41 protein-coding genes (1 of these 41 only partly in view) are annotated in these 57671 nt (G+C 72.2%); 19 read left to right on the plus strand and 22 right to left on the minus strand.

All coding sequences use genetic code 11. From position 1 onward, the window contains the following. Positions 1-36: 36 nt before the first annotated feature. From ABH937_RS24840 to ABH937_RS24860, 5 genes are all read left to right on the plus strand, one after another. Entirely contained in the window at positions 37-2286 is a 2250-nt protein-coding gene (locus ABH937_RS24840; RefSeq protein WP_370219515.1) for a TOMM precursor leader peptide-binding protein, read from the plus strand. A gap of 137 nt (positions 2287-2423) precedes the next feature. Beyond that, the gene (locus ABH937_RS24845; protein ID WP_370219516.1) at positions 2424-5144 is read left to right on the plus strand and encodes a BREX system ATP-binding domain-containing protein; all 2721 of its coding nucleotides are present in this window, start codon (positions 2424-2426) and stop codon (positions 5142-5144) included. A 175-nt stretch (positions 5145-5319) separates the two neighbouring features. Beyond that, positions 5320-6372, plus strand: a complete 1053-nt coding sequence (locus tag ABH937_RS24850) for a helix-turn-helix domain-containing protein (protein ID WP_370146700.1) — start codon at positions 5320-5322, stop codon at positions 6370-6372. A 132-nt stretch (positions 6373-6504) separates the two neighbouring features. Continuing rightward, the gene (locus ABH937_RS24855) at positions 6505-7530 is read left to right on the plus strand and encodes an alpha/beta hydrolase (protein WP_370219517.1); all 1026 of its coding nucleotides are present in this window, start codon (positions 6505-6507) and stop codon (positions 7528-7530) included. Positions 7531-7722: 192 nt separating this feature from the next. Beyond that, positions 7723-8712 carry a helix-turn-helix domain-containing protein gene (locus tag ABH937_RS24860; RefSeq protein ID WP_370219518.1) on the plus strand — a complete coding sequence of 330 codons (990 nt, stop codon included), beginning with the start codon at positions 7723-7725 and terminating at the stop codon, positions 8710-8712. Between the two features lie 45 nt (positions 8713-8757). On the opposite strand, the gene ABH937_RS24865 is transcribed toward ABH937_RS24860, so the two are convergent. The 5 genes from ABH937_RS24865 to ABH937_RS24885 form a co-directional block, all read right to left on the minus strand. Continuing rightward, complete coding sequence (locus ABH937_RS24865) at positions 8758-11229, minus strand: RICIN domain-containing protein (protein WP_370219519.1); 2472 nt, start codon at positions 11227-11229, stop codon at positions 8758-8760. 83 nt (positions 11230-11312) lie between these two features. Next, positions 11313-13463 (minus strand): hypothetical protein, encoded by a 2151-nt coding sequence (locus tag ABH937_RS24870; protein WP_370219520.1) that lies wholly within the window; start codon positions 13461-13463, stop codon positions 11313-11315. 11 nt (positions 13464-13474) lie between these two features. Next, positions 13475-14323, minus strand: a complete 849-nt coding sequence (locus ABH937_RS24875) for a carbohydrate ABC transporter permease (RefSeq protein WP_370219521.1) — start codon at positions 14321-14323, stop codon at positions 13475-13477. Next, positions 14320-15267, minus strand: a complete 948-nt coding sequence (locus ABH937_RS24880; protein WP_280689482.1) for a sugar ABC transporter permease — start codon at positions 15265-15267, stop codon at positions 14320-14322. The genes ABH937_RS24875 and ABH937_RS24880 overlap by 4 nt, the downstream gene beginning before the upstream one ends. An 80-nt stretch (positions 15268-15347) precedes the next feature. Further along, positions 15348-16667, minus strand: coding sequence for an extracellular solute-binding protein (locus ABH937_RS24885; protein WP_370219522.1), 1320 nt, complete (start codon positions 16665-16667; stop codon positions 15348-15350). Between the two features lie 171 nt (positions 16668-16838). Here ABH937_RS24885 and ABH937_RS24890 point away from each other — a divergent pair, with 171 nt between their 5' ends. Together ABH937_RS24890 and ABH937_RS24895 are read left to right on the plus strand one after the other, a co-directional pair. After that, the gene (locus tag ABH937_RS24890) at positions 16839-18113 is read left to right on the plus strand and encodes an ROK family transcriptional regulator (RefSeq protein WP_280689480.1); all 1275 of its coding nucleotides are present in this window, start codon (positions 16839-16841) and stop codon (positions 18111-18113) included. Positions 18114-18250: 137 nt separating this feature from the next. Continuing rightward, the gene (locus tag ABH937_RS24895; protein ID WP_370219523.1) at positions 18251-21100 is read left to right on the plus strand and encodes a glycoside hydrolase N-terminal domain-containing protein; all 2850 of its coding nucleotides are present in this window, start codon (positions 18251-18253) and stop codon (positions 21098-21100) included. A 28-nt stretch (positions 21101-21128) separates the two neighbouring features. Here ABH937_RS24895 and ABH937_RS24900 read toward each other — a convergent pair whose 3' ends face one another. Beyond that, positions 21129-22949 carry an Ig-like domain-containing protein gene (locus ABH937_RS24900; protein WP_370219524.1) on the minus strand — a complete coding sequence of 607 codons (1821 nt, stop codon included), beginning with the start codon at positions 22947-22949 and terminating at the stop codon, positions 21129-21131. Positions 22950-23048: 99 nt separating this feature from the next. Beyond that, positions 23049-24140 (minus strand): hypothetical protein, encoded by a 1092-nt coding sequence (locus ABH937_RS24905; RefSeq protein WP_370219525.1) that lies wholly within the window; start codon positions 24138-24140, stop codon positions 23049-23051. Positions 24141-24682: 542 nt separating this feature from the next. Here ABH937_RS24905 and xylB point away from each other — a divergent pair. Next, positions 24683-26128, plus strand: coding sequence for a xylulokinase (gene xylB / locus ABH937_RS24910; protein ID WP_370219526.1), 1446 nt, complete (start codon positions 24683-24685; stop codon positions 26126-26128). A 49-nt stretch (positions 26129-26177) separates the two neighbouring features. Next, the gene (locus ABH937_RS24915) at positions 26178-27113 is read left to right on the plus strand and encodes a LysR family transcriptional regulator (protein ID WP_370219527.1); all 936 of its coding nucleotides are present in this window, start codon (positions 26178-26180) and stop codon (positions 27111-27113) included. 6 nt (positions 27114-27119) lie between these two features. Here the strand turns inward: ABH937_RS24915 and ABH937_RS24920 are convergent, their stop codons facing one another. Together ABH937_RS24920 and ABH937_RS24925 are read right to left on the minus strand one after the other, a co-directional pair. Then, positions 27120-27740, minus strand: coding sequence for a hypothetical protein (locus ABH937_RS24920; RefSeq protein ID WP_370219528.1), 621 nt, complete (start codon positions 27738-27740; stop codon positions 27120-27122). 71 nt (positions 27741-27811) lie between these two features. Next, positions 27812-28603 (minus strand): polysaccharide deacetylase family protein, encoded by a 792-nt coding sequence (locus ABH937_RS24925; protein WP_370219529.1) that lies wholly within the window; start codon positions 28601-28603, stop codon positions 27812-27814. Positions 28604-28680: 77 nt separating this feature from the next. Between ABH937_RS24925 and ABH937_RS24930 the strand changes: the two genes are divergently transcribed. Next, on the plus strand, positions 28681-30225 hold the full coding sequence (locus ABH937_RS24930) for a hypothetical protein (RefSeq protein WP_370219530.1): 1545 nt from the start codon (positions 28681-28683) through the stop codon (positions 30223-30225). 188 nt (positions 30226-30413) lie between these two features. Beyond that, positions 30414-30794 carry a hypothetical protein gene (locus ABH937_RS24935; protein ID WP_370219531.1) on the plus strand — a complete coding sequence of 127 codons (381 nt, stop codon included), beginning with the start codon at positions 30414-30416 and terminating at the stop codon, positions 30792-30794. Positions 30795-30883: 89 nt separating this feature from the next. Here the strand turns inward: ABH937_RS24935 and ABH937_RS24940 are convergent, their stop codons facing one another. The 3 genes from ABH937_RS24940 to ABH937_RS24950 form a co-directional block, all read right to left on the minus strand. Then, complete coding sequence (locus ABH937_RS24940) at positions 30884-31234, minus strand: hypothetical protein (protein ID WP_280689471.1); 351 nt, start codon at positions 31232-31234, stop codon at positions 30884-30886. 99 nt (positions 31235-31333) lie between these two features. Then, positions 31334-31618, minus strand: coding sequence for a hypothetical protein (locus ABH937_RS24945; RefSeq protein WP_280689470.1), 285 nt, complete (start codon positions 31616-31618; stop codon positions 31334-31336). Between the two features lie 11 nt (positions 31619-31629). Continuing rightward, a complete protein-coding gene (locus ABH937_RS24950) occupies positions 31630-32247 on the minus strand; it encodes a hypothetical protein (RefSeq protein WP_280689469.1) in 618 nt (205 codons plus the stop codon). Positions 32248-32510: 263 nt separating this feature from the next. Here ABH937_RS24950 and ABH937_RS24955 point away from each other — a divergent pair, with 263 nt between their 5' ends. The 6 genes from ABH937_RS24955 to ABH937_RS24980 all read left to right on the plus strand — a co-directional run bounded on the left by ABH937_RS24955 (position 32511) and on the right by ABH937_RS24980 (position 40605). Continuing rightward, entirely contained in the window at positions 32511-35033 is a 2523-nt protein-coding gene (locus ABH937_RS24955; protein ID WP_370219532.1) for a helix-turn-helix domain-containing protein, read from the plus strand. Positions 35034-35303: 270 nt separating this feature from the next. Then, positions 35304-36443 carry a serine hydrolase domain-containing protein gene (locus tag ABH937_RS24960; protein ID WP_370219533.1) on the plus strand — a complete coding sequence of 380 codons (1140 nt, stop codon included), beginning with the start codon at positions 35304-35306 and terminating at the stop codon, positions 36441-36443. 31 nt (positions 36444-36474) lie between these two features. Continuing rightward, positions 36475-37557 (plus strand): alpha/beta hydrolase, encoded by a 1083-nt coding sequence (locus tag ABH937_RS24965; RefSeq protein WP_370219534.1) that lies wholly within the window; start codon positions 36475-36477, stop codon positions 37555-37557. 154 nt (positions 37558-37711) lie between these two features. Beyond that, positions 37712-39622: a hypothetical protein gene (locus ABH937_RS24970; RefSeq protein ID WP_370219535.1), complete on the plus strand. Its 1911-nt coding sequence runs from the start codon at positions 37712-37714 to the stop codon at positions 39620-39622. After that, complete coding sequence (locus ABH937_RS24975) at positions 39622-39981, plus strand: hypothetical protein (RefSeq protein WP_280689464.1); 360 nt, start codon at positions 39622-39624, stop codon at positions 39979-39981. Before ABH937_RS24970 ends, ABH937_RS24975 begins: the two co-directional genes overlap by 1 nt. A 117-nt stretch (positions 39982-40098) precedes the next feature. Then, entirely contained in the window at positions 40099-40605 is a 507-nt protein-coding gene (locus ABH937_RS24980; RefSeq protein ID WP_370219536.1) for an SRPBCC family protein, read from the plus strand. Positions 40606-40620: 15 nt separating this feature from the next. On the opposite strand, the gene ABH937_RS24985 is transcribed toward ABH937_RS24980, so the two are convergent. Continuing rightward, on the minus strand, positions 40621-41610 hold the full coding sequence (locus tag ABH937_RS24985; protein ID WP_280689462.1) for a YafY family protein: 990 nt from the start codon (positions 41608-41610) through the stop codon (positions 40621-40623). A 109-nt stretch (positions 41611-41719) separates the two neighbouring features. Here ABH937_RS24985 and ABH937_RS24990 point away from each other — a divergent pair, with 109 nt between their 5' ends. Beyond that, positions 41720-42145: a VOC family protein gene (locus ABH937_RS24990; protein WP_280689461.1), complete on the plus strand. Its 426-nt coding sequence runs from the start codon at positions 41720-41722 to the stop codon at positions 42143-42145. A gap of 155 nt (positions 42146-42300) precedes the next feature. Then, the gene (locus tag ABH937_RS24995; protein WP_280689550.1) at positions 42301-43401 is read left to right on the plus strand and encodes a winged helix DNA-binding domain-containing protein; all 1101 of its coding nucleotides are present in this window, start codon (positions 42301-42303) and stop codon (positions 43399-43401) included. Positions 43402-43432: 31 nt separating this feature from the next. On the opposite strand, the gene ABH937_RS25000 is transcribed toward ABH937_RS24995, so the two are convergent. From ABH937_RS25000 to ABH937_RS25040, 9 genes are all read right to left on the minus strand, one after another. After that, positions 43433-44566, minus strand: coding sequence for a hypothetical protein (locus ABH937_RS25000; RefSeq protein WP_370219537.1), 1134 nt, complete (start codon positions 44564-44566; stop codon positions 43433-43435). Between the two features lie 87 nt (positions 44567-44653). Beyond that, complete coding sequence (locus ABH937_RS25005) at positions 44654-45766, minus strand: hypothetical protein (protein ID WP_370219538.1); 1113 nt, start codon at positions 45764-45766, stop codon at positions 44654-44656. Between the two features lie 71 nt (positions 45767-45837). After that, complete coding sequence (locus ABH937_RS25010) at positions 45838-49281, minus strand: hypothetical protein (RefSeq protein WP_370219539.1); 3444 nt, start codon at positions 49279-49281, stop codon at positions 45838-45840. A 52-nt stretch (positions 49282-49333) separates the two neighbouring features. Further along, positions 49334-51568, minus strand: coding sequence for a hypothetical protein (locus ABH937_RS25015; RefSeq protein WP_370219540.1), 2235 nt, complete (start codon positions 51566-51568; stop codon positions 49334-49336). 106 nt (positions 51569-51674) lie between these two features. Next, entirely contained in the window at positions 51675-54158 is a 2484-nt protein-coding gene (locus ABH937_RS25020; RefSeq protein WP_370219541.1) for a DUF6603 domain-containing protein, read from the minus strand. 424 nt (positions 54159-54582) lie between these two features. Continuing rightward, a complete protein-coding gene (locus tag ABH937_RS25025) occupies positions 54583-55764 on the minus strand; it encodes an RNA polymerase sigma factor (protein ID WP_280689454.1) in 1182 nt (393 codons plus the stop codon). A gap of 10 nt (positions 55765-55774) precedes the next feature. Further along, a complete protein-coding gene (locus ABH937_RS25030) occupies positions 55775-56143 on the minus strand; it encodes a YciI family protein (RefSeq protein WP_280689453.1) in 369 nt (122 codons plus the stop codon). A gap of 212 nt (positions 56144-56355) precedes the next feature. Next, complete coding sequence (locus tag ABH937_RS25035; protein ID WP_370219542.1) at positions 56356-56580, minus strand: hypothetical protein; 225 nt, start codon at positions 56578-56580, stop codon at positions 56356-56358. 98 nt (positions 56581-56678) lie between these two features. Continuing rightward, on the minus strand, positions 56679-57671 hold the 3' portion of the coding sequence (locus tag ABH937_RS25040) for an SUKH-4 family immunity protein (RefSeq protein ID WP_370219543.1). Its footprint extends 210 nt past the window's final position; the window shows 993 of its 1203 coding nt (coding positions 211-1203); the start codon falls outside the window, past its right edge; its stop codon occupies positions 56679-56681.

Consider the following 57671-nt stretch of genomic DNA (forward strand, 5'->3'; position numbering starts at 1 on the left):
TTCGGATTGTTCGGCCACTGGGAGAAGGTGACTGGGATGAAATACCTCAGGTTCAAGAGGCATATCGGTGTTCACCCGGTGCCGGGTGACGGCGTCTTCCTCCTGCTCGCGGGCCGCACCGTCGTGCTGCACGGTGCCATGATCCAGTTGCTGGCTCCGCTGCTCGACGGCCGCTGGACCCGGGACGAGATCGTCGAGCAGGCGTCCGCCTCCTTCGCGGCCGACAGCGTACGCCACCAGCTCGAGAGACTGGTCGGCGCCGGCTTCCTGGTGGAATCCGAGCCTGGCGAGGATCGGCAGGCCGCAGGCTACTGGGAACTCGCGGGCACGCAGGCCGCACACGCGGAGCACCGGCTGGCCCGCGGTGCTGTCAGCGTCACGGCCGTGGGCGGCGCGGACGCCTCCCCCCTGATCGAGGCCGTGCGAGCGGCCGGACTCAAGGTCACTCGGCAGGACGCCGAGCTGGAGATCGCGGTCGCCGATCACCTCCTCCATCCTGACCTGCTGGCCGCTGACGACCAGGCTCTGGTGTCGCGGCGGCCTTGGTGCGTGGTGAAGTTGACGGGCGGTACCGCCTTCCTGAGCCCCGTGCTGGAACCGGGCCGGACGGCCTGCTGGCACTGTGCCGCGTTCAGTCTCGCGGGGCGCCACCTGGAGGCCGCGTTCATCGAGAGCACCACGGGCGGCGGTCACGTTGCAGCCGAGGTCCCGGTGGGAGGGGAGCTGGTGACCCAGCTCACCGCACGGCTTGTCGCCCTGCGCGCAGCCCAGTGGATCGCCGGTGTGCGGGACCCGGATCGGCGGGTGCTGACCTTCGACACGCTGTCCCTGAGCTCGCGGCGCCACCGGCTGGTCCGCCGGCCGCAGTGCCCGGCGTGCGGCGACCCGGGGCTGCTACGAGCCCGGGCGCTGCGCCCGCTGACCTTGACGCACCAGCCCGCGCACGGCGCCTCCGGCGACGGCCGCCGTTTCCTGTCCCCCGAGGCAATGCTCACGGCGTACGGGGATCTCGTCAACCCGGTGACCGGCATCGTCACCGATCTGACACCGCAGCAGACGGGCACCGACCTGCTGCACGTCTGCACGGCCGGCCACAACTTCGCGCTGTACGGGCCGGGAGCCCGCAGACACGGCAGACCGCTGCGCGGCCAGAGCGCGGGCAAGGGCGCAACCGCGGTCCAGGCGAAGGCAGGCGCGCTGGGCGAGGCCATCGAACGGTTCTCCGCGGTCTGGCAGGGCGACGAACACCGCGTCCGCGCGTCCTACCGGGCCCTCGCGGGGGAAGCGGTCCACCCTGACGCCCTCCAGCTCTACAGCGAACGGCAGTACGCGGACCGGGCGGACTGGAACGCCCGTCGCATCGCCTTCCACCAGGTGCCCGAGCCGTTCGACGAACGTGCCACGCACGACTGGACACCGGTCTGGTCGCTGACCAGGCAGCGGCACGTTCACGTGCCCACCGCCACGCTCTACCATCGCTACCCGCAGGTGCCGGGACGGGCGTTCACCAACGCGGACTCCAACGGCAGCGCTGCCGGCGGCACCCTGGCGGAAGCCGTCCTGCACGGGCTCCTCGAACTGATCGAACGTGACGCTGTCGCGCTGTGGTGGTACAACCGCGTCCGGCGTCCCGCCGTCGCCCTGGACACGCGCGACACCCCCGCGCTCGCGCACCTCGCCGGCTGGCAGGAGAGCCACGCCGCACTCGGCCGCGAGTCATGGGTGCTGGACCTCACCTCCGACCTCGGGATCCCGGTCGCGGCGGCCGTCTCCCGGCAGACCGACTCGCCCGCCGAGGGCATCCTGCTGGGCTTCGGAGCGGACCTGGAGCTGGGTGGTGCCGTCGCCAAGGCCATGAGCGAGGCCGATCAGCTCCTACCGGTCGCGGCGCGCGCGGTATCCCGCGCCGGGTCACCGACGCCGCAGGGCGACTTCGCCCAGCACTGGTGGCGCACCGCCACGGTGGCGGACCACCCCTATCTGCGGCCCCTGCCGGACGATCCCGCCACGACTGCTGCGAGCCCGCCCAGCCGGGAGCACACCGACCCGCTCGCCGAGGTCGAGACGCTGCGTCACGCGCTGGAGGAACGCGACCTGGAAGTCCTGGTGGCCGACCAGACCCGTCCGGACATCGGCCTGCCGGTCGTCAAGGTCATGGTGCCGGGACTGCGGCACTTCTGGCCGCGCTATGCCCCCGGGCGCCTGTACGACGTCCCCGTGCGACTGGGCTGGCTCGCGGCCCCCACCGCCGAGCAGGACCTCAACCCGATCGGCATGTTCCTCTGAACCGCACCGAGCGGAGCGCACCTTGCCCACCGGCCGGTCCGTCGGCATCGGCAGTCGGCGTGGCGGCAACGGGCTGTGCGGGGCGATAACCTTCAGGGTTCCCGCTGACGGGAGGTTGACTTACCCGGGAGACGAGGATGCGGTGTGACACGCACGGCCCGGCTCTGGTCGGACGGCAGCAGGAGACGGACCTGCTGGCGGCCGCTCTGGAGCGGGCCGTAGGCGGCGGGGGCGGCTCGGCCGTCCTGATGCGCGGCGAGGCCGGTATCGGCAAGAGCGCGCTGCTGGAGTGGGCCGGGCACCGGGCGCGCGAGCTCGGCTTCGCCGTGCTGCGGGTGGTCGGCGCCGAAGCGGAGACCGAGTTCGCCTTCGGCGCGCTGCACCAGGCCACTTGGCCGCTGCTACAGCGTTCCCGCGCCCTGACGCACCATCAGCGGGACGCACTGGAGAGCGCTTTCGGCGGCCGCACGGACACGCCGCCCAGCGGCTTCGCCGTCGGGGCGGCCGCGCTCGCGCTGCTCGACGAGGCGGCGCGCAGCAGCCCGCTGCTGCTCGTGCTCGACGACCTGCACTGGATCGACTCGTCGAGCGCGACCGTGTTCGCCTTCCTCCGGCGGCGCTGTGCGGAGCTGCCGCTGGTGATCGTCGGCGCCAGCCGCCCGGACGGTGCGGCGGCGGAGGCGTGGCCGGCGGAGCCCGTCGCGGTAGGCGCGCTGTCCCGCCCGGAGGCGGCCGCACTGCTGCTGCGGCGCTACCCGAAGCTGGCCGCCACGACGGCCGACCGGCTCCTGGAGGAGGCGGCCGGCAATCCGCTGGCGCTCGTGGAGTTGCCACGGCAGTTGCCCGGCGAGCAGCAGCGGGGCGTCGTCCCGCTGCCCGACCCGCTGCCCCTGGGGCGGCGGTTGGAGCGCGTCTTCACCGAGCGGCTGGCGTCGCTGACTCCTGCGGCCACCCGGGTGCTCCTGCTCGCGGCGCTCGCCACGGGCACGGCCGGTGGCAGCGGGGCGTGGCTGCACGAGACGGCGGGCGGTGACGCGGAGGAGGCCCTGGAGCGGATCGAGGCCGGCGGCCTCGCCCGGCTCGACCGGGCAGGGCGGCTGGTCTTCCGGCACCCGCTGGTCCGGACGGCCGTGATCGCGACGGCATCGGAGTCCGCGCGGCGCGAGGCCCACCGCGTCCTCGCCGGGTTCCTCGCACCGGAGGACCCCCGGCGCCTGGTCCACGAGGCATCGGCGGCCCTGCTCCCGGACGACGCCCTCGCCCGCCGGCTGCAGGAGGCCGGCAGCCGGCTCGCCCGGCGCGGTGGCGACGCGGAAGCGGCGCTCCTGCTCGACCGGGCCGCCGCCCTCAGCGCTGACCCCGCCAAGCGGGCCCGCAGGCTCACCTGGGCGGCCGTGATGGCGGCCCGCGGCGGTCAACTGCGCCACACCGTCGCCCTGGTGGAGGAGTTGAAGCGCGCTCCGGTGCCGCCGGACATCGCCCCGCTGTTCGCGTACGCGGTGGTGTACGTCGACCAGAGCCACCGGATCGACTTCGAGTCCTCCGCCGCTCTGCTGCCCGCCGCCCTCGACGCCCTGACGGCACCCGGCGCGGAGTCCTTCGGCGGACTGGCCGAGCAGGTCTACTTCAAACTGCTGCTCGCCGCCACCTACACCGACGACCCCAGAGCCTGGCAGGCGCTGGGCCGGCACCGGGAGAACGCCTCCGAACCGGGCACGCTCTGCCACCGGGCCTGGACCGAGCCGGCCCGGGGCCTGGCCGAGGAACTACGCGCGGTGGTCGACCGGATGAACGAGGAGCAGGAGGCGGGGGCGGCCTGGCTCCTGCTCTGGACCGCCTCGGCGGTCGACAGCGCCGACGGCGACCTGTGGCGACGCTTCACCGGGCTGCACGGCTACGCCACCCAGGGCTCGGTGGCGAAGGCCAAGTGCTACCAGGACTTCCTGCGTGGGCGCTGGGAGCTGGCACCCGTCTGCCTGCGCGAGGCCGAGTCGGCGGAGGAACTCGGCTACCACTGCAACGCGCTGATGTTCCGTCACTACTACGCCCACTTCCTGGCCGGCCGGGGCGACGAGGCGGGTTTCCAGGAGATCGAACAGCTCATCAGGCCGGCCGCCGCGCGCGCCGGCCTGCGGTTCGTGCTGGACCGGCTGACCCATCTGCGGGGCCTGGCGGCCCTGGCCCACGGACGCCACGAGCAGGCGTACGCGCACTTCGCCGAGATCGCTCCACCCGGACGACTCCCGTGCGGCCGGCCGTGGTTCCACACCCTGGTCTTCGACCTGGTGGACGCCGCCGTGCACACGGGTCGACACCGCACGGCACGTGCGCACGTCGCCGCCGCGCGGGCCGAGCGGTCTGCGGAGATCTCCGGCCACCACGCCTTCCTGCTGGCCGCAGCCGCCGCCTTGGCCGCGGGCGACGCCGAGGCCGACACCGCCTACCGCGCGGCGTACGCCGTGCCGGGAGCCGAGCAGTGGGTCTTCGAACTCGCCCGCCTGCGCCTCGCCCACGGCTGCTGGCTCCGCCGCCGCCAGCGCCCCGAGGCCCGGGACGTCCTGCGTGCGGCACACCACGCCTTCGACAGGCTCCAGGCCGATCCCTGGGCGCGGCGCTGCGAGGAGGAACTCCGGGCCGCCGGCGACCTGGTGGCGCCGGCGCCGGGCACCCCGGCCGCGGAGCTGACCGGCCAGGAGCTGCGGATCGCCCGGCTCGCCGCGACCGGTCTGAGCAACAAGGAGATCGGCCAGGCGCTGTGCCTGTCGTCCCGCACCGTCGCGGCGCACCTCTACAAGACCTTTCCCAAGCTCGGCATCACCTCGCGGGCCGCGCTCGCCCACGCCCTCGACAGCTCCTGAGACTTGGAGGTTTCCGCCAGTTCTGTGCCGTCCGTGCACTGCGCCTGTTCCGACGGCGCACGACCTGCCCCGTTCCGCGGACAGGCAGTCAAATGACCTAGAGCGCCTGCCGACTCGCGGGCCAGGCTGACTGCGCAGGACGTAGGCCGAAAGGGGCAGTCAGGTGAACTTGCTGGTGACGACCGCTTCCGTCCCGGATGAGAGGAAGGCGCTGTTCTTGGGAGAGGCGATGTCGCGGACGCTGGTGCCAGTGGAGGTGGTGCCATTGGCCGGCCGGCCGTTCGAGGGCCGCCTGGCGTCGCACCGGCTGGGATACGTGCGGGTGTCCACGATGGAGGCCGACGCGACGCGGGTGTCCCGCACGGCCGGCCTGATCGCGCGGTCCCCGCAGGCGGAGGCGCAGGTGGGGGTGGCCTTGCAGGTGTCCGGTCGCGCCGTGCTGGAGCAGGACGGGCGGCGCGCGGAGGTGGCGGCGGGCGACCTGGTGCTGTACGACACCGCACGGCCGTACTCCTTCGACTACCCGGAGCGCTTCCGCTCCCACGTGCTCCAGGTGCCGCGCAGGCTGCTGGGGGTGCCGGAGTCCGACATCCGGCATGCGGTGGGGACGGCGGTCACCCCCGCCGAGGGGTTCGGGTCCGTCCTGCTGCCGTTCCTCGGCACGCTCGCCGCCTCCGCGCACTCCTACCCCGCCTCCGTCGGCGACCGGCTGGCCGGCCGGGTCGCCGATCTGCTCATCACGCTCGTCGCTCAGCTCACCGGGCCGCCGGCCGCCGACCCGCGCGCCTCGAACGGCCACCTGGTCCAGCGGGTGCGGGAGCACATCGAACGCCACCTGGGCGATCCGGAGCTGTCACCGGAGGCCATCGCCCGCGAGCACCACATCTCGGTGCGCTACCTGCACCGGCTCTTCGAAGGGGAGGACGTCACGGTGGGCCGGCTCATCCAGCAGTGCCGACTGGAGGCCTGCGCCCGGGAGTTGGCCCGGCGCGGCCGTAGCGTGCCGACGGTGTCGGCGGTCGCCCAACGGTGGGGGTTCGTCAACCCGGCGCACTTCAGCCGGGCCTTCCGCGCCGCCTACGGGGTCTCCCCACGCGAGTGGCGCGCACTGCGGACCGCCGAAGGCGGTGCCGGCACGCCGGGCCGAGCGCTGCCTGCCGGGCCTGCAACCGTGCGCGGTGGAGCAAGTGACGGTGCATCATCAGCGCCACCGCCGACCGATCCGTGACTAGCATGCGAAGTGCTCGGCAGGCGCAGCCCGTAGCCTTCCCATGACGGGTCGGTCCACCCGATACACCACGGAGGACGAGCGCCCCCGTGCCTTCCGGCCCCATCGGCCGCTATGCCAGGAGAACAGAGAGTGTCCGACACCGCCCCTTCGCACGCGCGGCGCCCGGTGCTGGAGGGCGCGCTCCAGGCCTTCGTGGATGCGCGCGCCCGCCGGCCTGCCACCGAAGGCGACGAGGGCGGGTTTCCCGGGGAGTTCCTGGACCTCTCGCTGCACTCGGCGCAGGACGGGTCCGCACAGGACAGCTCCGCGCAGGACGGGCCGGACGGCCCGCAGGACACCACCGCCGAATGGTACGAGCTCCCCGGCGGACCGACCGGGCCGGTGCGGGTCCAGGTGGTCAGACCGGTCGACGCCGCCGAGCCGACCCCGGTGGTGCTGTTCCTGCACGGGATCGGCTGGGCACTGGGCGACGCCGCCGCCTACGGGCACCTGCTGCGCGAGTTCGCCGTGGGGGCCGACGCCGCGGTGGTGTTCGTCGACTACGCGCGGGCACCGGTGACGCGCTACCCGGTCGCCGTCGAGCAGTGCTACGCCGTCGCCCAGTGGATCCAGGCGCACGGCGGCGAGATCGGGCTCGACGGGCGACGGATCGCCGCCGTGGGCGACTCGGCGGGAGCCAACCTCGTCGCGGCGCTGACCGTGCTGGCCCAGCAGCGCGGCGGCGTCCGGCTGGTGCACCAGGTGCTGCTGTGCCCGGTGACCGACGCCGACTTCGACACCCCGTCCTACCGCGAGTTCGCCGACGGGTACGTCCTGCACCGCGACGACATGCGCCGGTTCTGGGATGCCTACCTGCCCGACGTGACCCGCCGGCGGGAGGCCACCGCCGCGCCCCTGCACGCCACCCTGGAACAACTCGCCGGACTGCCGCCGGCGTTGGTGGTGACCGCCGAGGCCGACGTGCTGCGGGACGAGGGCGAGGCCTACGCGGCCAGGCTCCGCGCGGCCGGGGTCCCGGTGGTGGCCACGCGCTACCAGGGCGTGGTGCACGGCTTCCTGCTGCTCGACAGCGCCTGCCGTACCGGCACCGCCCGCGCCGCCTTCATCCAGGCCGTGGACACCGTCCACGTCGCCCTGCACCGCTACCCCGGCTGAGGTCCGGGTCCACCGCAGGAACAACAGGAGGTTTCGCCCGCGGGCGAAACCTCCTGTTGTTCTTCCTGGTCGGGGTCGCGCCGGTCCGGTGGGATGGGAAGTCGCACGGGCGCGGAACCCGTGCCCGCGCCCCGCCCCCACGTCACGGGCGCCCTGGTCCGGAAACCCCAGCAGCCTTCGTAGGAGCCCCCGTTGTCCGTCCTGCTCGACACCGCCTCGACACCGGTCTCCGAACGCGCCGAGTACTGGCACGAAGCGATCTCGCACACGTTCATTCCCCTGGACGTGTCCCTGCTCGAAAGCACGCCCTGCGCCGCGAGCATCACCAGTCACCACCTGGGCTCCGTGCAGATCTCCCTGGTCCAGGCCGGTCCGCAGCGGGTCGTTCGCAGCAGCAGCCTGATCGCCCGGGGCGGCGGGGACCGCGTGACGCTGGCCCTCCAGCACCGCGGTACGGCCAGGCTCGCCCAGGACGGTCGCCAAGTGCTGCTGCGACCGGGGACTTTCGCCGTCTCCGACGCCGGCCGCCCATTCGCCAAGGAGCTACCGGAACCCTTCGCCTTCACGGCCTTCCACTGGCCGCGAACGGCTGTCGGCGTGTCCGACGAGGAACTGCGGCAGCTCACCGCGACAGCCTTCGAGACCAACGGCGGCACCGCCGCGCTGGTGGCCGCCTATCTGGGGCGCCTGGCCCGAGCGGCGGGCTCGCTGGACCCGCACGTCGCGGGCCGGCTCGCCACCACGGCGCTGGACCTGCTGGCCGTCCTCGCCCACGAACGCGGTGGGCGGCCGATCCCGCAGGCGCCCGAGACGGCCCTCGCCACGCTGGCGCGGATCAAGGACTACATCCTGCGCCGCCTGGGCGACCCCGACCTGGCACCGGAGCAGATCGCGGCCGCCCACTACCTGTCCGTGCGTTACCTCCACAAGCTCTTCCAGCACGAGGACGCCACGGTGGCGCGCTGGATCCAGCGCCAGCGCCTGGACATGTGCCGGCGCGAGCTGGCCCGCCCGGCGGCGGGGACGGCGACCGTGGCGGCCGTCGCGGGCCGCTGGGGGTTCGTGAGTGCCAGCCATTTCAGCCGCGCCTTCCGGACCGCCTACGGCATCACGCCGCGCGAGTGGCTGGCGAGCGCCCGGGCGGACAGCACCTCAGGTGGTCCCGCACCCCGCCGGGAGTGACTCCCGGCAGGGTGCGTCGCCTGCTCAACTCAACCGCTTCTCAGATCAGTTGATGGTCCAGTGCTGGAGCGCCGAGCCGCTGTCGGCCTGCTGGGTGACCAGCGAACCGTCCGAGGTGGCGGCGGTGGTCAGCAGCAGACCGCTGCTCCGGGAGACGACGGTGTAGCCGCCGCTCACGGCGGTCACCGTCCAGCGCTGGTTGCTGCCGCCGGTGCAGGTCCACTGGATCACCTGGGCGCCCGCGGCGGTGGAGCCGCCGCTGACGTCCATGCAGAGGTTCGACTGGCCGTTGCTGATCTGGTAGGAGCCGTCGGCCTGCTGGGTGAAGACCCAGTTCTGGTTGCTGCCGCCGTTGGCGGCCCAGGTGATGAGCTGGGTGCCGGCGGTGACGGAGTGGTTGGGGTCGTCCAGCGCCTCGCCCGAGATGGTCAGCGTGTGCGTGCCGGTCAGGGCGGCGGTGACCGACCAGGTGAAGGTGACCGAGGAGGAGGCGGTGCCCGAGGAGGCGGTGACCGTGACCTGCGTCGTCCCGGCCGTGGTGGGTGTGCCGGAGACCAGGCCGGCGGGGCTGATCGACAGGCCCGCCGGGAGCTTGCTCGCGCTGAAGGTGAGCGCCTTGCCGGCGGAGTCGGTGCCGGTCAGCTGGAGCGAGAGCGCGGTGCCGGCCTTGCTGGACTGGTTGCCCGGGTCGGCCACCGTGACGGTCTCGGCCGCCGAGCCGAGCGGGGTGAACGTCAGGGTCTGCTCGGCGGCCGTGCGGGCGCCGCCGACCGCGCTGCCCGTGGTGTCGGTCCAGCTGCGGGTGGGAGCGGTCTCGGCGAGGCGGCTGCCGTCCGAGGAGAGTCCGAGCACCAGGCCGCTGTACCGGTTGACCAGGCGGAAGCCGCCGGCCGTCGAGCTGCTGGGCACCAGGAACCACTGCTGGCCCACCGACGGGCCACCCGAACCAGCCGCCGCCACCGTCGGCTTGGCGCCCCAGGCGCGCCCTGCGGTGTGGGCGGAGTCGACGCCGAGCAGCTTGTGGGTACCGGAGTTGACGACCCGGTAGGAGCCGTCGCCGTTCGCGACGAAGTTCCAGCCCTCCAGCGCCGATCCGGTGGGCGCGGCCAGCGAGGTGGCACCGGAACCGCCGGTGGCCTGGGCGAGGACCCGGCCGCTCGCATTGGCGATCCGGTAGGTCTTACCGGTGTCCACCGGCGTGGCCGGGGACGGGGAGTCGATGGTGACGTCGGTGTACTCGCCGTTGGCGCCGTTGGCGCAGGACCAGGCGCAGTAGGAGCGGAAGGTCTTGCCGACGACGGTGTTGCCGGTCTTGTTGGCGCCGTCCAGGAACCAGCGGTACCAGGAGGCGGTGTGGTAGCCGCCGGTGTCGCCGAGCAGCGTCCACTTCTGGCTGGTGAGGTCGGCGGTGGCGTAGAACTGCTGCGGTGCCGATCCGCTCTGGTCGACCCCCTGCGGCTCGCCGATGTACAGGCCCAGGTAGGCGTCGTAGGTGACGTCCATGACGAACAGCGGTGAGGTGGCGGGCATCTGGCCGGCCGCGATCTGCTGTTCGGCGGTCCCGGTGTTGGCCGGGTCGTACTCGTTGGCGGGCGGGGTGTAGCCGGTGGAGTTGGTCGCGTCGACGGGCACCAGGTTGCTCTCCTTCCCACCCTGACCGGGCTGGGACCAGGAGCCGTCGTACCACTTCTGCCAGGAGTCGGGCGCCATCTTCGAGGCGATCGGCGCACGCGCCACGTGCTCGTAGAAGGCCTTCCAGCCACCGCTCTTGTCGATGACCCGCGAGCCGTAATAGACGTAGAAGTAGCCGGAGGCGGTGTCGACGAAGAGCCGCTGGTCGCCGTCGCCGTAGTAGTACGTCTGGCCGGGGAACTGGGTGGTGTCGCCGCGCTGGGTGCTGTACGGCGAGGTGATGGCGTGGTCCTTGATGGTCCAGGTGTGGCCCTGGTCGGTGGAGACCGCGTAGTCGATGGCGTCGTAGTGCAGGCCGTCGTTGAACGGCGCCGGGGTGAACTCGTTGTGCACCAGGCCGTACCAGTCGCCGGTGTCGGGGTCGACCCAGGTGCCGACCAGGTCGCAGTAGTTCTTCTGGGCGTAGCTGGTGTTGCCCACCGAGTAGGTCGCGCTCAGGCCGGTGGGGCTGTTGTTGCAGCGCCAGGTGGTGTCGTTGTTCTTGTCGTCGGCGTTGGCGGGGTTGACCGCGTTGTCCAGGCCGCTGTCCGAGGTGGCGGAGTCGAAGTCGGTGCCGGTGAAGAAGCCCCAGGAGCGGTTGTCGGTGGCGCCGTAGAGGGCGTCGGACTCCTGGTAGTGGAAGGTGCCGTCCTTGTCGACGAACGGCGCGGCGGGGCTGTCGGAGATGTTGCCGAACGGCACGGGGGTACCGGTGGTGACGGTATGTCCCGTGCTGGGGGCGCCGGCGGACGGGCTGGCGGCCGAGGGGGTGGCCGCCAGCCCGGCGAGGCACAGGGCCGCGCTGGTGAGGGTCGCGACCACGGGGCCGCGGATGCGGGGGAACACGGATTCTCCTTGCTGTGCCGGGGGGCACACCGTTGGGGGGTCGGTGGAGTCAGTGCCGGAATGGGGTCAGTGCCAGGGTTGCGTCACTGCCAGTCCACGACCAGCCAACCGCGGTGCGGCAGGTCCTGGTCGAGGCTGAGACCGACCGGCAGTTGGGGGGCGGCGTCGCGACGCCCGGACTCTCGCCTGGACGGCTTCTCCTCAGTCGCCAATGCTCCGCATTGGGCTCCCTCGTCGGCACCGCCCAGACTCGGCCCGGACGCCGCTCCTTCACCCACCCCCCAACTGCCGGTCGGTCTAGGCCCGTGGTGGTGCACGGTGAACCGGGCCGAGGTCGGTGGGGCGAGCGGGGCCAGCAGGGTCGCGCCGGAGGCCGCGGGGGTGGCTGGCAGGGCGATCCGCGGGCGGGCGGGGTCGGCGCTGCCGTTGGCCACGGCGAGCAGCCAGCCGCGCTCGGAGTGCGACAGGTGCGGGAGCAGGTGGGGGCCGCCGCTGACCAGCGGCAGGGTGGGGTGATCGCCCTCGAGGAAGCGGACCATGGCGTGCAACAGGCGCTGGCCGTCGTCGTCGTAGGGCAGCTGAGCCGGCGCGGTCGCGGCCAACACGGCGACCCGGCCGCCGAGTTCATTGCGGAAGACGAACCTGCCAGGGCCCCACCGCTGCTGATCGGGGGTCAGGATCGTGGTCCAGGTCTCGGTCCCGGGAGCGAGCTCCATGCGGGCCATCGCGGGCTGGACGTTGACGCTCAGGTACACGTCGTCCGATCGCACCAGCTCCAGGGCGTACGGCCCCACCCGGTCGGCGCTCTCGCGCTCGACGAGTGCACAGCGGTCGATCCCGAGCAGGTGGCCGAAGCCGCGCCGGGTGAGCACCTCGGCGGCCGAGCCGTCCAGCAGCAGCCCGCCGGCGAGCATCCGTTCGACCTCGACGTCCCCGAAGGCCCACGCCAGTTGACCGAAGACCGCCTGCACGGGAGCGTCACCCGCGGTGATCGGGACGCCGTAGCGCAGCAGATGGTCGGCGGTGGGGGCGGCATCGGCGGCCAGCTCGCCGAGGTCGCCGAGCTCGCCGCCGGCCCGGACGTGCACCCGCGCGGCCGCGTGCTGCGGCATCGGCACGCCGACGCCGTGGCTGCGCAGCGCGCGCGGCCGGCGCTGGGCGACCCAGTCGAGTGCGGGGCGGGAGCGGCGCAGCAGGTCGGCGACCTGTGGGAAGCGCTGGGCCCGGCCGGACTGCATCGGATGGACGTTGAGGAACATCGCGTCGGAGCCGGCGAGTTGGGCGGCGACCAGCTCGGACCAGGTCTGGGTGTCGGACTTGGACCAGCTGGTGTGCGGCCAGTTCTCGATCTCGGGCTCGCTGGTCACGTGGGCCGGTCGCAGCGACCGCTGGGCTTCCAGCATCCAGAGCGAGAAGCTGAGTTCGCGTCCGGGTGCGTCGCTGTAGCGGGCGAAGTGCGGGCGGTGGGCGACCTTGCCGTTGATGCTCAACGCCTCGAACAGGGCCGGCCAGTCCCGGCCCTCCACCGAGTGGACGCCGAGTTCGGAGCTCATCAGGCCGAGCTGGACGCGGCCGCCGGACTGCTCCCGGACCGCCTTCGCGACCTGCTCGGCGGCCTCCAACTGTGCGGTGCGCCAGACCTGTTGCAGTACGGAACGCCAGGGGTGCGGTTCCCCGGGCGCGGTGACGGCGGCCACCAGTCGCTCGCGGGTGACCGCTTCGCCGGCCAGCGCCGCGAACCGGTCCAGCATCAACGTCTCGAAGCCGCCGCCCCAGTGCAGCGGGGCGTGGTTGTGGTAGCGGAAGTCGTCCTCCAGCCAGAGCACCCGCAGGTCCAGGGCGGCGAACCGGGCGTAGTGGGCGGCCAGCCAGGCGCGCCAGCGCGGGCAGGCGAACGAGGCCTGGGCGGTGGCCGCTCGTCCGTCGGGGTCGACCATCGGGGCGAACCCGAGGGTGTCGGTGCGGCCGCGGTCGGCGTGGCCGGCGGTGACCCAGGGGTTCAGGCTGACCGACAGGCCGGCCTCGCGCAGGATCGTCGTCGCGGTGGCCGCGGTCCCCAGGGCCAGGTCCTCGGCTCGGCCGGCCGGGTGGCCGGTGTGGAACTCCTCAGCCCCGAGCAGCAACACCACCTCGTCGACCCCGGCCTCCCCGCAGAACTTCGCCAACTCCACGGCCTGCTGGGCGGCTTCCGGTCCGGGGTGGAGCTGGAAGCGCAGGTGGTACCTCGCGGACACGCGGGGACTCCTCACTTGGTGCTGCCGGCGACCAGACCGGCGCGCCAGAAGCGTTGCAGGGACAGGAAGAGGATCACCAGCGGGATCGCGGAGATCGCGGCCGCGGTGATCACGATATTGAAGGGGACGGCGCTGGGGCCGATGCCGCGCTGAGCCTGCCACCCGACGATGCCGACGGTGACCGGCTGGAGCCGGTCGTTGGCCAGCATCAGCACCGGCAGCAGGTAGTTGGTCCAGATCGCGACGAACTGGAAGAGGAAGATGGTCACCAGGGCCGGCGACATCACCCGCAGCGCGATGGTGGCGAAGATCCGGAACTCGCCGGCGCCGTCGATCCGTCCGGCCTCGATGAGCTCGTCGGGCACCGAGGAGCCGGCGTAGATCCGAGCCAGGTAGACGCCGAACGGGCTGACCATGCTGGGCAGCAGCACCGCCCAGTAGGTGTTGACCAGGTGGACGCCGGAGAACATCAGGTAGAGCGGGACGGCGAGCAGCGGCTGCGGGACCAGCACCGCGGCGAGGACCGAGTTGAAGGTGAACTCCCGACCACGGAACCGGTACTTGGCCAGCGTGTAGCCGGCGAGCGCGGCGATCAGGGTGCTGACGGTGGCGCCGCCGACGGCGTAGAGCGCGCTGTTGGCGAGCCACTGCCAGTAGATGCCGCCCTGTTGGGCGAAGACCTGGTGGACGTTGTCGAAGAGCGCGAAGCGGGCGAACCAGAAGCCGTTGCCGCTGAACAGGTCGGCGTTGGTCTTGGTGGAGGAGACCAGCAACCACCAGACGGGCGCCAGGAAGTACACCGAGGTGACCAGCAGCACGCCGAGGACCAGCCAGCGCGAGAGCGATTGACGGACAGTCACAGGGCCGCCCCCTTGCGCTGGACCAGCTTGAGGAAGCCGAAGGAGAGCACGAAGGCGAGCAGCGCGAGGATCACCGATTCGGCGGCGGCGGCGTTGAAGTTGTTGGCGTTCACGGCGTCGTAGGCGGCGTAGATGGGGGTGTAGGTGCTGGACAGGTTGGGGGCGACGTTGTGCAGGATGGCCGGCTCGTTGTAGAGCTGGGCGGTGCCGATGATCGAGAACACCGTGGTCAACACCAGTGCCGGCCGCACCAGCGGTACCTTGATCCGCCAGGCGATGCCGAAGGCCGAGCAGCCGTCCATGGTGGCCGCCTCGCTGAGTTCGGCGGGGATCGCCTGCAGCGCGGAGTAGATGATCAGCATGTTGTAGCCGGTCCAGCCCCAGGTCAGCATGTTGCCGATGGTGGGGGCCAGCATGGCGTTCGAGGTCAGGTCGAGGTGCAGGCCCAGGTGCCGGGCGGCGGCGCTGATCGGGCTCAGGCCAGGGGCGACCAGGTACGACCACATGATGGCGCCGACCACACCGGGCAGCGCGTACGGCAGGAAGAAGGCCAGCCGGAAGAACCGCTTGAAGAGCGTGGACTTGGCGTCCAGCAGCAGGGCCAGACCGAGCGCGATCAGCAGCATCAGCGGCACCTGCACGAGCCCGATCAGCAGGACCCGCAGCAGCGAGCCGCGGAAGTCCGCGTCGCCCAGCGCGGTGGCGTAGTTGGACAGCCCGGCGAAGACCTGGGTGGGTGCGGTCAGGCCGAGGCCGGAGCGGTGCATCCGGAACAGGCTCTGGTAGAGCGTGTAGCCGATCGGGGCCAGGTAGAACGCCGCGAACGGCACCAGGAACGGGGCGAGGAAGAGGGCGACGGGACGCCCGCGCCGGCGGCGACCGGGGCGGGCGAGGCCGGCGGCCCTGCTCCTGTCGGCTGCTCGCCCCCGGAGAGCGGTGGTCATGCGTGGGTTGCCTTTCGGTGCTCGAACGCGCGGGTGGGCGCGGTGCGGCGGCGGTTGACGGCGGGCCGGTTGACGGCAGGTCAGCCGCCCGCCACGCTCAGCCCCTGCTGCTTCATCCCGGCCACCGTCTTGCTCTGCACGGTGGCGAGCATGGCGGTCAGCGTGGTGCCGCCGGTCCCGGCCTGCCCGAGACCGTCACCGAGGTCGGTCGAGGTCTGGGTCATGGTCGGGCCCCACTGCCAGTCGGTGTTGATGTGGGCGGTCTCGGCCTTGAACACGTCGAAGATGGTCTGGCCGCCGTAGAAGGCGTCCGGCGCGGCGAGCGTCGGGTTGGCCAGGCCCGAGGTGGCGGCGGGGTAGATCCCGGTGACCTTGATCAGGTTGCTGACGCTGTCCGCGTCGGTGCTCATCCAGGTGGCGAACTCGGTGGCCTCCTTGGCGTGGCCGCAGCCCTTGAGCACCGCGGTGGCCGAGCCGCCGTCGTTGCCGTACACCGGGTTGGCGGCGTCCCAGACCGGCATCGGCGCGACGGCCCACTGGCCCGCGCCGTCCTTGACGCTGCTGGCGATGATCGGCGCGTCCCAGACCGCGTTGACGTCGGAGAGCACCTTGCCGCTCGCCATGTCGCTGTAGAGCGAGGGGTCGTAGCTCGGATCGGTCTTCAGCAGCTTCTTGTCCAGCAGGCCCTGCCAGAAGCCGGCCACCTTCTGGTTCGCGGCATTGTTGATGCTCACCTGCCACTGGTCGCCGGCGGTGCCGAACCAGCCCGCGCCGGCCTGCCAGGCCAGGCCTGCGTAGTTGTAGGCGTCGTTGCCGAGGTCGCCCAGGTAGACGGTGGGGTCGGCGGCGTGCACCTTCGCGGCGTCGGCCGCGTACTCGTCCCAGGTGGCCGGCGGCGTGGTGATGCCGTACTTGGCGAACAGGTCCTTGCGGTACATCAGCGCCATCGGTGCGGTGTCGACCGGGATGCCGTAGGTCTGGCCGCCGATCGTGACCTGCTTCCAGGTCCAGTCGGCGAACTGCCCCTTGGCGTCGGTGGCGTACTTGCCGACGTCGGTGAGCGCGCCGGCGGCGGCGAAGCTGGGCAGCGTCTCGTAGCCGACCTGCGCCAGGCAGGGGGCGTTGCCGGCCTTGGCGGCGGTGAGCATCTTCGTGTAGCCGCCCTTGGAGCCGGAGGCGGTCTTGTCGAAGGTGACCTGGATGTTCGGGTGGCTCTGGTTGAACAGGGCCACTGACTGGTCGTAACCCGGCGCCCAGCCCCAGAAGTCCAGCTTCACCACGCCACTGGACGAGCCGGCCTCGTCCTTCGAACCGGAGCCGCTGGAGGAGCAGCCGGCGGCCAGCATCGCAGCCGCGAGGACCACGGTTGCGGCGGCCAGGGAGTGGGATCTCGGCTTCACGTACGTCTCCTGGAGTTTCATGGGTGGAACAGCACAGTTTCGATCATGTTCGCGCAGAGCTGAGCATGGTCAATTCGTTCGGCTATTGTTTGAACTAACCCTGGCCAAGTCAATAGGCTGGTCGGCACAGACGATCCGCACAGACGGTCCGCACAGGCGAGAGGAGACCCGGTGAAGCAGGCGCTGCGGGGCACGGGCGTACGCGAGTTGGCCATGGCACGCCCGGCCGTCGCGCGGGACCGGTCCGCGTCCCGGCGGGCGAACCTGAGCATGGTGCTGCGGCTGCTGCGCGACGAGGGCCCGCGCTCCCGGGCCCGGATCGCCGAGGACACCGGCCTGCCCAAGGCCACCGTCTCCCACCTGATCGCCGAACTGCTCGACGGCGGCCTGGTCCGGGAGGGCGAGGCCGAACGCGACCGCAACGCCGTGGGCCGGCCCGGCCAGGCGGTCGACGTGGACGGTCGCAGCGTCCACGGCCTGGGCGCCGAGATCAACGTGGACTACATCAGCCTGCTCGCCCTCAACCTGCGCGGCGAGGTCACCTTCGAGCGCCGCACCCCGCTGGATGTGCGCGCCGCCGGCCCGCAGGCCGCGCTGGACGCGGTGGCCCGGCTGATCGCCGACGGCATGGCGGCCGTGCGCGACGCGGGTGGCCACGTCGTCGGCATCACCCTGGCCACACCCGGCGCCGTCGACATGGACGCGGGCGTCGTCAAGTACGCCTCCAACATCGGCTGGCGGGAAGTCCCGGCCCTGGCCGGCCTGCACGAGCGGCTCGGCCCCGGCGCCCCGGAGCTGCACCTGGAGAACGACGCCAAACTCGGCGCGCTGGCCGAGTACGTGCTGGCCTCCGCCGACAACGTGCGCGACCTGGTCTACGTCACCGGCCAGACCGGCGTCGGCGTCGGCATCATCGCCGGCGGCCAACTCCTGCGCGGCACCGGCGGATACGCGGGCGAGGTCGGACACCTGCGGCTGGTCCCCTCCGACGAACCCTGCGCCTGCGGGCGGATCGGCTGCTGGGAGACCACGGTCGGACGCGACGCGCTGCTGCGCTACGCCGCCGACCCCACCGACCCTGTCCGCGACCCGATGCTCGACCTCGGACAGCGCCTGGCCGAGTTGCACGAACGGGCACACGCCGGCGATCCGCGCACCCTGGCCGCGCTCGACCGGATCGCCGACCACCTCGCGCCCGGGCTGGCCCTGCTCGCCGACATCCTCAACCCCCGACTGCTGATCCTGGGCGGCCACTTCGCCTACTTCGGCGAGCACCTGATCGACGCGGTCACCGCCCAGGTCCGCGACCTGGTGATGGCACCCGACACCGGCGGCTGCGAGATCGCCCTCTCCCGACTCGGCCTCGCGGGCACCGTACGCGGCGCCGCACTGCTGGCGCTGGACGCCGTGTACCAGGATCCGACGGCGGCGATGACGGGCGCTTAGGGCCTGCCGGATTCGTTGACGCGCCATCACGGTGCCCATATATTCCGGTTTCGAGCAGGATCGCGCAAACTCGCGCAGGATCAATCAGATTCGCGCACCGGGTTCGCGCTCCCCCGATCCTCAGGAAGGACCCACCCATGTCCGGATCCCCCTCCTCTCGCCCCGAGACCGTTGCGGCCGGCGGGGTGCCGCGCCGCGCCGTCCTGCGCACGGCCCTGTCCCTCGGCGCGCTGTTCGCGCTCGGCTCCCTGCCGGAGTTCACCACGGGAGCAGCGGCGGTGACGCGCCCCGGTGCACCGACCCTGGTTCCCGACTCCCAGACCGTCACGCTCTGGTACACCGCGCCCGGGACCGAGGCGGTGATCATGGAACAGGGCCTGCCGATCGGCAACGGGCGGCTGGGCGCGATGGTCACCGGCGACCCGTCCCACGACGCGCTGTACCTGTCGGACGCCACCTTGTGGACCGGCGACGCGAACGCCTCGCTCGGCTCGGACGGCCAATTCGCATACGACAGTACGGACTTCGGCAGCTTCGGGCTGCTGGCCCAGGCGTACCTGGAGATCCCGGCCCACACCACCGCCGCGATCAACGGCTACCGCCGCGCACTCGACCTCTCCAACGGCCTGGTGACCGCCTCCTACCAGCTGGGCGGCGTGACGTACCGGCGCGAGGTGTACTCCAGCCGGCCCGACGATGTCATCGTCATCCGCCTCACCCAGAGCGGCGGCGGCTCGTACACCGGATCGCTGACGCTGACGGGCACCAGGGGCGAGACGGTCTCGGCCGACACGGCGACCGTGAGCGTCTCGTTCGACGCCGCCCTGCCGAACTCGCTGCGGTACGCGACCGTGGTGCAGGCGGTGGGCACCGGCGGCACGGTGTCCGCCGCCGGCGCGCAGCTGAGCTTCGCCGACTGCCGCGAGGTGCTGCTGGTCGTCTCGGGCGGCACCAACTACAAGGCGGACGCGTCCATCGGCTACAAGGACACCTCCATCGCGCCGCTCACGGTCGCCCGCCACCGGGCCGCGGCCGCGGCCACCGTCGCCGGAACGGCCCTGCTCGCCACCCACGTTGCCGACTACCAGCGACTCCAGCAGGCCATGACGGTGAACCTGGGCGCCTCCAGCGCCGCCCAACGGGCCATGGACACCGCCTCCCGGCTCACCGCCCGCGCCGCCGCCGGCTCCGCACCCGATCCCGAACTCGAGGCGTCCTTCCTGCACTTCGGCCGCTATCTGATGATCTGCGGCTCGCGCGACAGTCTCCCGATCAACCTCCAGGGCCTGTGGATCGACCGCAACGACCCGGACTGGATGAGCGACTACCACACCGACATCAACCTCCAGATGAACTACTGGCTGCCCGACCGCACGGGCCTGTCGGAGTGCTTCGACACCCTCACCGACTACTGCATCGCCCAACTGCCAGGCTGGCAGGCCACCACCCGGGACCTCTTCCAGGACACCCGCAACGGGTTCCGCAACTCCTCCGGCAAGGTGGCCGGTTGGACGCTGGCCATCTCCACCAACATCTGGGGCGGCAACGGCTGGTGGTGGCACCCGGCCGGCAGCGCCTGGATCTCCAACTCGCTGTACCAGCACTACCAGTACACCCAGGACACCGGTCACCTGGAGCGCATCTACCCGCTGCTCAAAGGCGCCTGCGAGTTCTGGGAAGCCAGGCTCATCACCACCACCGTGCCCGACCCGGCGACCGGCGGCACCCGCCAGGTGCTCGTCGACGACCACGATTGGTCGCCCGAGCAGGGCCCGACCGACGCGATTGGCATCACCTACGCGCAGGAACTCGTCTGGCAGCTCTTCCGGAACTACCAGGAGGCCGCTGCCGCTCTGGGCCGGGACGCCGGCTACGCCAGCACCATCGCAGGCCTCCAGGACCAGCTGTACCTGCCCGAGATCAGCGCCACCAGCGGCTGGCTGGAGGAGTGGATGAGCAACGACAACCTCGGTGAGACCACGCACCGCCACCTCTCCCCGCTCATCGGGCTCTTCCCCGGCGACCGGATCAACCTCCAGGACTCCCCGCCCGCGCTCATCGAGGCGGCCACCACCCTGCTGACCGCGCGCGGCATGGTCAGCTTCGGCTGGGGCTGCGCCTGGCGCGCGCTGTGCTGGGCGCAGTTGAAGAACGCCGACAAGGCCTACCAGCTGGTCCTCACCGTCATGCAGCCGTCCGTGAACTTCGCCAACGGTGTCGGCATCAACATGTTCAACATGTACAGCTTCGGCAACCGCTCGGTCTTCCAGAACGACGGCAACTTCGGCGCGCCGTCGGCGATGGTGGAGATGCTGGTGCAGTCCCGGCCCGGCCGGGTCGAGCTGCTGCCCGCGCTGCCGTCGGCCTGGGCGGCGTCGGGCAGCATCACCGGCATCGGCGTGCGCGGCGGCCTGAGCGTGGACCTGAGTTGGGCGTCCGGCCAGGTCACCACCGCCACGCTGCGCGGGAGCGCCGGAGCGAGCACCACCGTCGTCTTCGGGGCATGGAGCCAGGCGGTCACCATCCCCGCCGGTGGCTCGGTGACCGTGACACCGCCGGCCCAGAGCACGGTCTGCCAACTGGTCAACCGGCTGAGCGGGAAGGCCATCGACGTACCCGGTGCCTCCACCGTCGCGGGCACCACCCTGATCCAGTACACCCCCGGCACCGCCGCCAACCAGCACTTCCGGTTCACAGGTGTCGGGGGCGACACCTACGAGATCGACTGCACGCACACGGCCCTGGCCTGGGACATCAACGGCGGTTCCACCGCCGACGGCGCCACGTTGATCGAATGGACGCCCACCCACGGCACCAACCAGCAGTGGCGGATCACCGACACCGGCGACGGCTACATCACCATCGCCTCCGTGCGCAGTGGCAAGGTGCTCGGCGTCACGCAGGACTCCACGGCCGACCTGGCGACCATCGAGCAGCAGAGCGCCAACTCCGGTCCGGGCCAGCAGTGGCGACGCATCCCGGTGTGACGCAAGCGGAGTTCCAGCGCCTGGGCTTTCATCGGCACTGTCCGGACTTCGGCCCGTCCACCGTGTTACCCGTCTGCCACAGCGTCGGTGCGTTGCCGTCGCAACTCAGGGGCCCACCAACGACATTGCCCTCGAACTCCGGGACCGTCTGGTCGGGCAGCAGGCCGCTGCCGCTGTTGCCCGTGATGGTCACCGGCGCCTGCAGCGTGTTGCCGGAGACCTCCATGCCCCCGGTGTTGCCGTTGAGGCTCACCGGGGCTTCGACCGTGTTGCCCGCGCAGCCTGTCGTGTCGCCCTGGTCGGAACCGATCAGCACGAAGCCGGTGGTCCCGTTGACGCCGAGCGGGCTGGACAGGGTCGACTGGCAGACGGTGAGCGCGGCAGCGCCGTTGACGGAGACCGGGCCGTTGATCCGGGTGCCGGAGACGGCCAGGGCACCGCCCGGCCGCACCGTGACCGGCCCGTCCTGCTCGCCGCCGGGGGCCATGCACAGCGACTGGCCGGAGGCCACCGTCAGCTTGCCGTGGTGCTCCGTGATGCACGGCTCGCTGAAACCGACGGTCACGTCGGCGGGCTGCGCCGCGCTGCTCGCGGTGAAGTTCGGGTCCCCGCCGTAGGTGGCGGTGATGCCGTGGTCCCCCGGCTGGAACTTGCTGGTGGTGAAGCTCGCCCGGCCACCGCTCAGCGGCACGGTCGCCAGCGTCGTCGTCCCGTCCGAGAAGGTGACCGACCCCGTCGGGGTGCCCTCGGCCGGGGCGGCCGGGGCGACGGTCGCGGTCACGGTGACGGAGTGTCCGAAGAGCGGGGTGGCGGTATCCGAGGTGAGGGAGACCGAAGTTCCGTACTGGAACGACACAACGGCCTTACCGTTGCCCTGGTTGACACCCTGGAGGAGGGAGACGCCGGTCGCCGCCGGCTCCGCGTAGCTGCTGCCCCCGCCACCGCCCGCGCCCGGGAAGTAGCCCGGGTTGCCGCCACCGGAGCCGCCGCCACCGCCGTGCCAGCCGCCACCACCACCGCCACCGCCAGGGCCGCCCGCACCGCCGTTGCCGCCGGTGCCGCCGCTGCCCGGGTCGGGCTCACCGGTGATGGGGTCGAGGTCGATGCCGGGGGTGCCGGGGCCGCCGTTCAAGGTGTTGGGGTTGCCGTGACCGGCCGCGATCCGGCTGCCGCCGCCGCCCGCGAGACCCGAGCCCAGCGGACCGTTGCTCTGGCCGCCGTCCAGGCCGACCTCGCCGCCGCCGGCGCCGCCCTGGAGCTCGGGGCCGCCGTTGCCGGCGCCGCCGCCACCGCCCGCGACCAGGACGCGGTCGGAGCCACCGAACGCGCCGACCCGGACGTCCGAGCCGCCGCCGCCCGAACCGCCGCCGCCGTGCGCGCCGCCGCCGCCGCGCCCGTGGCCGGTGCCGCCGGGACGGGCGAACTCACCGTGGCGGGACGATCCGGGGATGCCGGCCGCGCCCAGGGTGAGTTGGATGGTCTGGCCCGGGGTCACGGGCAGGGTGGCGCGGGTCTCGCCGCCGAGGCCGCCGGGTGCTCCGGAGATCGCCGGGTGGGGGACGATGTAGCCGGCCGCGCTGCCGCCCTCGGCACCGGACAGGTCGACGGTGACCGCTGTCACGCCGTCCGGGACGGTGAAGGTGTCCGTACCAACGGAGTTGTAGGTGCAGGTGGGCTGCGGGGCAGTGGTGAAGACACCACCCGTGCCGCAGGGCGCGGCCGCACTCGCCGTGGCGGCGGCCGCAGTGAGGGGCACGATCGCGACGGCGACGAGGCCCGTGGCGCCGGCCAACGAGATCACCGTGGATCCGAGGATCGTCCGACGGGAGTTCGGGGTGTTGCTGCTCATGGGAGTTGACGCTTTCTCTCCGGTCCTGTGTGCGACCGGGGTGGGGAGAGATCCCGCAGGCGGGATCGGCCCGCCTGCGGATGGGGTTCAGTCGATGGCTCAGACGCCGTCGTTGGCGCAGAGCGCCCAGACGTCCGAGTAGGTGTTGGTGGAGCCGGCTCCGCCGGTGTGGGTGTAGCCGGTCCAGTACGCGGCCGACGTGGTCCCGTCGCCGACCGGATTGCCGCTGCTGTCGCTGGGGTAGCTGCCGTTGAGGTGGTCGCCGCCCGAGCCCGGTCCGGTGAAGTCGGTGGTCGTGACGCTGCCGCCGCTGATGGCCGCGCCGCCGCTGACCAGACTGCCGTCGGTGCCGCAGCCCACGGTCACGGTCTGGCCCGTGGTCGCCGAGGTCGGGCCGCTCGCCTCGCTGTAGTGGACCTTCACGGTCACGCCGCTGACGTTGATGCCACTACCACTGCAGATCGCGTACGCGAACGTGGTGTTGGTGGTGCCGCCACCGCCGCCGTTCCAGCCGACCGCCGTCCAGGAGTCGGGGTTGGTCTCACCGTCGGCCGCGGCCTTCTGGCCGTAGTCGTGCGCCGAGTTGTCGAAGGTGGGAAAGCTCGCGATCGGCTTGAGGCTGCCGACCGAGGCCGGGGTGGTCCGGGCGCCGCCGCCCAGCAGGACGGTGTTGGCGGGGCAGGTCGCGGTGGTCACGCCCAGCGTCGCGCTGTTGCTCGGCGCGGCGACCTTGTTCATGACGGTCTGGGTGTGGTTGATCAGGTTGCTGCTGAAGCACACCGCGTACGGGGTGGACGAGAACGAGCTGTTCACCGCGCCCCCGCTGCCGCCGATGCCGAGCCAGTGGGTGTTGTCGGTACCCACCACACCGGTCGAGCCGGTGTACTCGGTGGAGCCGTCGGAGCTGGGCTCGGTGCCGTTCACGTGGTTGCCGTTGGACGTCATACCAGTACCGATGGCCTGGTCGATGCCGCCGCCGGAGATGAGACCGCTGCTGCAGTCCGCGTGGGTCGAGATCTCGGAGAAGGTGGTGCTGGGGCCGGCGGTGGCCCCGGGGGTCTTCACGGTCACGCTCACGGTGTTGGCGTGCGCGACACCTGGCACCGCCACGGCGGCCAGTACGGCACCTATGACCAGCGCCCTACCTGCGCCGAAACCCACGCCGAAGCGCCGCAGAGATCTTTTTCCCATCGAATTCTCCCTTGTTGATTCCGGGGCGACGAACGCGGCCTGGCGGCGCTCTTGGATGCGGCATCCGGGATCGTCTTCCGTGGACCGAGCAGCCGTGGAGCGAGCAGGCGTGGACCGAGCAGCCGTGTACCGAGCAGCCGTCACGGGTCTGTTGGTCGACGCGGATGCCGGCTCCCGGCAGCGTGACGGACCAGGATGTTGGACCGCCGCCTCGCCGCCCTCATCATGGGTCACGGATGCGGACCGTGACAGGGTCGCGGGGGTGGCATCTGCGGTCGATTCTGTCGATCTGACCTGGTAGATGCGACACTTGACAGGCCTTCGATCCCGGGACCGAAGAGTTGACGTTGCGTCTCACGACCCGCCGTGGGGACACCGGCTCGCGCAGGGGCCCGCCCGGCTCGACGTCGAAGGGGCACGGGCCATGGGACGGCTCCGGTTTCACTGCCGTTGGCTGTTCGTCATGGCGAATGACCAATTAGTGTGCCGAAGCACCGGACGAAACCCCTCGGCCCGGCCCGTCGGAGCGGCAGGAGCGGCAGATGGCCTCGCAGCGCGTCGTGATCGGTGTGGACAGCTCGACGCAGTCCACCAAAGCGCTCGCCGTGGACGCCGACACCGGCGCCGTCCTGGGCCAGGGGCGGGCCGGACACACCGTCAGCACGGGTGCCGGGCGCGAGAGCGACCCGGAGCAGTGGTGGCAGGCGTTCGGCGAGGCCGTCGGGCGGACCGGCTGGGCCGACCGCGCGGCCGCGGTCTCGGTCGCCGGCCAGCAGCACGGGCTGGTCACCCTGGACGCCGCCGGGAGGCCGATCCGCCCCGCGATGCTCTGGAACGACGTGCGCTCTGCGCCCCAGGCGGCGGAACTTGCTGCTTGCTATAGCACACTGGAGATCTCCCGTCGCACCGGCAGCGTCCCGACCGCCGCCTTCACCGCCGCCAAGTGGGCCTGGCTGCGCGCCAACGAGCCACAGGCCGCCGCTCGCACGGCCGCCGTCAGGCTCCCCCACGACTTCCTGACGGAGCGTCTGACCGGCGAGGCCACCACCGACCGCGGCGACGCCTCCGGCACCGGCTGGTGGGGCCCGGGCGGATACGACCGGGAGATCCTCGGCCACCTCGACCTCGACCCGGCACTGCTGCCACGGGTGCTCGACCCGGGCAGCGCGGCCGGCACCGTCCGCCCCGGACTGCCAGTGCGCGCCGGCGCGCTGGTGGCGACCGGAACCGGCGACAACATGGCCGCCGCCCTCGGCCTGGGCCTGGCGCCCGGGCAGCCCGTGCTCAGCCTCGGCACCTCCGGCACCGTCTACACCGTCGGCCGCACCCGACCCGCCGATCCGAGCGGGACCGTCGCCGGGTTCGCCGACGCGCTCGGCGACTGGCTACCACTGGCCTGCACGCTCAACTGCACCCTCGCCGTCGACCGCCTCGCCGAACTCATCGGACGCGATCGCGAGGCCGTCGAGCCCGGCGGCGCTGCCGTGGTGCTCCCCTATCTCGACGGGGAGCGCACGCCGGACCTCCCGTTCGCGTCCGGCCTGATCCACGGCCTGCGCCACGACACCACGGCCGGCCAGCTGCTCCAGGCCGCCTACGACGGCGCCGCCCACGCCCTGCTCACCGCCCTCGACGACGTCCTGCGCGCCGGCGGCGAGGACCCGGCCCCGGACCGACCCCTGCTGCTGATCGGCGGCGGCGCGCGCGGCCACGCCTGGCAGCAGACCGTACGGCGACTCTCCGGTCGACCGGTCCAGATCCCCGCCGCCGGCGATCTGGTCGCCCTCGGCGCGGCCGCCCAGGCCGCCGCCCTGCTCACCGGCGAGCCCGCCGACAGCGTCGCCCGGCGCTGGCGCACCGCCGAGGGACCGGTGCTGGAGGCGGTTGCCCGGGACGACGACACGCTGCATCGGATCACGGACACGCTGCGCCGGGCCGGGGCGCTGCAAGGAGCTCCGGGAACGGCGGCCAGGACGGACGGGCGGTGACAGCGGTCGCGGCTGCCACAACCAACAGTTGTTCCCCTAGGGTGTCGGCATGGACCTCGACACCGTCCGGACCTTCGTCGCCGCCGCCGAAGCGGGGCAGTTCCAGGAGGCCGCCGCCGAGCTGGCGGTCACCCAGCAGGCCGTCTCCAAGCGCATCGCCACGCTGGAACGAAGCCTGGGCGTGCGGCTGTTCACCCGCACCGCGCGCGGCGCCGAACTCACCATCGACGGGCAGGCGTTCCTGCCCCACGCGCGCGAGCTGCTGCGCGTCGCCGAGCGCGCGGTCGCGTCCGTGCGCACCGGCCGCCGTCCCCTGCGCGTCGACGTGATCGCCTCGCGCAGCGCGCAGTCGGGCCTGATGCGCGGCTTCCACCGCGCGCACCCCGACATCGAGCTCGACGTGCTGATGCTGTTCGACGTCGAGACGGCCGTCGCCGCCATCCGGTCCGGTGCCATCGACGCGTCCTTCCGCGCCGTCGCCGCGCCCGGCCGGCCCCTTCCCGAGGACATCGAGTCCGTCCGGGTGCTCGACGAGCCGCTCCAGCTCCTCACCGGCCCCGCCCACGCGCTGGCGGGCGCCCGGTCGGTGACCCTCGCTCAGCTCGTCGGGCACCGGATCTGGATGCCCGGCATCGTCCCCGGTACCGAGTGGGCCGCCTACTACGACGACCTCGTCGCCGAGTTCGGCCTCACCATCGAGGCGACCGGCCCCAACTTCGGCTCCGACGCGCTCCTCGACACCATCGCCGACACGCCGGCCCTGGCCACCTTCATGGGCGGGAAATCCAGACTCGTCTGGCCCGACGACCACGGCCTGCGCCGGATCCCAGTGACCGACCCGACGCCCGTCTACCCACACTCGCTCCTCTGGCACCGCGACAACCCCCACCCCGCGCTGGCCACCCTCCGCGCCCACCTCGCCGCCGCAGCGACCGGCCACGACGCCGCCGGCACCTGGGTGCCGGACTGGGTGCTTCCGCGCTGACCGTGATCAAGCCGCCAGCCGCCGGCCCCGCTCGAAGAAGGCCAGCAGGCGGTCCACGCCGCCGAGTTCGCGGATCGTGGCCGCCGCGCCGAACGGCGCGTTCCAGAACCGCCCCTGCTGCCGGGCTTGCGGGCCGACGTACGCGTACGGCTCGGCCTGGAAGCCGTCCCCGGGAGAGACCCCGTAGTCGACCGCGTCCACGGTCACGGAGAGGTCGAAGTGCTCGGGCCAGATGACCGGATCCGCCCCGTCGAACATCCGGCGAAGTGCGGCGTCGCCGACCGCGAAAGCCTGTGCGATCAGGTGGGCGGCCTGCGGGTCGGCTTCGATCACGTCCTCGGGGCCGACACCCGACCCGTCCTGGTAGAGCCCGGCGGGCGCACCGGCCGTGACCCCGACCGCGGCCGCGAGAGCGGCGCAGGTGGTCCGCTCCAGGAAGAGGCGCTGTCCGGACGCCACCAGTTCCGCCGCCACGACCTGCCCGTGCGGCTCCGCCCGGGTGGCGAAGCCGCCGAGGGACGCGCGCAGCCTGATCGTGCCGCTGGCCCGGAACTGCGGCCCGGCCAGGACCAGCTCGGCCACGGCGTGCAGGGCGCGGCGGGTGCGTACCAACGTTTCGACGTCCATAGCGGCCATGCTCTCCCACCGCGCGCCCGGATCCCGCCTGCGGCGCGCTTGCGGACATCGGCTGGCACGGGTCAGAAGTCCGGGTGCGGTTCGAGGAGCGCGCGCAGGTCGATGATCCGGTAGCCGCGGGCCCGCACGGTGTCGATGATGCGGGGCAGGGCCTGCACGTCGAGGTTGGGACGGCCCTGGTCGGCACCGACGTGCATCTCCACGATCTCGCCAGGGCCGAGCGCATCGACGGCGCGGGCAACGGTCTGGTCGACGGACATGCCGCCGGCGGTGCCGAGGTAGCCGTTGGTGTCGGCGCTGAACTCGATGTCCGCGAAGCCCAGCGCGTTGACGGCCGCGATCGCCTGCGCGGTGGTGTCACTGAAGGGGAACCGGAAGAACGGGAGCGACGGCCGCCCGATCGCCCGGCGGATGGCCCGGTCCGCTCTGATGACCTCGTCCTGCGCCTGCTGGGGGGTGAGGCCGGGGAACTCCGGGTGGCTGTAGGAGTGGTTGCCGATGCCGTGCTCGGCCGCCATCATCCGCGCACCCTGGGGCTCACGATCCGCGAACGCTCCGGTCAGGAAGAAGGTGGCCGGAGCCTTCGCCCGGCGCAGCGTCGTCAGGACGCCGTCCAGTCCGTCCGTGTTCCAGTCGGCGTTGAACGTCAGTGCGACGACCCGCCGTTCGGTGGGCAGGGTGCGGTTCTCCGAGCCGAAGAGCCTGCGCACCGCCTCCGAGGTATCGGCCGGCGCCGGCCCCGAGCCGCCCGAGCTCGCTGCTGCGGCCCGCGCCGGTGTGCGGGTGGCGGCAAGCGCCAGGCCGGCGGTCGTGATCAACAGGCGTCGCGAGAAGTCACTGTGAAACCCGATCATGAACGCAGTATCGTCCCCACCGGCCCTTGCGCGATCCCGGCGCGCGGGACTCGGGAACAGGGAAGGGGACGAGACTGGTGAACGGCGCCTTGGACGCCCACGAGGGCACGCTGGACCAGGACGGCCGCACCCTGCGGTCCGCTTTCCTCGCGGCCCTGGGCGTGGACGTGGATCCGGCACAGGAGGAGATCCTGCGACGGGAGTTGGAGGTCCTCTCGCATCCGCGGGCCCGCGTCGCCGCAGCGCGGCAGGAGCCGCAGGACACGCTCGTCCAGTTCCTGGCGACGACCCGGCTGGCGGTGCCCGAGGACGCGGTCCAGGCGTTCAGGGCACAGCTGGCGCAGGCCACCGATCCGCAGGCGGCGCCGGGGCCCGAGCCTGACCGGTCCCCTCGCGATGCCCTGCACTCCTGCGTGGCGCGCCTGTTCGGCCACCCCGCGCGGGCTCTCGCGGCACAGCTCGACCTGCTGATCACCGAGTGCGGCCGCGACGGCCGGGCCCTGGACAGCTGGACGGTGCGCCGGCTCTACGCGGAAGCCGGCGACCTGTGCGACGTCTGGGCACTGGCCCTGGCCGACCACCTCTGCGAGGGCTTCAGCCGCACCAGCACGTCCGACGAGGTGTTCGCGACCGAAGTCGCGGTCCTGGGCAGGTTCGACCCGTCCGACGCCGGCGAGCGGCGGATCGACATGGCCGACCTGGTACGCCAGTTGACCGAGCTGGTGGCCTTGGACCAGTGGAGGCTGCTCCCCCGCGACCACTGGCCCAACGCGCAGCTGCCGTCGCTGGGCTGGCCGGCCGTGCTGGTCCAGGCGCAGTACCGGCTCCGCCAGCTGGCGGCGGCCGGCCCCAGCGCCACCGTGGCGGAGGGCACAGGTGACGCGCCGCCCGTGCCCGTCGAGCGGATCGACCGGCGGCACGGTCAGGCCCGCCACCTCCTCGCCGCCTACGGTGCCGACGAACGCTACGGCCTGACGTTCGATCAACCCGGTGTCGGACATCAGCGCATTCGACGCTCCCACCACGAACCGATGCCGCAGGCGACGGCGGTCCAGCTGGCCGACCTCGCCTGGGCGCTGCGCCGACAGCCCGAGCTGATGCGGGTGTACGGGCTCGGCCCGCCCGACGCGGCGAGCGAGACCGCCGCCGCCCTGACCGTCCTGCTCCACTGCCGTCAAGCCGGCGTCCACCGGCAGGGCGCCGACCTCCCCGCCTGGTGGACCGAACCGGTGCCCGGCCCCGGCCAACTCCCCCTCGACTCCTGGGAACTGCGCGAACACTTCCCCGAGCTGCGCCGACTGCTCGCGCTGTACCACGACCTGATGACGCGGGGGGCGGTCGGGGACTACTGGGAGACCCACGACCCCGCGACGCTCGTCCATCTGGTCTCCGTCGCCTATCTCGACTCCTGCGGCGCCAGCGGCCGGGTCGCCGCCGAGCTGTCCGCCGAGATCGCCTCGTTGTGCCTGCTCTTCACCGGGGACGAGCAAGTGGACCGCGCCGTCGCGCTGCTCGGGGAGCAGCCGCGCGAGTCCCCAGCGGTCCCCTGGTGGGACGACCTGACCTGGCACGCGTGGTTGCGGGAGGTGGGCGCCGACGTGATGTGGCACGCCCGGCGCTGAAACCCGAGGAACGGGCGGCCGCTCAGCCCTGACCACGCGGAGCTCGGGTGGCCACGGCCGCCGCCTGACCGAGGTGTCCTCGGGCCGGGCGCGCTCGTCCATGCAGGAGGCACACGCTTTCCTTCACGCGCTTGATCCGGCCGCCGCCGCTGCCAGCACTGCCCACCTGATCGCGTAGAAGGAGCACCGTGGAGAAGACCAAGTTCGAGACCTTCACAGACTCGGATGCCGCTGCCCAGGTGCTGGATGAGATAGCGCCGCTGTACGAGCAGGTGTTCGCAGAGCCGCCGTACTTCGAGGGGCCCCGCGACCTGGTCGGGTTCCTGGAGGGCTACGAGTCGTTCCGGACCATGCCCGGCTTTCGGCTGGTGCTGGCCCGCGCAGGTGCGCTGGTCGGCTTCGCTTTCGGCGTCCTGCTCGGAGCGCGTCACACTTGCGGTCCGGCCCGAAGCGCAGGCTGCCATGAAGATGTACGAAGCCCTTGGTTACCGGGAGCTGGGCGACAAGACCCCGGCTTGGGAAGGCGCCCCGGTGTACCGCTACATGATCCGCTAGGGCTCGGCCTCTGACCTCCCGACGACCGCCCCGGTCCCCGGCCTTGGGCCGGGGCGGTCGCGTTGCTGAGGGCGCGGTACTCGGCGTAGGGGCCGCCGCGCGGTCAAGCCGCCGCCACTGACCGCCCCATGGACCTCGCGACTGTCGGCCACCGCCTGGATTCACGACGGCCCGAGATACCCGCAGACGCCGAACCGGGCAGTGGCGGCCGCACCTGGTGAACGGTCAGACGACGCCAGGCGGCCACCAGGATCAGCAGCAACAGGGCGAGCGTCGTCCGGCGCAGGCAGCCGGAGCGTCTGTTGGGCCTTCTTCGGTTGATCTCGACGTGGCCGCCGGGCGGGATGCCGGGGTGGCGTCTGGCGTAGTGGTCGATCTGCTGCTGTTCGCCCTGGGACCGGCTGAGCCACGGGGTCTTGAATCCGCACTCGCCGCACCAGTAGCGGTAGGCCATGTTGACTCCTCGGATGTCGCCCTGCGGCGGGGTGTCGTCATGCCGGCAGCCGCATCGTGGCCAGCCGGCCGGGGTCCTGGGCGAGACCGACGCCTCGGCTCAGCTCCTGCTCCTGTTCCGGAGCCGGACGCCCGAGAAGATCCGGTAGGCGCCGTAGAGCACCGGGCCCCAGGCGATGACGTAGACGCCGCCACCCTGGGCCTGCGCGATGGTCACGACGGTGATGAGCAGGCCGCCGAGCAGCCAGGCCACGCCGAAGCCGATGGCGCGCTTGCCCTTGGTCTCCCAGATGACCCGCTGCTGAGGGGAGACGACGGTGTACGGCGCGGCGGCGCTCGCGTACGGCGGCGCGGCGGTGTCGTTGTTGTTGTCGGTGGTGGGCATCTGAACTCCCTTTAGACGATCGGACGGTCGTGCCGGCGCAGCGCGGCGACGATCTGGTCGACGAACGCGTCGCGGCCGTCCACCAGGAGCAAGGGGATGAGGAACGAGGTGCCGTCGCCGGCCTCCAGCCGGTACCCGACGACGCGGCCCACCGTGCTCTGGTCGCCGCGCTGGTGGACGCTCTTGAGCCGGGTCACCTCCGGCCACGCGACGGCCTGCGGGCCGGACCTGCTGGTGTGCACGATTCCGTGGGCGTACAGGTAGTTCGCCCGGGTGCCGGAGACCAGGCCCCGCACGCCGTAGCCGATTCCGCCGACCGCCGCGAACAGGAAGGCGAGGGTGAGCGCGTGCAGCAGCGAGTGGGCGAGCGAGAACTGCGAGGTCCGGGAGCTCGCGAAGCCCAGCGCGAGCGTCAGCGCCAGGCCGACGGCGCCGGTGCCCCAACCCACGCTCACCGCGCGCCCGGCGGAGACGCCGCGCCGGACGTCGACCAGGCCGCCGAGCCCCCGGACCGCGGCCAGCCGGGCGACCTCCTCGGGGACGGCCGCCTCGGGGACGGGCTCGGGGACGGCCTGTGGCGCGGTCCACGCGCTCGCTGATCGGGCCCTGCCGTGTTCGGTGTCTGCCATACGGATCCGACTCCTGCGTTCTCGCTCGCGCGTCGTCGACACGCGTCACGCCTGCTGGTCATGGGGAACTGGGGAACTGGGGAACTTGGGTGACGGGGGGTGGCGGCCCTACGGCCTCTCAGGGTCCGCACGGCCACCCCCCTGCACCACCGATCGTCGGGTTCCCGCTGGTCAGCGAACAGGCCACGGCACCGGCCATATATGACCGGGCGTACCGGTAGGCTCACCTGCGGCGATACTGGCGAGCAAGGGGAAACGAACCAGTGACTGATCAGCTCGGCACGCTATTACGCCGGCTGCGCCGTCAGGCGGGGCTGACGCAGGAGCAGTTGGCGGAACGGTCCGGGGTGAGTGTTCGCACCATTCGCCGGCTGGAGACCGGCAAGTCCACCGACCATCGGCTGGGCACGGTGAACCTGCTGGCGGACGCGCTGGACCTCGGGCAGGAGGAGCGCCGGCTGCTGGCGGCCCTGCTCGCGAAGGCGCAGGGCGGGGCGACATCCGAAGCGGCGGCACCCGAAGCGGTGCGGGCCGCGCCCGTACCGTCCGAGGCCGACACCGAAGCCGACACCGAGCCCCAGAGCGACACCGAGGGCGAGGGCGACACCGAGGGCGACACCGACGCCGAGCCCGCGCCGCCGCCCTTCACGGCTCCCGCTCCGCTGCCCGTCCACGGCGAGCTGGCCGAGGCCGTGGAGGAGTTGGCGCGGGAGATCCGGCGCCGCTGGCGGCGCGAGGAGGAGCAGCGCCGGGTCCACGACCCGTTTCCGCTGCCGGTCCGCTGGCAGCAGGTGCCGGCGGGTCTGACGGACCGTTCGGAGAACATCCAGCGTCTCGGGCCGGGCGCCGTGCCGCGCCAGGTCGACCTGAGCGGTGACCTGCGCAGCGTGGCGGAGGTCTACCGGCGGATATCCTCGGGGCGGTTGGTGATACTCGGCCGGGCCGGCTCGGGGAAGTCGATCCTGACGATCAGATTCGTCCTGGACGTCCTGGAGGGCCGGACCGCCCCCGGCCGGGTGCCGGTCATCTTCAGCCTCGGTTCCTGGGACCCGAGCAGCACCGACCTGCGGGACTGGATGATCGGCCGCCTGCTGCGCGACCACCCGCACCTGGCCCGCCGCAGCCCCGGCGGTTCGACGCTGGCCGCCGCGATGGTCGACGCCGACCTCATCCTCCCGGTCCTCGACGGATTCGACGAGATCGCGGAGGGCTTGCGGCGCGAGGCACTCGAGGCGCTGAACGCCATCTCGCTGCCGCTGGTCCTCACCAGCCGCCGCGCTGAGTTCGCCGAGGCCGTGCAGGCGGCGCACGCACCGCTGGTCTGGGCGGCGGGGATCGAGCTCGCCGACCTCACCCTCGACAACCTCGCCGGCTACCTGCCCCGCACCGCCCGCGCGGTCGGCCACGGGCAGGCAGCGGGCGACCGCGGGGGCAGACCCCTGTGGGACCCCGTCCTCGACGAGCTGCGCGCCCGCGAAACCCCGGGCGGCGCGAACCTGGCCGCCGTACTCACCACCCCGCTCATGGTCATCCTGGCGCGCACCATGTACAGCGAGGCGCCCGACCGGGATCCGGCCGAACTGCTGGACACCGCCCGCTTCCCCAGCGCGCACTCCCTCGAGGACCACCTGCTGGCGGGGTTCGTGCCGGCGGTCTACCGGCACCGCGTCCCCGACCAGGTCGCCGGCGGCTCCCAACGCCGCCAGCGCGGTTGGGATCCGGAGCGCGCCCAGCAGTGGCTCGGCTACCTGGCCCACCACCTGGTGCGGCACGATGTCGACCAGCAGGATCTCGCCTGGTGGCGGATCAGCGACTCGCTGCGGCGCTCGACCCGGATCATCGCCGTGGTCCTGGCGACCGCGCTGAGCATCACCCTGGCCGACTGGCTCGTCTTCGCGCTGTCCAGCCCGGTCGACAGCGGCGAGATCCTCCTCCAGGGGGCCCTGATGGGGCCGGTCGCCGGCCTCGCCTTCGGCTGCGTCTACGCGGTCGTCATGGTCGCCTACCGCAGCGGTCCGGCGTTCGAGCCGACCCGCGTGCGGTTGCGGCTGCCCGGCCGCCAGTTCGGCGGCGGACGGCGGACGTTGCGCACGTTCGCCCGCCGGTTCGGGGACGGCCTGCTCGGCGGATCGGTCATGGGCGTCGGCTGCGCCTGCGCGCTCGCGCTGGAGCGCGCGCTGTATCCGGGGCTGCCGCTCACCAATCCGCAGGTGATCGAAGCCACCCTGATCAACATGGTCTGCTTCGGCCTGATCTTCGGGCTGGCCGCCGGGCTGGTCTTCGGGCTGGTGGCGGCGCTCGAGGCGCCGGTTGACGTCACCTCCGCGGCCACCCCGGTCAGCCTGCTGTCCGCCAACCGCGCGACGGTGGGCCGTCAGGTCCTGGTCCTGGCACCGCTGTTCACGCTGGCGATCGCCGGCGCGGGCCGCCTGGTGGTCGACCTGCTCCAGGGCTCGCTGGGGCCGCTGAACTGGGGGCTGTCGGCCGGCCTGTTCATCGGCGCGGTCGGCGGGATCGGCGGCGCCGTCTCCTACGCCCTCGCGTTCACCGCGTGGGGGCAGTGGGTCGTGCTGTCCCGGATCTGGCTGCCGCTGACCGGCAAGCTGCCCTGGGACACGGTCGCCTTCCTGGAGGACGCCTACCAGCGCGGCGTGCTGCGCCAGACCGGCGCGGTGTACCAGTTCCGCCACGTCCGGCTGCAGCACCACCTCGGCCGCACCTTCCGCGAGCGGCAGGCCAAGTACCGACCGGCCAGCTTCCCCACCGCGCGGAACGACTCGACCTGACGACGCGCGGCCGGCCGTCCCCCGCTCCCTGAAGCGCTGGGGACTGAGGCGCCGGGGACTGAGGCGCTGGGGGCTGCCAAGTCGTCCGGCGCGCGGCCCTGGTGACGACCGGCCATGGATGGCCGGTGCCGTGGCCTGTCCACCGCCCGGCCCGGGCACCAGCATCGAAGTGCCCGGTCAGCGGCGCCCGACGCCGCGTCGATCCGCGCGGGGGCCATGACCTCCCGTGCCCGTCCGGGCGCCATCACCTCCCATGGACGAAGGAGTCCGATGAAGTCCCTACGTCTGACCGCCGTCAGCGCGACACTGCTGCTCGCCGCCCTGGCCGGCATCGGCCCGGCGAACGCGGACACGCCGGCTGCGGCCGGCATCCTGCAGACCGGCGCCCAGCAGGGCGTCGGCGACGGATACCCCGGCGTGATCGGCCTGGTCCGCCAGGGCGACACCACCCAGTACGTGCACGCGGGCACCGGCAACCTCGCCACCGGCGTGCCCGCCGACCCGAAGGCGCAGTTCCGGATCGGCAGCAACACCAAGGCGTTCACCTCCACCGTGCTGCTCCAGCTGGAGGCCGAACACCGGCTCTCGCTGGACGACACGGTCGCCAAGTGGCTGCCGGGGGCGGTCAACGCCAACGGCTACGACGGCACGAAGATCACCATCCGCGAGCTGCTCAACCACACATCGGGCCTGCCCGACTACTTCGGCAGCGTGCAGGTGTCCGGCCCCTACGCCCTGGACCTCAACCCGAACCAGGCCTGGACGCCGCAGTCGCTGGTGGACATCGCGCTGGCCTCGCGGCAGCCGAACGCCGCGCCGGGCCAGAAGTGGAGCTACGCCAACACCAACTACGTGCTGGCGGGCATGGTGATCACCGCCGTCACCGGCAACAGCCCGGCCACCGAGATCCAGAACCGGATCATCGGCCCCCTCGGTCTGACCAACACCACCTTCCCGACCAGCGACCCCAACCTGTACGGCAACTACCTGCACGGCTACGTGCACCCCGTGACCTTCTACACCAACGACGTCACGGTCTCCGACGTCCAGACCTTCGGCTCGGCGGGGGCGATGGTGTCGACCCTGGACGACCTCACCGCCTTCGGCCGGGCGCTGCTGACCGGGAAGCTGCTGCCACCCGCCCAGGAGGCCGAGCTCAAGACCACGGTGCCCGTGGACAGCACCGGAACCGCGGGCTACGGCCTGGGCCTCGAGCACGTCCAGCTGCCCTGCGGCCAGTGGGCCTGGGGGCACAACGGTGCCGTACTCGGCTTCTACAGCACCTGGTTGAGCAGCGACGACGGCACCAAGCAGGTCGCCCACGCCAACAACGAGTTCCACCTGCTCACGGGCACGGCCGGCCAGACCGACACCGGCACTGCCCTGGAAAACGCCTACTGCGCGCTCTGACCTCCTCACCGATACTCCGAAAGGACCCCCGATGACGACACTCCCCACCCGCTGGCGCCGGCACGCGACCACGACCGCCGTCGCCGCGGCCATGGCCCTGACCGCGCTGCTCGGCAGCTCGCCCGCGCCCGCCCACGCGGACACCGTCCCGGTGACCTTCACCAACGGCTTCGGCCTGACCCAGGTCGGCGCCCCCGAGGTGCACTCGAGCACCGACTTCACGATCACGGTGACCACCGCGCAGCTCTCCGGCACCCACAAGATCCGCATCTTCCTCCCGCAGGGCTACGCGGCGAACCCCACCGAGCGCTGGCCGGTGACGTACTTCCTGCACGGCGGCGGGGGCACCGTGGACGACGCGGCGGCCGCGCCCGCCCTGCACTCGGACTCGATGATCACGGTGGTGCCGGACGGCGGTCTGAAGGGCTGGTACGCCGACTGGGCCATGCAGAACACCGCGCTGGGCGCGGCGAACTGGCAGACCTTCCACACCACCCAGGTCGTCCCGTTCATCGACGCCAACCTGCGCACCATCGCCGACCGGGCCCACCGGGCCGTGGTCGGCCTGTCGATGGGCGGGTACGGCGCGCTGCACTACGCCGAGGCCCGTCCTGACCTGTTCGGGCACACCGCCTCGCTGTCCGGTGGCATCGACTTCGGCATGCCGGAGGTCCGCGCGGCGGTCCTGGCCACGGAACTCAACCTCACCGGCGCCTGGTGCGCCGTGAGCACCTCCGGCACCGGCCAGTGCACCGGTTACGGGCCCTACGTCGACAGTGACGCGATCTTCGGCTCGCCTTACCCGGTCTTCAACGCGGACCACAAGTGGAACGAGCTCAACCCCGCCGACCCCGCGAACCTGGCCAAGCTCGCCGGCACCGACGTCACCCTCTACACCGGCAACCAGGGCCTCATCGACCACTACACCGAGATCGCCTCCAACACGGTCAAGGCCCGCCTGGACCAGCTCGGCATCCCCAGCCGCTACGTCGACTACGGCAACGGCTCGTCGCTCTCGCCCAACTGCGACGGCGGCCACGACTACGGCTGCTGGGCCGCCGCCTTCGCCGACTACCTGCCGCACCTCGCGGCCTCGTTCGCCGCGGCCGGCTGAGCCACCGACCGTCGAACCACGACCGTCGAACCACCGCGGGTCGGACCACTGCGGGTCGCACCACCGCCGGTCGTTTGCAAGCACTTTGACGGTGTGTTCGTCACCGCGGTGTGCGGTGCGCGGAACGTACCTCGCACAGGGAGATTGACGCTGTATGAGCTGGCCGGATTCAGGGTTACCGCAGGAGCCGCCACCGGGTGCGGGCCAGGTGTGGGGCCCGCCGCCACCGCCGCCACCGTGGCCGCCCGCGCCGCACGTCCCACCCGTCCCGCCGGCGGGCCGGCCGACCCGACGCCGTAAGCGCCGGCTGCTGCTGGCCGGGACGCTCGCGCTGGCGCTGCTGGTCGCGCTGGCCGCCTGGCTGTCCTCGGCTCAACCGACGCGGCCGACCGCCCAGCCCGTGCCGCGGACCGCGCTGGACCAGGCACCGTTCGCGGCCGCCCTCGCCGCCCTGGCCGGCGCCCCCGAAGTGCGCTACCAGGACAGCGAACCCGGTGTCGGTGCCGTGGACGCCCGGGTCACCGCGAACGGCGAGGTGGTCGGCACGATCACCTCGGACGGGGCGTCGTACGGACTCCTGCGGGTGGACGGCAAGGTCTACGTCAAACCGCCGGATTCCGGCCTGCCGAACGCCACGAACGCCGCGCAGACCGCGGCGCTCAAGGGCCGGTGGATGACCGGCCGCGACATCGACGATCTGCTGGGCACCGTCCCGGCGCGGCTGCTCTCCCCGGCCGAGTTGTCGCTGCGACTGGACAACGCCCTGCTCGCCGGCCGGTCGGTCCCGCCCGCGAACGACCCCGGCACGGTGCTCGACGGCATCCCGGTGCTGTCGGCGAACACCTCGCTCGGCGTCCTCTCCGTCACCCGGGACGCGCCCTACCGCATCGTGCGCCTGGCCCCGACGGCCGGCGGCGCCGCCTCGCCGCTCGCGCTGGGCCCACCACCAGCGGGCAGCGTCGCGGTCGCCGCCTACCACCCGGGCGGCGCGGCCGCGCTCGGCAGTGCGGCAAGCCTCGCGAGCGCCCCGGACCTGCCGGGCACGAACTTCCCGGCCGAGCAGCCGGGCGATGCCCAGAACACCTACCAGGGCCTGGTGAACGACACCAAGTCACTGGCCGACGCCGTCGACAGCGACCTGCAGTTCAACCTCCAGGGCAACGGTCAGCTCTCCTGCAGCGACGCCGGCTGCCAGGTGACCGTCAGCGTCTCCAACACGATCAGCGCCACCGGCGCGGGCTCGACCGTCGTCGGCGGCAACATCGCCGCGGAGCTGACCGCGACGATCACCGTCGAAGGCCGGCCCGCCCCCGGCTGTACCGGCCAGGGGAGCCTGCCGCTCAACGGCACCGGCACGATGAGCTGCAGCGCCGGCGGGGCCGGCGCGGTGGTGGCCTCCGTCGAGGCGCAGAAGAAGGCGGCGGCCGAGGCGCAGTCGCGAGCCGAGGGCGGCGTCTCCGTCCCCTACTACGTCAACTACGCCGGCGAGTACTACGTGTACGCCACCGCGCAGGTCGACGTCGCGAAGCTCGTCCAGGACGAGAACCAGGAGGCCGCCGACCAGCAGCGCCCCTGCCCCACCGCCGCGCCGGGCACCAGCGCGAGCAGCTTCACATTCGACGGGCGCACCGGGATCCGCGTCACACCGGTCTCGGCCAGGGGCACGGGCACGGTCACGGCCGCTGCTGACAGCACCGCGCCGATACCCCAGGTCGACAACCCCGATCTGCAGAACATCATCAAGGCCCTCTATCATGGCGTCGACCAACCGGGGAGCAAGCAGATCGGCGACGGATCGGCGTTCGCGGCCGCGAGCCACGAGGCCAACGGCGGCCCACTCGTCAACGGGAAGCAGCACGCGCTGAACAGCGTCCCCCAGCTCCGCTCGGCGCTCGCGAGGTGGCTTACCACCGATTCCGTCAAGAAGCCGGGCCAGAAGCGGGTCCCGGTGGTGAAGAGCGCCCGGGATGTGAAGGTGGCCAACACACTGCTCAAGGCCGCCGACGACGCCCTGGCCGGCAAGTACAACGGCTATCAGAACTACCCCGGGCTGGGAGACTGCTGATGTACCCAGGTGAACGGCTGATCGAGGAGATGGCCGGCCGATTCCCCAACGTCGGGGAGTCCTACGCATGCCATCTCGAGAACTACTCCGGGGAGTTGCTGCCGCATCTGTTCCTGTGGGACCTCATCGGGGAGATCGTCGAAGCCTTGCTGAACGACGCCGACTGGCGCGCCGCCTGGGGGCCGGTGCTGGAGTTCCTGGAGGCCCGCTCCACGCAGGGCGACCCGGAGGACGACGACGTCATCGACGGCTCGTTCCTGTTGAGCCTGCCGTTCCCCGCCAGCCCCGGATACGCGATCGTCGGCCAGCTCGGCCCCTCGCTCGCCAAGCGCTTCGCTCAGCTCCGTCCATCCGGCTGAATCCACGTCACGCACGCTGTGAGGCGCGTCACCGTGGCGGGCTGTCACGATCCGCCGCCGCGCGGTGTCTCAACGGGCGTCCAGAGCAGAGGGACTCGACAGAGGAGGACGACAACCATGGAAACCATGACGGTCGAACGCACCATCCACGCCCCGATCGACGACGTGTTCGCCTGGCTCACCACGACCACCAACTACACGACCTCGCCCCTGGTGCTGCGCTGCCGCCTGACCCGGCGCGGCCAGGGCGCGCCCTACGGTGTCGGCGCGGTGCGCAGCCACCTGTGGCTGATCGGCTGGTTCCGGGAGCGCATCACCCACTACGACCCGCCGTACGCCACCGAGTACGTCGTCGACCGCAGCCTGCCGCCGTCCCGGCACGAACTGGGACGCATGACCTTCACGGAGGTCGACGGCGGCACCCGGGTCCGCTGGACCACCCGCGCCGAGATCAGCGTCCCGCTGCTCGGTGCCGCGCTCACCCGGCTCGTCGCGCGCCCGATCATCACCCACACCTTCGCCAACATCCTCGCCGCCGCCGACACCGCGCTCGCCGGGCTCCCCCGCTCGACGCCGAGCGGTCCCGCCGCTCATGCGCCGACGGGCGCGGACGAGGCCCGATGACCGAGCCGGCGAGGCTCAGGTTCCGGTATCGGCGGCGGCGTTGGCGAAGCGGCGGGCCAACTGGGCGAAGGCGTCCTTGAGTTCGGCCGGCCCGATCACCTCGAGGTCGGCGTCGAACCCGCCGATGGCGGCGGCCAGGCCGGGCCACGACCACGAGCCCAGCACGACCCGGCAGCGGTGCGGGCCGAGTTCCTCGACGATCGCCTCGCGGGTGTAGCGCAGCACGACGGCGGCGGGCAGGTCGAGGATCACCTCACCACGGCACGGCCAGCCGCCGGCGCCGTCGGAACCCTGGAACCTGCTGGTCACGAAGGCGGCCACGTCTCCCCCGGGCAGCACGCGCGGGGTGAAGCGGGGCCCCGTGGGGGTGCGCGGGGTGATCCGGTCGGCGCGGAAGGTGCGCCAGTCCGCGCGGTCGAGGTCCCAGGCGAGGAGGTACCAGCGCCCGCCCCAGGTGACGAGGTGGTGCGGCTGCACCCGGCGGGGCGCCGTCTCGGCGCGGTCGCCGTCGCTGTAGCCGGCGGTGTAGTCGAAGCGCAGCACTTCGCGGGCGTGCACGGCGGCGCTGAGCGCCATGAGCACGCTGCTCTCGACCTGCGGGTTCGGCCGCGTCGCGGGTCGCTCGACCGCGGTGACCTGGAGGGTGTCGATGCGGTGGCGCAGCCGGGCGGGCATGACCTGCCGGACGGTGTTCAGCGCACGTACCGCGGCCTCCTCGATGCCGGCACCGCTGGTGGTGGCGAGCTGGAGGGCGACGGCGAGGGCGACGGCCTGCTCGTCGTCGAAGAGCAGCGGGGGCAACTGCGTGCCGGCATCGAGCCGGTAGCCGCCGTCGGGTCCTTTGGTCGCCGCGATCGGGTAGCCGAGCTCGCGCAGGCGGTCGACATCGCGGCGCACGGTGCGCGGGCTGACGTCCAACCGCTCGGCCAGCAGCGCCCCCGGCCAGTCCCGGCGCGCCTGGAGCAGTGAGAGCAGCGACAGCAGCCGCGCTGAGGTTTTCGGCATGACTCCCATGGTGCCCCGAGAAGCGGTCACAACCTGGCCGCTTCCCCTGCGACCGTGGTCACGCCGGCCCCGCCGGAGAAGCTGATTTTCGAGAGGCAAGGAGCCGATCATGTCCGTCAACGCCGTGACCCACCTGAACTACCGAGGTGACGCCCGCGCGGCACTCACCTTCTACCAGTCCGTGTTCGGCGGGGACCTGGTCCTGGTCACGTACAAGGACGCCGGCAACGTCCAGGAGCCGTCCGAAGCGGACCAGGTGATGTGGGGTCAGGTGGCCGCCGCCAGTGGCTTCCGCGTGATGGCCTACGACGTGCCGGCCCGGATGCCCTGGCAGCAGGGCGAGAACGCGTTCTTCGTCTCGCTGCGCGGCGAGACGACCGAGGAGGTCACCGGGTACTGGGAGAAGCTCGCCGCAGGCGCCACCGTCCTGCAGCCGCTGGAGCCCGCACAGTGGGCGCCCCTCTACGGCATGCTGCAGGACCGGTTCGGCGTCACCTGGGTCGTGGACGTCGTCAGCGGCTACGACGCGCCCTGACCGCCCCACCCCGGGGCGGCCTGTGCCGCCCCGGGGTTCGGCGCCCTGACCGTGCGACCCGAAGACGAGGACGGACTTGTGACGACCCGCACGCCGGACCGGACCGGAATCCAGGCCGGCCCCGGCCGCCTGGGCACCAGGACGGCATGACCCCGATGACCGTTCTCGACACCCGGACGCTCAACCGCGCGACGCTGGCCCGGCAGTTGCTGCTCGATCGCGCCGACCTGCCGGTCCTCGACGCCGTCGCGCACCTCGGCGGCCTACAGGCGCAGGAGCCGCAGGAACCGTTCGTCGGACTCTGGTCGCGGCTGCGCTCTTTCGACCCGGCCGCGCTCTCGGACCTGCTGACCGGGCGCGGCGTGGTGCGCACCCACCTCATGCGCCGCACCGTCCATCTCCTCGCCACCGACGACGCCCTGGCCTGGCGAGCCCGCCACGACACGATGCTGCGCCAACGGGTCCTGGGGACCTACCACCGCGAGCTCGCGGGGATCGACCTCGACGAACTCGCGGCGGCGGGCCGGGCGGTGATGGCCGACGGCGAGCCCCGCTCGATGACCGAGCTCACCCGCGCGCTCGGTCAGCGCTGGCCGGAACCGGCACCGCGGGCCCTGGGCGAGATGCTGGTCGCCGCCCTCGTCCCCATGGCGCAGCTGCCACCGCGCGGGCTGTGGCGCACGAAGGCGGGAGTACGCAACGTGCTGCTCTCCGCCTGGCTGGGACGCGAGATCGACCCGCTGTCCCCGGACGGCGCCGATCCCGTCGGCCAGGCGCTGGTACGGCGCTATCTGGCCGCGTTCGGCCCCGCAGCCTCGGCCGACCTGCGCGCCTGGTGCGGCCTGGCCGGGCTGCCGGCCGCAGTGGCCGCGATCCGCGAGGAACTCATCACCTTCCGCGACGAGCGCGGCCGGGAACTGCTCGACCTCCCGGACGCGCCGCGCCCCGACCCCGACACACCCGCCCCGGTACGGTTCCTGCCCGCCTTCGACAACGCGATCCTCGGCTACCACGACCGCAGCCGGATCATCGACGACACCCACCGCGGCCTGTCGGTCGCCGGCGAACGCGTCGTCCTGGTCGACGGCCGGGTCGCGGCAACCTGGACCGTCGCAGCGGGCACCGTGACCGTCACCCCGCTGCGCCGCCTCTCGCGAGGCGAGCACACCACCGTCGCCGAACAGGGGCAGGAGCTGGCGTCGTTCCTCTCCGACGACGAGAGCCACCGGGTCCGGGTCGCCGAGCCTCCTCGGTGAACGGCACACCTGATGGTTCCGGGAATGCCGTTCAGCTGAGGGCCTGCCCCCCGATGGAATACCAGTACGTCATGTGATTGACGCTTCCGGTTACGCTGATCCTGATGCTGTCTCCCCTTTTCACGAGGAGCGTGCCGCATTGACGGGGACCGATTTCGGCGTGCCTGATCTGGGCCAGGTGGCCGGCTTCCAGGATCAGAGTCCCCTGGTATGTCGAATTTCCGATGTTGTTGCCGACCAGGAACCCGTCAGAAGGTGCGGTCCTCTCGTAGGGGACCGTCGTGGTGATGATGCTCCCAGACCTGGAGAACAGCGAGCTGCTCGCGCTCGGGTGCACCTCCCCGATCACCCTGTCGACATTGAGATTCCCGATGACCCTGCCGTGCACGGTCAAGTTGCCGATCTCCAGGTCGGGTTTGATGACGGTGACCTGGGCGGAGAGGATCCGCACGACCGGATTGGTGGGGTCGCCGGTGGTGGCGCGGAGGTAGAAGGTGGTGTCGGACTTGATGCCTTCGATGGGCAGGCTGGTGCGGTTGGTGACATCCCGGTCGAAGCCCGGGTACAGGAGTTCATAGGTGGCGTTGGCGGAGCGCTCCCAAGTCAGCTCGACGTCGCCGCCGTTGGGGATGATGGACGGAGTGCACAGGAAGTTCCGCAGGTAGAAGTCGGCCGGGAACTTACCGAGGTTGAAGACCGTGGGCCGGTTCTGGAAGGCGGAGTTCCCGGTGCGGGAGCGCTCCGTGACGGTGACCGGGGCGGTACCGACCTTGCGGTTGATCGGGATGTCGGACAGCTGGATGGTGAACCCGGTGTCCGGGCCGATCGTGCCGTAGTTCCCAGTGGGCTCGCAGACGAACTCCTTGGCCGCGGAGTCGAGTCGGACGGTCCAACTCTCTAGGCTGATCCGCGGGCTGACCTTCGCCAGATCAGTGGCCAGGTCCGGCGCCATCACGCCCGCCGGGACCTTCACCTTGATCCACTCGACATCCGCCGGAGTACCGCTCTGCCGGGCCACGGAGATGACCAACTCCCCCATCTCTTCGGGGGCCTGCGGGTTCTCCGGCGACGCCTTCAACGGGCTGGGCGTGGTGGTGATCTGATACGACAGCAGCGAATCATCGGCGGCGGTATCGGCGTCCTTGGTCTGGATCACGACGGTCACGGGCTTTCCTTCGGATTCTTGGGCGCGGCGGCCCGTGCTGGAGCGGTGCGGGGCGGCGGGGGTTACTGCGGTATTGGAATACTGCGATCAGGGCTGTGGAATTGGCAGGGGGACGCCACCGAAAGAGAACCAGTAGACCGTTCCCGCAAAGGCCGGACCGGTGATGGAAATATTGTCACCCTTGCGGACGGGAACAACAATCCGCTTCTGATTGATGAAATCGTTCCCGTATTCCCCTCCGGCAATCAATCCATTACCGTGCGGAGCGACGTAGAAGCGCATCTCAGAACTGGACACAAAGAACCAGAGGAGGCCGTCACTCGGCGCCGTCGCGGAAATCGACGTTGCTTGGTGGGTCACGGTGAGCAGCTGCGCCGTATGGAAGAGCTGGGCGGGTCCCTTGACGGTGAGTTCCCCGTTGACGGTGAGGTTGCCGATGTCGAGGTCGGGTTTGATGACGCTGACCTGGGTGGAGAGGATCCGCACGACGGGGTTCGTCGGGTCGCCGGTGGTGGCGCGGAGGTAGAAGGTGGTGTCGGACTTGATACCTTCGATGGGCAGGCTGGTGCGGTTGGTGACGTCCCGGTCGAAGCCCGGGTACAGCAGTTCGTAGGTGGCGTTCGCGGAGCGTTCCCAGCTCAGCAGGACGTCACCGCCGTTGGGGATGATGGACGGTTCGCAGAGCAAGTTCCGCAGGTAGAAGTCGGCCGGGAACTTGCCGACGTTGAAGACGGTGGGCCGGTTCTGGAAGGCGGAGTTCCCGGTGCGGGAGCGCTCCGTGACGGTGACCGGGGCGGTACCGACCTTGCGACTGATCGGGATGTCGGAGAGCTGGATGGTGAACCCGGAGTCCGGGCCGATCGGCGCGTGGCTCCCGGCGGGCTCGCAGACGAACTCCTTGGCGGCAGCGTCCAGCCGCACGGTCCAGCCGTCGAGGCTGATCCGCGGGCTGATCTTCGCCAAGTCAGTAGCGAGGTCCGGCGCCATCGTCCCGGCCGGGACCTTCACCTTGATCCACTCGACATCAGCCGGGGTGCCACTCTGCCGAGCCACGGAGATGACCAACTCCCCGATCTCCTCCGGGACCTGCGGATTCTCCGGCGATGCCTTCAACGGGTTCGGTTCGGTGGTGATCTGATACGACAGCAGCGGATCGTCGGCGGCGGTTCCGGTGCCCTGGCTCTGGATCACAACGGTCACGGAGGCTCCTTGGGCTTCGCGGGCGGGCCGCGCCGCCCCGAGGCAGGGCGGCGCGGAGTGGTGAGGGTGCGTCAGTGCTCGGCGCGGCTGTGCGCGGCCGCGTCGTCAAGGGAGAGGAACCCGGAGCGGATCTCGGGTTCGGCCAGCGGGAGGTCGTACTGGTCCTGACTCAGGATCGGCAGCTTCGCCCAACTGCCGCGCCGGTTCTCGGACCACGTCCAGCTGCCGAGGACGCCGTTCGGCGTCGGCATCAGCACGGTCTCCTCGCTCTCGCCCTGCGGCCCGCGCAGGGCGGTGGTGGCGGCCAGCAGCGGGCCGGTGCGGAAGTTGACCGTCATCCGGGCGATCGCCGTGTCGGTGAACTCCTGCGGGACGAAGACCGTTTTTGTGGCGAGGATGTCGGTGGTGGCGTGGACGGCGGCACGCGGGTCCAGCAGCACGGTGGCGACGGCGCTGCTGTGGTCGGCGAAGTCCAGTTCCAGGCTGGGCTTTTCGCCGATCGGCCGCAGGTAGTTCCCGGCGCCGGCGGCCGGATCGACGACCGTCTCGAAGTGCTCGTAGTCGTCGTCGAGGACGTACCCGACGAGTCCGTCGTCGCTCTGCTGCGCCTCGCCGAGCCGGATCGCCCAGGGGTAGTGGGGCAGTTCGGGGGTGGGCGGGTCGAGGAGGTGCTGCCAGCTGACGTCGGTGCGCAGCGGGCCGCGCAGGTTCATGGTGAGGCGGGTGCGGACCAGGGCGAGGGGCCGGCCGAGGAGGAAGCCGAGGCCGGGGTCGGCGGGGCCGGCGGGGTCGATGGTCTGCAGGGTGCGGTCGAGGGTGGCGCGGAAGGCGTCGAAGGTCTGCGGGCCACGGGTCTTGACGGCGTTCAGCAGCCGGTAGGTGTGCCGGCTGAGTGCCTCCAACTGCTCGAAGCGGGTCACGTCGGAGCCGGGCAGGGCGCTCCAGGAGACCTCCCGCTGGCCACCGCCGCTCAGGGTGACGCGCAGTTCCCCGAGCGCGACCCCGTCGGGGCTGTACACGACGAGGGACTTGTCGAGCCGGTTGTGCAGCAGCCAGGCGCAGACGGGGTTGGTGCCTGGGGTCAGGTCGGTGTCGTCGTCGGTGGTGGCGGCGAGGAAGTCGAAGCGCAGTCGGGCCGGCTGGAGCAGGCGGGGGCCGAGCTCGACCAGGCGGTCGCTGTCGTACTCGCTGACGGGGTGGGCCGGACGCATGGTGTCGGGCATCTCGGGCTGGGAGTGGATGACGTTGACGGAGCGTCCGAAGCGGTCGACGACGGCCAGGTTGAGGAAGGCGAGCTGGCCGGCCCGCAGTTCCTGGAAGGTGGACGCGGGCCAGGGGTCCCAGTCGCTGGCGGGCAGGTCGCCGGGGTCCGGCGGCGGGTAGTCGCCGTTGCCGACCAGGTCCGCGATGGCGCCGGTGGGCTGGAGGCCGGCGAGCGGCCGGCGTTGCGCGATGGCGGCGCCGAAACCGTCGAGGGTCTGGGACAGGTAGTCGGCCTCACGGGCCTGGGCCCGGACCTGGCGCACGGCCTCGGCGGGCAGCTGGTCGCGCACCCGGGCGTAGCTCTGCAGCGTGCCGTCGATGATGTGCCCGGCGGAGGGGGCGAGCATCTGGCGACCGGAGATGACCAGCGAGGTGCCGGGCTCGCCGGTGCCCCGCCACTGGTAGCGGGAGCCCTCGATGAAGTCCCAGTGCGGCCCGTCGCCGTCGCGGAACGGCAGCGGGAAGTACTCGGCCTTCCAGAGCAGGTACAGCGGCTGCCACGGCATCGCCCACGGTGCGGTGCCGTACTCGGGCAGGGTGCCGGTGACGTCCCGGATCGCGCCGCTCTGCAGGGCACGGTCGAGGATCAGGAACTCGCTGAGCAGCGCGGGGAAGCACGGCGGCTGCTGGCCGGTGAGGTCGAGCTGGGCTGCGGTGGCCGCCACGTCGGCGGTGGTGATGCCGGAGGCGCGGGTGACGGCCCGTTCGGGCGTGCGGCAGGGCAGGGCGGTGTCGCGGGTGAGCGGCGCGTGCAGGTTCGCGCCCTCCAGGGTGAGGACCGGGTCGGCGCTGTACTCGAAGTCCTCGGCGGGCACCCGGATGAGGCGGCGGGCGGCGCGGGCGCCGTAGGCGGGGTACAGGACGTCGATCCGCGCCGCCAGTTCCGCTTCGCCCTTGCCCCAGGGGAGTTCGGCGCGCTGCTCGGCCAGGCGGCGGGCAAGGGCGACGACGCGACCGGCCGCGCCGGTCGCGACGCTCGGGTCGAGCTCGTCGTCGATGGTGCTGTTGAACTCGTCGGACCGGCGCTCCAGGCGGCTGAGCCACCACAGGTGGTAGAGGTGTTCGCAGGCCGCGTCGAGGGCGGCTTCGGTGGCGTCGTGTGCGGCCTGGCGGCCGTTGAGCTCGGCGACGGTCTCGGCCTCCGCCGCCCGGGCGGAGCGGGAGACGGTGCGGCCGGTCTCCTCGCCGCGTTCGCCGATGAACCAGCGGTACCCGCCGGGCACGGGGCCGAAGGCGGTGTCGTGGGCGCGGCGGTCGGTGAGGAGGTCGGCCTCGGGCCGGTCGCGCTCTTCCAGGGCGTCGATGCCGCCGAGCAGGAAGGCCCGGAACAGCTCGGCGTCCTCGGCGGAGAGCGCTCCCTGGCCGGCGGCTTGGGCGCCGAGTTCCGCGACGGCCTCGGCGATGCTGTTGGACACGATCGGGGTGACGTCGGCGGGCCTGGGGCAGGGCGAGTCCGGCACGGGGCCGGCCAGGTCCCAGTCCAGGCCGAGGACCGTCCCGGAGTAGACGGAGCTGCGGATGCCGCTGCCGGAGCCGACCGGCGGTGTCCACTCCAGGCGCTCCAGCAGCGCGGCGAGGTCGTCGGTGCCGGCGAGGATGTCGCTGTCCGGCTGGGCGTACCAGCCGGCCACGAAGTAGCTCAGCCGCTCCTGCTCGGGCAGTTCGCCGCCCGGTGCGTCGAGCAGGGTGTCGTGCAGGGAGAAGACGTTGCTGTTGTAGGGCTGGAAGACGGAGAAGGTCAGCAGGCCCGGGCCGATCGCGGTGAGGAACGGTGCGTGGCGGTCGGCGGGTTCGCGCCAGGGGCCGGTGAGTTCGTGGCACTTGCCGATCAGCGTCGCTGACGGTTCGTCACTGTCGGGGTCCTGGAAGGAGACGGTGCCGTCCATCGGGTCGAGGTAGTCGCTCTCGACGATCCAGGCCTTCAGCCTGCGGGCACCGGTGGCATGGCGCACGACGAGCCACCGGTTGGGCACCAGCGGGAACTCGCCGACGCCCTCCTCCTCGTCGTGGCGGCCCCGGGTGAGGGCGGCGGGCAGCTCCCACTGGAGGTAGACGCCGAGCCGGCTCTCCTTGCCGGTCCACTCCTCGGGACTGGAGAACGGCGCGGGCTCCGCCGGGACGCCCTCGCCGACGTTCTTGAAGTTCGTGATCCAGCGGTGGAAGACGTGCGGGGTACCGGTGTCGCGGGTGGCCCGGTTGACGGCGAGGGCCGCCACCTCGACCGGCACGATGAGGGTGTTGTCCACGGACATGGCCCGGGTCCTTTCGAGAACTGCGCGGAAGTCTGCGCGGGCGGAGGCGGGTTCAGGGCCGGGAGAAGGTCTGTGCCTGCGGGGCGTCGATCATCTGCAGGGCGAACTGGGCGGAGGAGATCCGCCGGCCTCCGGTGAGCCCGTGGGCGGTGGAGAGGGCGGGCACCAGCGCGTCGCCGGCGCCGTCGACGTTGAGGACGTCCCGGCCGCCGGGGCGCAGGAAGCGGGCGAAGCCGGCCGGTCGCGGGAACTCGCCCTTGGGGTAGCCGATCCGGTCCCCGGTGATCTCGCGCAGCTCGATGGTGCCGACGTCGCCGATGCCGAAGCACAGGCCGCGCGGCGGCTCGGCCAGTTCGAAGCGCTCGACGACCTCCGGATAGAGCAGCAGGCGGATCTGAGTACCGAACACGGCGTCGCGCACCGGCTCCACCACGCGCTGGCCGACGTAGCCGTTGACGATCGTGTTGGGCCAGTTGGGGACCAGGCTGGAGTTGACCAGCACCGCGCACTTCGGCACGGGTCCGCCGCCGGTCGCGAGCGCGTTGAGGTCGGCGTCCAGCGCGTGGCCGACGCCGACGCTCAGCGCGCCGTCCACGGCCGCCCGCACCCAGTCGGCATCGAGGTAGGCGAAGCGGATGGCCTCGTCCGGCAGTGCGCGGGCGTCGGGGACCAGGTGGGACAGGTCCAGCCCCTCCAGCCGGCGCAGCGCGTCCAGCCAGGCGGTGACCTTCGCGAAGTTGTCCGGGGCGGCCTGGGTGAGCAGGCTCGCCACCCCGGGCTCGGCGAGGACGGCGCGCACGTCGCCGACGGTGCGCCGGGTGCGGGCGGCGGTGCGGCGCCGACCTGCGCGCAGTTGCGGGCCGGCCTGATCGAGGGCTTGGGTGAGACGGGCACCGCCGCCGCGGCCGTCGCCGCCGGTGAGCAGGCGGTCGAAGGCCTCGAACGCCAGCGGTGCGGTGAGTTGACGGGCCGTCAGGGCCGTGGCGGCGCGGGCGACGAGTTCGGGGTGCGAGGCGAGACGGCGTACCGCGCTGCGGGCGGCGGAGCGGAACTCCAGCAGCGCGGCGCGGAACTCGGCGTCGGCGAGGGCGAGGGTGCGGCCGGTGGTGAAGGCGGCGGCGTAGGCGGTGTCGAAGACGCCGTACTGCTGGAGGTAGATCAGCGCCTCCCCCGGGGAGTCCAGCCGGGTGGCGGCCGCCGGGGGCAGCCGGCGGGCGGGTAGGGCGGTGAGCGGACCACGGTAGAAGGCGACGGTGCGCTCGCCGCTCTCCAGCCGCTGCGGCAGGGCGACCGCGCCGCCCGCCATCCGGTCCAGGGCCTCCTGCTGCGGACCGACCGGGTTGCCCGGAGCGGTGGTCGGCACGCGTAGGCGCAGTTCCTCGGCCGGTCGTGGGGTGGTGCCGTCGGTGGTGGCCAGGTGCTGGCACAGGTCGCCGAAGCCGACGCCGGAGTCGGGCTCGGTGGTGAAGGACCAGCTGGCGAGCGAGACCAGCCGCACGCCTTCGGTGGGCGCGGGGGCGATCAGGTCCTCGTCGAAGCCTTCGAGGGAGACCAGGTGGGCGACATGGCGGCCGCCGGCAGCAGCGGGGAAGCGGTTGGCGACGAGGACGGCGTTGAGTTCGCCCTCGTCCGGCTCGGGATCGTCACCGGCCCGGGTGGCGTCGGGGCGCCCGCCCTCGCGCAGGTGCGCCAGGTAGCCCAGCTCGACGGGCAGCGGCTTGACCGCGTCGAACACGGCGGCGGGCACGAAGATGGTGGCGCACTGCTCGTCGTACTCGTCCGGGCGCAGGCTCTCGGGCGGCAGCGCGGGCGGCCGGCCGGGGCTGCCGCCGGCGGGGTCCAGCAGCCGGCGCACGGTGTCGGCCTTGACCAGGCCCACCGCGTCCGGGTCCTCCGGCAGTTCGCCCTCGCGGAAGAGCAGCAGGGCCATCCACGGGACGGCGTCCGGCTGGTCCGGGCCGAGCAGGCGGTTCCAGGGCAGGCCCGGGGCGTCGAGGTTGATGTGGGCGAGGGTCTGGCTGTAGGTGCCGACGGCGTCCGGTACCGGGAACCGCGCGTTGATGCCGGTCGGGTCGAAGCTGAAGCGCGGCTGGATGACGTCGAAGGGCTGCGGGGTGGCGTCGATGACGCGGTCCGCGCCGTCGACGTCCTTGAGGGTCTGCCGGTTGCCGATGACGTAGCGGCCTGCGCGCAGCGAGGGGATGCGGTGGTCGAAGAAGCGGGTGCGGTGCTCGGCGCCCGGCTCGGTGGTGCGCGGCCGGGGGCCGGGTTCGGACGTGGTGGTCACGAGCGTGCCTTTCGACAGAACGCGGCGGTGGACGAGGAGTCGAGCAGGCGCGGCGGCACGGGCCGCCCGCGTGGCAGTGGAGCGGGCGGCCTGAGGACGCGTCCGGTCAGCCGGCGACCAGCATCGGCTCGGCGGTGAAGGCGGTGCCCGCGGCGTCCGCGTAGGCGCTCAGGTTCGTGTCGAGCGTGCCGAGGTTCGCGCCGAGGGCGGTCAAGGCCTGGGCCAGGGCGGTGCGGTTGCCGCGGGTGGCGGTGGTGTCGATGCCGTTCTGGATGGCGGTGATGACGCCGCCGGGCCGCGTCGGCGCCGGGCCCGTGGCCGATTCGCCGCTGGACAGCGGCTGGTTGCCGTCGGGGTTGATCGGGTCGAAGGAGATGCCCTTCTCGTCGATGAACCCGGTGGAGGTGCCGTGGTCGACCGGCGGCGACGTCAGCCGCACCCCGAGGATCCGGTCGTGGATGATCCCGTCGCCAGGTGCGTCGGCCTGCTGGCCCCACAGGCCGTTGGGGACGTTGCCGCGCAGGATCGCGCGGCCCCACCGCGCCAGCGAGTAGGTGGCGGCCCCGTTGAGGGTGACCCAGACCCGCAGTTCGCTGCCCTTGCCGCGGACGTGCATGGGCAGGATGTCCACCGTGCTGTCGGTGGCGGCCGGCGTGGTGCTGCCCTGGTCGAGGAAGACCTTGCTGACCGGGGCCTGGGTGTCGGCGGTGAAGGTGAAGCCGCCGTTGCCGGCGAGCCAGGGCTTGATCCCGCCGGGGGTGGCCGGGGCGCTCTCGCCCTCGTAGCCGGCGATCGGCGTGGTGCGGACCATGTTCTCGGGCGGCGGCAGCATGCCCTGGAAGCCGCCCCAGTCCAGTGCGGGCGCGTGGCTGCGGCGTGCGGCGCCGAAACCGATGGTGAAGGAGATGAACCAGAGGTGGACAGTGGCCTCGCCGCCCACCGAAGGGCCCCAGACCCGGACGCTGACCCCGACCTCGATCGAGATCTTGATCCTGACGAACCAGACCTTGATGGTCGCGGAGACCCCGACCCGCACCCCCATCCCGATGTCGAAGTAGAACGGGTTCCACTCGAGCAGGGCATCGACCCTGGCGGTGAGCCAGGCGCGCAGCATCCCCGACTGGAAGGTGACGTCCAGCCCGCCGCCGGCCATCAAGGATTTGGGGGTGAACGCGGCGTAGGCACTGCCACTGATGTTGACCGTCGAGCCGAGCGCCCAGGTCAGGCCGGTGGCTACCTGCTTGGGGTAGCGGACGGGCAGGTCACGGCCGGCCGGGATCGCGCCGAGGATGATCGCGAAATCGCCCGCGTGGGCGTGCTCCCCGAACCAGAACTTCAGCCCGAGACTGCCGCGCAGCTTGCAGTTCGGATCGATGAGGAAGGTCTTCTCGGTGAAGCCGGCGCTGATGCTCAGCTCTCCGGCCGTGGGCCGCAAGGTGGCCTCGATGCCGATCTCCACCCGGGCGATCTTCTTGTCGCTCTTGGTGGGGAACTGGGCACCGCCGACCCCGAGCAGACTGATCGTCAGGTCGGAGCCGGTCTGCACCAGCGCCAACAGGTTGCCGCGGAAGGACTCGAAGCAGTCGAAGGCCAGGCCGGCGGCGAACCACAGGTCGCCTTCCTGCGGCGCCACCCACGGCAGGGAGCCGCCGATCAGTGAACCCAGGACCTTGAGCGGATCGACCTCGTCGTCCTCCACACCGATGGCGCTGGGATCATCGAGGGCGATCAGGAACGGAAAGCTGCCCAGGGCGTCGGCCGCCGGCACCCGCACCCGGCTGTTCCAGCCGAAACCGGCGGAGATGCCGCGCACCTGGAACATGGGCGGGCCGAACCCGATGTTGTTGCCCAGCGCGCCGTAGGCGAACAGGGACGGCTGGGCGCCGCTCCCGTCGGGGACCACGTAGGCGCCCATCGCGGTGCCGTTGAGCGTTGAGCCGGCGGCCACCACGAGCAGGCCGCCGATGACGGTCTTGTACGGCGGGGCGGTTGGCAGTGCGGTCAGCGCACCCACCAGGCGCAGCGGCCCGTTCCAGTACTGGACGCTGATGCCGTTCTCGTCGCCGGGTGTACCGATCGGCGACCAGCCGCGCACTGCTGGGGAGTCGAGGATCCGCACGCCCTTGCGCCGCAGCGGCCCCGGGCGGGGCGTGAGGATGCCGTTCTCCGTCACCAGCGCCCGGGGTGTCCGGTCGCGGGCCCCGCCCCGTTGCCGCACGGCGGGCAGGGCCCTGCCCAGGCCGTCCAGGCGCCCGGGATCGGTGGGCGGCGCGGGTGCGCGCCGGGCCAGTCGCAGGACCTGACCGTCCGTCAGCGCCCAGGCGCCGGCCGGCAACGCGGTGCCGCCCGGGGCGCCGTCGACCAGGACCAGCGCGCTGCCCTCGCCGAGGTCGGCGACGACCAGCGCCCCGGTCACCCACTCGCCGTCGACGGTGAACGCCAGGCGCACCGGCACCGGCGACGGGGACGCCGTGGTGGTCGCGTGGCCGCCGACCGACAGGGCCGATGGATCGTAGACCGCGCCGTCGATGCTCACGACGGCGCCGGTGAACACCAGTTCCGCGGCGTCGGGGTCGGCGAAGAAGGACACGGGGAGCTCGAACGCACCCCCTGAAGCGGCCTGGTCGAGTAGCTTCCGAACATCTTCCACGCGTGCTGTCACAGCGATCCAGCCCTCTCTTCGCGGGAAAAGGGGAAGGCGGAGACATGCGCCGAGCCCGGCGACGAGCCTGACGTGTCCGCTGCAAGCAGCCTAGCCAGCGGGCACTTTCCGCAGGCATATAACTACATTCCGTTGTCAACATGGCCGAAAGGCGGTGCGCAAATCCGCGCGAATGGGTGGATCTCCTCCCGGACCGCACAGCCTGCCGTGCAGCAGCGTTTCAGTCGGCCGCCAGGGGCGTCCGGGCCGGTGCTCGCCCCTCTCACCGCATGCGATCAGCGTTCTGCGGGCCCCAGGCGCGAGACCGGATTCCAGCCAACCAGCGGGCTCTGGCAGGGCCGGGGCCCGACCGTCACCGCGAGGCCCTGCGCAGCAGGTACTCCCGCTCCGGCAGGCTCAACGTGAGCCGCGCGGCCCGCCGGTAGTGCTCGCGAGCCCGCTCATGCTCACCGGCCAGGTCGAGCAGGTGCCCGCGCACCGCGTCCAGCCGGTAGTGGCCGGCGATCCGCTTGTCGCCGTCGAGCGTGGCGAGCAACGCCAGCCCCTCGGCCGGTCCGTGCACCATCGCGGTCGCGATCGCGCGGTTCAGGGTGACCATCGGGTTCGGCGCGGTCCGGTCCAGGATCTTGTAGAGGATCAACACCTCGGCCCAGTCCGTCTCCTCGGTGGACGGCGCCTCGTCGTGGATCGCGGCGATCGTGGCCTGCACCAGGTACGGCCCGGCCGGCCCCTTGGGCAGGGCGTCGGCGACCAGCGCGACGCCCTCCTCGATCCGCGCGCGGTCCCAGCGGCCGCGGTCCTGCTCGGCGAGCGGCACCAGCACGCCGTTGGCGCTGCGGGTCTCCCGCCGGGCGTCGGTGAGCAGCATCAGCGCGAGCAGGCCGGTGACCTCGCCGTCGTGCGGCAGCAGCCGGTGCACCTCGCGGGCGAGCCGGATGGCCTCCGCGGCCAGCTCGACCCGTTGCAGGTCCGGCCCGGAGGTGGCGGTGTAGCCCTCGTTGAAGATCAGGTAGAGCACCTGCAACACCGCCGGCAGCCGCTCGGGCCCGTCCGGAAAACCGGCGCCCTTGATCGTCTGCTTCGCCCGGCTGATCCGCTGCGCCATGGTGGCCTCCGGCACCAGGAACGCGTGCGCGATCTGGGCCGTGGTGAGGCCGCCGACCGCCCGGAGCGTCAGCGCCACCTGCGAGGGCGCCGACAGCTTCGGGTGGCAGCACAGGAACAGCAGGCGCAGCGTGTCGTCGACGTGCCGGGACGGGTCGTCGTCCGGTGGCGGCTCCATGCTGACGGTCAGCTCGCGCTCCCGGCGGGCCGCCTCGCTGCGCCACTGGTCGGTCAACCTGCGGCCGGCGACCGTGACCAGCCAGCCCGCGGGCCTGCTCGGCACACCCTGCTCCGGCCACTGCACCGACGCCGCGAGCAGCGCCTCCTGCACGGCGTCCTCGCAGGCTTCGAACTGCCCGTGCCTGCTGACGAGCGTGCCGAGGACCTGCGGCGCCAGGCCGCGCAGCAGGTCCTCGATCCCACCGCTCACGGACGACCACTCACAGATCGGCACCGCAGGAGAACATCACCGGGCGGATCTCGATCGACAGGCCCTTGACCCGGGTGTCCGGGATGAGCTCGGCGATCTCGATCGCGCGCTCCTTGCTCTCGCAGTCGATCAGGTAGAAGCCGCCCATGTGCTCCTTGGCCTCGATGAACGGCCCGTCGGTGACGACGGGCGTGCCGCCCGTCCCGGAGACGACGGTCGAGTTCGCCGGGTCGGCCAGCGCCTGGGTGAGGATGAACTCCCCCGAGTCCTGGATGGTCTTCATGAACTCGCCGTGGCCGTCCATGACGAGCTTCCGCTCGTCCTCCGAGAGGGCGTCCAGGACCTCCGGGTTGACCTGCATGATCAGGAGGTACTTCATGTCCTTGCTCCTTGCGTCGGGTTCCGCCCCGGGGGCGGCTCGACAAGGAGTCGGAGCCGTCCGGCGCTTTTCGACATCCGACGCGGGCCAGGCTCTGCTGAATCGACCTGCTCGACCTGCTCGACCTCGCGGACCTCGACGCGGCCGGTGCGGAGGCCTTCCCCGCCGACCCGCCGACCCGCCTGCCCGCCGGTTCGCGGGCGCTGTCGCGGTCAGATCTGCCGGTCGGGGTGGGAGAACGTCGGGCCGCCGGCCTTGGGCAGGCGGCGGACCGGGCCGGGCTCCGGGATCTCCTCGCCGGGCGGCTGGCGGAAGTCCGCGCCCTGCTCCACCGGCTGGAGCCGGTGACCGCCTGCCTGGACGGCCTGGACGGGGGTCGGCGCGGCGGCGGGCTCGGAGAACGCGGGCAGCCCGAGGCTGCGGGGGTCGGGGGTCATGATCCCCAGTCTGTCATGCGGCGGCCCCGGGCAGGGACGGAACCGCACAACCGTTGCCGCAGCGCGAAGCGCGACGGCCGGGATCGCGCACGCGCAGGTCAGCCGCCGAGCAGGCCGCCCATGTGGCCGTCGTCGGCCAGGGCGTTCCAGAAGCTCGTCTCGTCCTGGACGGCCGACGGGTCGATCTCGGCGATCAGTTGCAGCGCGGCTTCCTGGAACAGGTCGACCGGGGTGAAGACCTGCCAGTCGGCCGGTGTGTGCAGGGTCGTCCAGCGCAGGGCCTCCGCGCGCAGGCGGGTCAGCACCCACAGGGTCAGGTAGTAGGCCGAGAGGTCGGCGTGCAGCCAGGCCGCGGGCCAGTCCTCGTCACCATCGCCGACGGTGACCTCCAGGTGGCCGCGCTGCCCGTCCAGCACCACCTGGCAGTCGTACGCCGTGTCGCCCAACCAGAGGTGGTCGAGCTGGTGGGCGCGTTCGATCTCCGCGTCCGGCTCGGCGTACCACGGGTCGCTCTCGCGCAGCGTGGCCAGCGGGAGCACCTGGTCGCCCCACAGGTGGTCGGTGGTCGGCAGACCGACCGTGGTGAGCAGGCGGCGGGTCGGTTCGTGGCTGAGCGCGGCCGGCAGGTCCGGTGCCCGGACCGGCCGGACCTCACCCAGTTCGGCCACCAGTTCCGGGGTGATCTCGTAGGCGAGGAGGTCGCCGGGGCGGGCCGCCCAGCGCAGCCCGGACGCCAGCACCGCGGCGCTCCAGTACGGGGCCATGCCGCTGGGCTCGAACACCGCGGGGTCCACGGCGCGCATCCGCTGCGCCAGCGCGCCGGTCACCTCGGCGACCACGGCGGGCCCGCGACGGCCGCCGTGCGCCGCCGGATCTGCGGCGCCGGCGCGCAGGCCCGCCAACTCGTGCAGGAAGAGCAGGACGACGGACAGGTCGCCGGCCAGGACGTCGAGGACGACCTGCGCGGGCTGGTCGTAGCTGGTCCCGGCGAGCGCGACCTGGCCGCTCACGCCGTCCAGCACGAGCCAGTCCCGCTGCACCGCCCCGAGCACCAGCAGGTGGCCGGCGCCCACCGACGGCCCGTCCAGCCG

This window comes from Kitasatospora sp. GAS1066B, from assembly GCF_041262605.1.
Lineage (GTDB): Bacteria > Actinomycetota > Actinomycetes > Streptomycetales > Streptomycetaceae > Kitasatospora.

Excerpts from the sequence above, each read along its gene's own strand:
- ABH937_RS24840 (WP_370219515.1), top strand. The coding sequence starts at position 37 with ATGAAATACCTCAGGTTCAAGAGGCATATCGGTGTTCACCCGGTGCCG.
- ABH937_RS24845 (WP_370219516.1), top strand. The coding sequence starts at position 2,424 with ATGCGGTGTGACACGCACGGCCCGGCTCTGGTCGGACGGCAGCAGGAG.
- ABH937_RS24880 (WP_280689482.1), bottom strand. The coding sequence starts at position 15,267 with ATGACCACCGCTCTCCGGGGGCGAGCAGCCGACAGGAGCAGGGCCGCC.
- ABH937_RS24895 (WP_370219523.1), top strand. The coding sequence starts at position 18,251 with ATGTCCGGATCCCCCTCCTCTCGCCCCGAGACCGTTGCGGCCGGCGGG.
- ABH937_RS24900 (WP_370219524.1), bottom strand. The coding sequence starts at position 22,949 with ATGAGCAGCAACACCCCGAACTCCCGTCGGACGATCCTCGGATCCACG.
- ABH937_RS24905 (WP_370219525.1), bottom strand. The coding sequence starts at position 24,140 with ATGGGAAAAAGATCTCTGCGGCGCTTCGGCGTGGGTTTCGGCGCAGGT.
- xylB (WP_370219526.1), top strand. The coding sequence starts at position 24,683 with ATGGCCTCGCAGCGCGTCGTGATCGGTGTGGACAGCTCGACGCAGTCC.
- ABH937_RS24915 (WP_370219527.1), top strand. The coding sequence starts at position 26,178 with ATGGACCTCGACACCGTCCGGACCTTCGTCGCCGCCGCCGAAGCGGGG.
- ABH937_RS24920 (WP_370219528.1), bottom strand. The coding sequence starts at position 27,740 with ATGGACGTCGAAACGTTGGTACGCACCCGCCGCGCCCTGCACGCCGTG.
- ABH937_RS24925 (WP_370219529.1), bottom strand. The coding sequence starts at position 28,603 with ATGATCGGGTTTCACAGTGACTTCTCGCGACGCCTGTTGATCACGACC.
- ABH937_RS24940 (WP_280689471.1), bottom strand. The coding sequence starts at position 31,234 with ATGGCCTACCGCTACTGGTGCGGCGAGTGCGGATTCAAGACCCCGTGG.
- ABH937_RS24945 (WP_280689470.1), bottom strand. The coding sequence starts at position 31,618 with ATGCCCACCACCGACAACAACAACGACACCGCCGCGCCGCCGTACGCG.
- ABH937_RS24950 (WP_280689469.1), bottom strand. The coding sequence starts at position 32,247 with ATGGCAGACACCGAACACGGCAGGGCCCGATCAGCGAGCGCGTGGACC.
- ABH937_RS24960 (WP_370219533.1), top strand. The coding sequence starts at position 35,304 with ATGAAGTCCCTACGTCTGACCGCCGTCAGCGCGACACTGCTGCTCGCC.
- ABH937_RS24965 (WP_370219534.1), top strand. The coding sequence starts at position 36,475 with ATGACGACACTCCCCACCCGCTGGCGCCGGCACGCGACCACGACCGCC.
- ABH937_RS24970 (WP_370219535.1), top strand. The coding sequence starts at position 37,712 with ATGAGCTGGCCGGATTCAGGGTTACCGCAGGAGCCGCCACCGGGTGCG.
- ABH937_RS24975 (WP_280689464.1), top strand. The coding sequence starts at position 39,622 with ATGTACCCAGGTGAACGGCTGATCGAGGAGATGGCCGGCCGATTCCCC.
- ABH937_RS24980 (WP_370219536.1), top strand. The coding sequence starts at position 40,099 with ATGGAAACCATGACGGTCGAACGCACCATCCACGCCCCGATCGACGAC.
- ABH937_RS24985 (WP_280689462.1), bottom strand. The coding sequence starts at position 41,610 with ATGCCGAAAACCTCAGCGCGGCTGCTGTCGCTGCTCTCACTGCTCCAG.
- ABH937_RS24990 (WP_280689461.1), top strand. The coding sequence starts at position 41,720 with ATGTCCGTCAACGCCGTGACCCACCTGAACTACCGAGGTGACGCCCGC.
- ABH937_RS24995 (WP_280689550.1), top strand. The coding sequence starts at position 42,301 with ATGACCGTTCTCGACACCCGGACGCTCAACCGCGCGACGCTGGCCCGG.
- ABH937_RS25010 (WP_370219539.1), bottom strand. The coding sequence starts at position 49,281 with ATGTCCGTGGACAACACCCTCATCGTGCCGGTCGAGGTGGCGGCCCTC.
- ABH937_RS25030 (WP_280689453.1), bottom strand. The coding sequence starts at position 56,143 with ATGAAGTACCTCCTGATCATGCAGGTCAACCCGGAGGTCCTGGACGCC.
- ABH937_RS25035 (WP_370219542.1), bottom strand. The coding sequence starts at position 56,580 with ATGACCCCCGACCCCCGCAGCCTCGGGCTGCCCGCGTTCTCCGAGCCC.